Consider the following 57,671-nt stretch of genomic DNA (forward strand, 5'->3'; position numbering starts at 1 on the left):
AAAGATGAAGTAAAATGCTTGCATTCTCTATTGATTATTATGGGATATTTTTTGGGGCAACACAATCCGTCGAATTATTTTGCACTTACGATTAATGGACAAAAAAACGAACCACACTAACCATGTGATTCGTTATCTTTTATAACAATTCCAATATTTTTAATATTATGAATCTCATCTTTGCCTCTCCAAAAGATTCTTAAAAATTCTACATTACTTCAAGAACTCGAATTGCTATCAATCCAATTCGAACACTAAGCACTTCTGCTGGATTATTAAAATCTATATTCGTTATTTCTATTATTTTCTGCAAACGATATGAAACAGTTCGATAATGAATAAACATTAATTCAGAAGTCTTTTTTAAGCTTTGGTTGACATTCAGATAACATTCCAATGTATCAACCAGCTCTCCATTTTTCTGAATATCGTACTGGCGAAGTTTATTCAATGACTCCGGTATAAACGCTTGCAACTGATTTATATCTTTCATCTTTTCCAGTATCTGATAAAAGAATCCTACCTTTGTACTATCTATAACTGACTTATCCTCGTCTCCGATTATTCGTCTAATAACTTTAATATATTTAAGCGCAATTTTAGAAGATTTAAAAGACTCCTTCAATTCATGGTATCCTGTGACAGTTTTACCTATACCAATCAGAAAATCTATTTCAACTCCCCTATTAACTAGAAATTCTTGTATCGTTTTCTGCAGTTTCTCCAGTTTTTTACGAAATTCCAATCCGGTTTCCCGTTCCGTTTCTCTGTGAATATATACAATCTGGTTGGTTTGCAAAAAAATAGGCTCCCTCGGTAAATAACGTATAATTTCGTTTTCGACCAATTCTGTTTCTTTTATCTGGGCATTGGTAAATTTTTCCATATTCTTTATTGCATCCATACGGAAAGTGACAACCCGATATATCTCTGCATCATTAAGACCAAGCATACCTGCAACTTCATTTTCTTCATCATTTGACAGCGAACCATTCAGCATACGATATTCCAAATCTCTTAGATGTCGTTTTTCAAGATTCTCTTCTAATACATGTCTGATCAAACTAAACTGTAATGTAATGATAATATTCTCTAACGCGATAAAATCTAATTCCCTCAATGGTTCATTCTGTTCTGAAACAACAAAATACATTTCCTGTCTTTCAAATATATTGAGCTTCTTAATATATTCAATATAGTTAGTATTTTTTCTTTTTTGACACAAATATTGATATCTGGTTATAATTCCAGACTTATATTCCGCAATATTTTTTTCAATTCTAAAATCCTGTGTTTCCGAATTACTTGAAAAAAGACAGGTTCCATCTGCGTTATATAAACCGACCGGATTCCCGAGCATGGTACTGATCAAGAAAAATATTCTCTCTATAGATTCCCTTGAATCTATCACGTTCAGTAAAATATTACTTAAATTATCATGTGTCATCTTAAAATATTTCAGTTTTGCAGTTTCAATATCACACAACTGAAGTAGTATATGCTTAATAATCCCCCAAAAATACAAATCCTCAGAAATTTCTATCACGGGCAAATGATGTTCCTGCGAAAATTCCATTAAAATATCAAACAGTCTTTTCAGGTGTTCAGTTCTCTGACAGCACTTTACTATAAATCCACTTATCTGCTTTTTATCCAATTCTTTTAAATGATGCAAAAAAACATCTTCCTCTGTGGCTTCATAGGCTCGCATACTTGTCAGGAGCAGCTCACCCCCCCCCAGGAATTTTTCCATATCTGGCACTTCAATGATTCGGACTCCTTTAATTTCACGACCAATTCCAGAATCATCACTTATCAGTTGCATTTCCGAGAAATTGTTTGATTCAAGCAAGTCCTTTACTGTATACCCCATTTGTATTCCCTTCCTTTTACAATTGATTTGATTTATCTTTATTTTGCCTTATTATGTTATGCTATATCTATTTTAATATATTGGTGGAGTTATTTCTATAATTGTTTTTCATATTCTCTAGTTTGTTTTCTTAGCTATTCTGATAACTCATCGGCATCTGGTTTTATAATCTCCGAGACCTTTATGCCCTTTAGTAGATTGTCATAAGTTTGCTGCACATCCAGCAATATTTTATGTACTTTACAATGCTCTGTTGCATTTCTGGAACAAAACCCATCCTCTTCTAAACAACGATTTAATTTCATGGTTACTTCCGTGGAGGATATTATGTCAAACAGAGAAATATCTTCTGTTTTTTTCACAAGTGAATACCCACCTTTTATTCCTTCGCAAGCTGTAATTATATTCGCTTCTTTTAATTTTTTTGTGATCTTTGGAATATAGCTTTCTGGAATCTTTAATTCGTAAGCTAACTCAGACGCAGTGATTACTTCACCACGACAAGCCAGATAATATACTATTCTGATCGCATAATCCGTTGTAATTTTTAATTGCATAATTGCTCCTCTCCAAAACAGGAAAAATCCCGAATTATTATCCTTGCGCTTCATCTTTTATCGCCTCAAGTCTAATAAATTCGGGATATTGTATAACCTTTCATTTCCATATCTGTGCCTGATGCTTCAACTACTACATTTAAGGATAAAAAACATATAGAAAGAATCAAAATCCAAGAACATAAAATTTTTATGTATTTTTTCCATATATTATGCCTCATCTTGTGATTCTCCCTTATTTCTTTTCTGTTTTTTATGGATTAAAACACTTAGACAAATCAGTGAACCAAACAGCAATAAGAAATATCCCATAACAGGACTGTCATCTCCAGTCTTTACGCTATTGGTTTTTCCTAATCCATCCGAATAGGACGGACCAGATGGTTGTGACGGGTTTGAGGGCTGTGTTAGATTCGGCTTTTCTTCTCCCATATAACTGTTTTTAAAAGAGATCGCTTCTATTTTCTCCCCCTTCTCATTTGCTACAATTGTGACAACTTTTAACTGATTCGATTCATTATAGTAAGCCTCGACAGTCACATAGTACCTGTTTTGATCATATTTATAATCATCCTTTTTTTCTGTCGTCTGATAAATGTTATAATGATACTGTCCTGCTGTTTTTACATTCAGTATAATCTCTGTTGCTGCATTCTTTTCCATTGTCCAGGAATACTGCATATTGCGGCTTCCGGCTGGCATTGGTGCGTCGCTTTGATCGGTTGTCATAATATAAGAAAATTCATCTGCAATGCCTTCCACTTCACTGTCAAAGATCTGTCTCACCGGAATTTTCACTACAGTACAGTTATCAGATGCAAACGCTGATATCTGCATGCTCAGAAAAAGGAGCATAGTCACCAATATGACAGCTGTTTTCTTTAAATCAAGAATTTTCATGTTTTTTCTTTCCCTTCTTCTTTAATTTTCTATCTATCAGCAATAGAACGATAATTAGCAAAAGTATCCAGTAGATAACCGGCACCTGAATCATCTTTTCTTTCAATTTATCAATTCCAGTTCCCAGATTCTTGGCTTTCTCTTTCTCAGGATAGACCTGATCCGTAAGCCTTCCTACTAATATATTTCTTCCATTTGTCATGTCTGAGGTACATGTTATCAGAAGAACCAAATGGTCATTTTCAGTAAGTTCAATGTTTCTTTTATGTAAAGCATTGTCCGATATTTCCTGCAGATACGCCTGTTTTGCTGCCGGTTCCTCTGAACTGACACTGAACAGCCGCTCATTATAAGCATCTGCCTGAATCAATGCATAAAATTCAATTCCATGATCTTTTCCATCAAAAAAAAGATTTCCGTATGGATGTTCGTCAAAATACTCCTTATCTGCGAATAGCCCCACATCTCCAAACATCATGTGTTTTTCCATATGGTGTCCATAAATCATATTGTTAAAATCGGAAAAATCCGGTTTGTTTGCACAGTGCAAAAATATGGAACCACTTAAAGAATATTTGCCTTCGGCATCCGTATTCATATAAGTATCATCATCTTCTGCCTGAAGCAGCGGATAATTAACGTTTGTTTCATTTATTCGAATCCAGCCAATAATATCCGGATTGATTTTCTGCAATTCTTCAAAAGATTTCGTATGTTTTTCTGTTGGAATATAGGCTTCGTAGTTCTTCGCATCAGCCGCCTGATATACCTGATTGGAATCCCATAACATATAGCATGACAGGAACATTACCATAAGAATCAGCAATAACGCTATAAAATTCACCATATGATCGACTATTTTGACTAAAAACTTTGCTGCTTTTTTCATATGAAATATTCCTGAAGTTTCCTTTCTTATTGCAAAAGGGAATGCGACGGAGTATCGCCGCACGCATTCCCTTTGCTGTTACTTTTATGATTTTATGTAATTATTTCTGTACTTTTTTGCGTTTGAAAGCAACGAATCCAAACAGTGCTACAGCACAAAGAGCAACCATCAGAACGTATGGAAGAGTGTTCATGATAATACCAGTTGTTGGTACGTTGTTGAATCTGTTGGTTACGTCAACAATGTTCTTTTTCTGGCCGAGTTTACCACTGGCTGTAATTGCTTCATTGTATTTTTGTGCTGCTTTAGATGTCTCCACACCATTAAGTGTAACTACAGTGCTTCCCTTGTAGTTTGCTTTTGCAGCCTCAGTTACGGTAATCGTTGTTCCTACTGGAAGACCTGTGAATTTCATGTTCTCGCCATTTCCCAGCTGGAATGTACATTGTCCAGTCGCGTCTAACGTAACATCTTTACCATCTTTGTCTTTTACACCGCCAAGTGTTTTTGCATCTGTTCCTGCCGGGAATTCAAATTTTGCAGTAAAGTCGAATTTCTCAGTTGGAAGAGATTTTTCGGCATCTGTTACATTCTGAATAACCTTCTTGGATACGTTCAATGCACCGTTTGTTTTATAGTCAGGATCTGGCTTATTCGGATCTGGTTTCTCACCTGTACCAGCTTCCTGTACATAGGTGTTGACAAAGTTGAAACCATTCTTGCTTGCATCACCACCAATATCTACTTTACCTGTTGTTGCTTTACCTTTGTCATCTTTTGTCTTATTTACAATGATCTTATCAATTTCAAGTGTTCCACCAGTTTTCTCAACAACATATACATCCATTCTATACTCAGCATCGGACATAATCAGTTTTTCATATGCTGTCTCTGTAACAGACGGATTAGCCGTTTCGTTCTCTTCTACTGTATAGGAATATCTACCAGCTTCAGGAAAATCAGTGCCTACTAAATTAATTTTCTTAGTTTTTGTAGTTGTACCAAGATCAGTTGTTTCAAAACTGATTGTTGGTATTTCAACAGCATGAGCAGTATGTATTACATCATCCCCCTCCATAATCTGTGTAGCAGTAAAGCTAAATGTCTCTGCTTTTCCCACCTCAGTGTTGTAGGTCTTGCTGATATAGGCTTCCTTTGCATTATTTTTTGTGTCTGTCGTTGTTTGATCCGCTGCCATTGCCGGCATTGCCATTCCCATTGTCATAGCACCTGCTGCGACAATTGCGAGCATTTTCTTAGTGAATTTTTTCATGCTCATTTTAGTTCCTCCCTTGTAAATTATTTTGTTTTTTATTTGATTAACGGCTCTGGTAATTAAATTCCCCTGCTCCGAATAATCGCGATGACTTTTCCTTTGACATCTTTTATATCAATGCAGCCATAAATTCGGCTGTCCGATGCCTGAGGCCTGTTATCTCCAAGTATAAATACCTGGCCGCTCCCGACTGTGACCGGGAAATCCACTCCATCTTTGAATTGGGTGGTATCAAAGTAAATGTCCTGAGATATCTGTTCTGCACCATTTATCTTCAGTCCGTTTTTTGTAATGTCAACGGTGTCTCCTGCTACTGCCACAACACGTCCGGTCGTGGTTCTGCCATCAGCTTCAAACACTGCAACATCACCGGAGATAAACCTTTTATCCAATCGGTAATACATGACCAGATCACCGTCTTTGATTGCCGGTTTCATGGAGACATCATTTATTCTTACAATTCCATAGAGAAATGTAAAAATAAGAAATACTGCTAAGATAATAAATGCAATCTTCAATAACAACTGAACAATATCCTGTGCTACAGATGTTTCCTGTATTATATTGTTGTTTTTATTTGACCGTTCAGTTTCGTTCTTCATCCTATCCTTCCATAAAAATGGATGCCCATAACCCTTCTAGGGGATTTATTTGTTTTAGGTCAACTCAGACATCCACGGTACTAGTTTGTACCCTTTATTATAGTGGTTTATTTTTTTATTCCAATGCAACAAACATGTAAAAAGGCGGATGTATTTTTGCAAGTTTTGTTCCATAGCAGTGTCTATTCCATTTTCCGTCTTCTCCAGAAAAACAGAACCATAACGATACTTATAGCGAGTAATAGCCATACATGCCTGCTTGTTCCCAGACGAACCCCTGTTTCCGGTATTGATTGTGTGTTTTCGTTTGTGATTTTTAACTCAATCACATCTCCTCGTGCAGCCTCAATCCGCTGTTTCATGACAGCCGTATTTTCATTCGATGTTGCCTGAACTGGATTTGAATACTTATCATTCTCTTCTTTTTTAGAAATCGAAACAGCGTATTTTGATGTATCAACAGTTTCTGTTATTATGATATCCGAAGATATATCTACATTTTGTAATGTAACTTTATCTCCATGTTTCAAGGATGTTCTAAGTGTCTTACTACGCAGCTTTTGACCATCTTCCCAATAGAGAATTTCCATATCAAATGGCTTCTTGCGGTTTCCAAGTGGACCAGTGACTTCCTTTGTAATCTCAACCGTCACCCCGCCTTTTTGCGGATGATTGACGATATGTCTGTCCGAAACAGCTCTCCAGGTATTTGTCGTCGGTGATTTCTCATATAGGAATAAAATATCGGATTCTACATCGACCATATATAAATTAAAGTTATCCTGATACTGTGTTTTGGTTTTATCTGCTTTGTTCTTTTTGTTCGGAGTAACAGATTCTACCATCCAGTATCTGCCATCTGGTATCTCCTCCGATAACTGAAGCATTCCATTCTCATCAGTCAGTTGCAAGTCAAAATCAGGATTACACTTCTGACCATCCTTTTTCAGAACGATATCGTCCTTGCTCTGTGTATTGTCATAATCTACTGTATATCCTGTATCATCCGCATATTCTTTCGTAACATCATCATACGGTACTTTGTAGAACAGAAAACCTGCACCAGCAAGTCGGTTTCTTGGAAGATCATCCGTCTTTAAGAAACTTCGTTCAGCAAGATTGAAATGCAGATTCTGCACTTCCAGTTCCATCTTGGAAACATCCTTGAACTCATTCTCATCCTTCGGGAATATTTGTTGTCCATTTGAATCGAAATACTGAATCTCTGGATAAATAACTTCATAATATAGGAAACCATCCCCGTATTCCGAAGAATAATGTGTCTTTCCTATCTCAATTTCTTCCACCTTATATTCCACCGGATTTCTGTCCTGGAATAGTGGAACATTGTCGACTGTGTGTTCCCATCCGTTCTCTTCATTCAGCAGGAATTCCTGTCCTGTAGAAATTCCATTCTGATACAATCTGATTTTCACCTGTTTTTCCGTCAGTGCATCATTTGGATTTTCCCATGTCTTTTTGATATGCAGAGTGCCTGTTTTAGCAAAATTTCGGATATTAAGGCTGGTATCTCCCCGCTGAAGCAGAACAGATTTTCCGTCTATCTTACCATCAACTGGTGCCTTAACAGCCTCCTGATTTTCGTTAGCCTTCCTATCCACCAGTTTTGCATCAGTGATTTTGAATGCTCCATTGGCAATCTCAACTGTGATCTGTATATCTCCTGTGTCTACATATCCCGTCGGTAAGTTTGTCTCTCGCAACAAATACGTCTCAGTTGCTGTTCGATTCTGTTTGTTCTCATCTTGTAACGGAATATGAAGTTGTGCGATTCCGTATTTATCAGTTGTTACCGCTTCCTCCTCAACACCGTTCTTACTAACAGCAAAATTGATCTTCTCCATTCCTTGTCCGGTAGACTCATCAAATTTGTTCAGTGTGAGTATTCCCTCTTTCTGATAACGGTTCTCCAATTCAATAGTAAGAGTTTCACCACCGCGTCCAATTCCACGTCCTGTGAATTTAATTCCACTTTCTGGATATGCTTCCCATGAATTTACATTATCTCCTTCTTCATGAGAATTGCGAACATTGTACCAACCTGAAAATTTCACATTCGAATCTTTTGGCTTATAGTTGTACTCTTTTAATGTGTATTTCCAGAATGAGTCCGCCTTAACGATCCACGTACAGCTTGTATGTGTTTCATCTGTCCATGTACCTACAACTTCTATTGGAGCATCCTCCGCTTGCGGAGCTTCTGCATCCGGTTTCTGGCTATCTTCTGAAGGAAGCACAAGTTTCATATGCTCATGAAATGCAGGTGGCTGCGGTTTTCCATCTAAAAGCTTTTCATCCATATCTACCTGGATATAATAATCTTTCTTGACTTCCTCTATTGCTTCCGGCATTCCGACAAAATCTTTCTTTACTGTCAGGTAACCATTTTTTGCTACAATACGTCCGTCAATATGCCACCCATCGGACATTTCACTTTTGAAAGAATACCAATAAATGGTGAAGAATTCGGTATCTAATTTCGATGGCGGAATCTCCCTGTCTCCGATACGAATCATACGTCCGCTTTCACGAATTGTCTGGAATACCTCTTCATCGGAAGGAATTCTATCTATCTTGTAGATATAGTCTCCATTTCCAATATATCCCTCATCTGGTTTAGTTCCCTGCAAAAGTTCTTGCACTCTCTTATTTCCATCCGCATACTGTTCCCACGTAGATGGATTCTTATTTCCAAGAACTGGAACATCATGCAATATACTTGCCTTCACATTACAGTTTGCCACGGCAACCGCACTTGTATAATCGTCTACATTCGTGGTTGGTAATGCTACCGAACCATCTTCCGGCATCGCTGACTTACAGATATAAAACTGTACCTGTTTTCGATTTTGGTTACTCACCTTACGCCACGCTGCATAGAGGGTGATTGGCTGTCTTGCATTATTATTTATAAGATCAGAAATAGAATCCCCTGCACCGCATTCCTGCCACTTTCCGTCTTTGTTTCTGTAATCCCAATGATCGAATTCATACTGTTCCAACTCTTTGCTGTCATTATCTTCATGATCATAAACCAGAGGATATGGTGACTTAACGTTATGTTTTCCAGCTTCTATTTCATTCTCATAATCATCTGTATGTCTTGTCTTATTCTCAACCTGAGGGGTCAACTTAGCTTCCTTAGGAAGTTTCTTCATATAACGAGTTGTATTATAGATAACCCTGACTGCCCCAGACTCCAGCGGTTTGTCTGCGATCACCTCATAAGATGAGTTAACATTTGGAATTTCAAATTTTACCTTATCATCTCCGGACGGTTCCGGAAGAACCTCATTTTCGTCCCTGTCATTAGATGTACAACTCCAGACAATCTCCTTGCCATAATACTCACCTTCTAAACTTGCCCTCTTTGGTACTTCCACAGTATATGCTTCCCCATGGCCTACATACTGTCTCTTAATCGCCTCTCTTTTGGTCAGGTTCAGTGGATCCAACACTTCAATCAGATGAAAACTTCCCTCTACACTGAAATGTCTTCCTGCCAGCCCAACTTGAGAAGAAAGTCCTGTCAAACGATCAAAATAATTTTCGATTCTGTCTGGATTCAGTGGGTTTGGCTGTGAGAAATAATAGACAGATACATCTTTCCCGTTTTTCAGGACAGGAATATACCATGTACCATCGTTGTCCTTATAAGGATGCTGTACAAACACACGGCTGTCTGTCGCATAACCAAACAGAATCTTCTCTTTCTGATCTGCGCCGGGCTCCAGCTTGCTCGGAGTGAAACCAAACTCACTGTAAATTTTAGAAATCGTATCATCTGGTTTAGCTCGCAAATAATAACGACTGGCTCGGCCACTGTTTGCTTTGATTATGTAATGCTGCTCAGCATTGAGGTTCTTTATCAGCTTATAATGTCCATCGATAAATACATAAAAACTGATATTTGCTTCTTTTATTGCTGCCGGTTTTTCTGTATTATCAGGAACAATCACATATGGACGTACTGCATCATCTGGCTGAATAGTAAAGCTCATGGTATGCTCTGCTTCATTTTTGCTCCATGTAACTTCTGAAAGAGTACCATCTTCCTTTCTGCATTCCCAGTTTATATCCTGCGTTTGTTCTTCTACACGCGGCTTTGTACTAACTGTTCTTGTAAGTGACGACTTTCTTGCAACAAAATCAATTGCCGGAAGATCACGCAAAGCTGTTTGGCTGTAAACCTGTCCATCTTCATCCTGTACTGTCACACTGTAAAAACCGTCATATCTATCATCGTCGTGTTCTAGTAAGGTCTTTGCACTCATTGTGGGAATATTCTTCTGTCCGTCTGGCAGGTAATACACATCCATCGGCTCTCCGGACTTTCCTATATAAATACATTCATGACCTTCTATCGTGTATTTCCCTGCATTATGGATTGTATCGTAATCTCTCTTGGAATAATAAAAACGCTCTTTTGCTCCATTTTGAATAGAACCATCGTAATGAAATTTTTCAAAATGCTTTTTTAACTCATCATTAGAAATATAATAATAAACTGTTCCCGGCTTTGTTGTAGTATCTTTTATAACAGGAATTTCTTCGTTTAGAACATTATATCTCTCATTATTTACAAAAGTATAGAATTTAATGTTCAAGGTTGCTGGTGCAAAAGTGTTGCATGCAACCGTATATGGTTGCTCTATCTTTCCAATAGAAAAGGTTAGTTTATCGCCCTGTTTCACCGGAGCAATTGTTTTATTTTCATCCTCACTGGCACAAAGCCAGTCGCTTTCCTTCGTATCTCCTGGATCAACGGAAATTGTGACCGCAGAATCTTTCTTATAGTAACTCACAGTTCGATTTCCATCCGGATTGATCACTGTAACCGAATAGAAACTGTTCTCATTCTGCTTAATCTGGTCTGAATCATTATCCGGAATTTTTTCGCCATCAGATGCTCCTTTTGGCATATAGTAAACATCTGTCGGTACCGTTGTGTCCTGATTGTCCAGGGTGTAGGATACATATTGCTGTCCTTTATAAGTTACCACTGTCGCCTGTGCTAATGTCTTCTCACCACGGACTGTATATGGAAAATAATTTCCGGACTGTGTTTCCTCTGCATTCAAGCCGAACTCTTTATAAATCTCAGCAAGATCACTGACAGATAAATAGCATCTGCCCTGACGGTTCCATTTATACACTTTTTTCAGTGAATCAGCCGGCAGCTTTCGAACCTCATTGTCTGCATATATATAAAACTGAATATCAAAGGCTGTCTGGTCCGCTCTCTGGAGCACATAAGACTGTGTGATCTTTCCGATTGAGAACCTTGTCCGGTTCCCTGATTCCCGTACACCATCTATTACCTTATCATCTGTTCCCATACAGGTCCATTCGATCTGGTCTGTCTGATCCGGCAATTGTGGATTAAAGTCAGACACAACTTCTTCCACTACAGTTCCTGTTAATGCATAACGAATCCGATCCTGCCCTTCTCCCTTTACCTCTACGGAATAAAACGAGTTGTCCTTTTTTACAGAATCTTTTAAATTTAATGCAAGGCCTTTTCCATTTGGAAGGTAGTAAACATCTATCGCTTCCCCTTGTTTATTCTGTCCATCATTGTAAGAAACATATGTCTTTCCGGATTCTGTGTCTGTATAAACTTTTCCGTATTCTATCCTGCTTTTTCCCCGGTATGCAGATACAAACTTATTTTTTGCATCTGGATTCTGACCATCGCTGTTTTTTACAAATCCAAATTCTTCATATATCAGGAGCAGGTCCTCAATGGAAACACCATAGTAGGTAGTTCTTCCGTCTTTCCATGTTGCAATGCCGGTAATGTCATTATGCTGAAGCTTTACCTTGTTTCCATCAATAATAACATAGAAATCAATATCAAATCCTTCGGAAATCTCCTGAAGCCTTGGTGATTCCTCTTGTGCAATCTGCTCCTCAACGGCTTTTTCTTCTTCTGAAAACTCTCCCGGGGATGGAGTAATTTCTTCCTCCGGAATCTCTTCTAATGGCGGGGTGATTTCCTCTCCAGGAGTCTCTTCTGATGGCGAAGTATTTTCTTCTTTCGACGTCTCTTCCGACAATGATGTACTTTCCTCAGGAATAGATTCTTCTGTGTGCAGTTCACCCTCTTGAGTACTATTTATATTTGGAATATTCTCTTCTTCCACTGAAACTGCCAAAACTGTCGTTCCTGCGCTATTCATGCACAAAACCAATAAAAGTGTCCAGGCTATCCATCTTAGCCATCTCTTTTTCCTCTTCACACAAATTCCTCCTAAAAACATATTTTCATTTTCTTAGCTATCTGCCTTTTTTATCCATTCCTTCTGCATTGCCGCTTCCAGAAAACAATGAAGCAGCGGTTGGGAGAACGAGCCACATTCCCCGTTCAGGATCATTTGCAATGCTTCTCCATGAGTCAGTTTACTTTTATAGGGGCGAGGACTGATTAAGGCATCATATGCATCAGCCAGTCCCACAACCTGTGCACAAAGAGGAATTTCTTCTCCATGCAAACCATCCGGATACCCAGCTCCGTCATATCGTTCATGATGATGTCTGCAGATTTCATAACTAAGCGCATTTAATTTGTCTATAGTAAGACCTTTTGGAAACTTCTTTGTCATTTCAGCTCCAACCAGTGGATGTTGTCTCACGGTTTCCATCTCTTCATCTGTCAGCCTGCCATTTTTGTTCAGAATTTCAACAGGCACCCTGATTTTTCCAATATCATGAATTGGCGCCAAATGTGATACAGCTTCTACTTCTTCGTCTGTAATTCCATATTCCGGATAATTTTTCTGCAGTTGGAGATACATCTGCTTTGTAAAGAAAATAATATTGTCCTGGTTTTCCGCTTCTGATAAATTATTATGATCCAGAACTGTAGACAATAATGACACCATATTCCAATATTGCTTGGTCTTATCGCGCTCGTTCTTCTGGAGTTCTCGTTTCATTTCCATTACGGATCTGTAGGTTCTTTTTACATTATGTAATGTAATCATTGCTATATTATCTTTTATATCCACATATTTCTTAGCCCTCATCTTTATATAAGATTTTTCACTCTCTATTCTGCGGTATACGATATCCTGCTCTGCATAGCCATGAACCAGATTTTCTGTTAACTTATCGCTTAACAGGAAATCTCGTAGCTTTGATTTATCAGCATCATGAATAAATCTCTCTATATATATCTGAATAAACGTATCATAATCTTCTGTCTTCCTTGCTATTTCAAAGACCTCTTGATTATGTGAGTAAATGCATTCATACCTATTTGTTTTTAGATTTAATTTTAATGCTACATAAAACCTGTCAAAGTCCTTATCTGTGCAAACCATTGGTTTTTCCTGCTCCATAACTCCACCTCTTACGTAACTCAACCCTTAAAGGTACTAGTTTATGTCAAAAAAATATTCCTTAATACTATTTTCACATATAATAGTATATCGTTCTTTCTATTTTTTATAATGCACAAAATTTGCAAATATGGTGTGTGTATTTTGCAAGAAGTGTTCCATTATATGAATTTTTCCAAAAAGAAAAACGAACCACACTAACCATGTGATTCGTTATCTTTTATAACAATTCCAATATTTTTAATATTATAATTCCGTTTCGAACAGCTAATATCTCAGCCACATTGTCAAAATCCATTCCTGTCAATTCTACTATTTTCTGCAAACGGTATGAAACTGTTCGAGCATGCACGCACATTAACTCTGAAGTTTTTCGAATACTTTGTTTATGATTCAAATAGCATTCCAGCGTATCAATCAGTTCTCCATTTTTCTGAACATCATACTGATGAATCTCATGGACTGTATCTGGTATATATGTTCTTAATTGCTTTTCATCCTTAATATTTGTAAAAACATGAAAGAATCCTAATTTTGAACAATCCACTACTGACTTCTGTATATCACCTGTTATCTTTCTAATGACATCAATGTATTCTATTGCAGTTTTAGAATCTTCAAAAGAATCTTTCAAATCATGATAACCTTTAACACTTTTTCCTATCCCAATCAGGAATTCAAATTGTTCTTTTCTATCTGTCAATTGATCTTGCGTTTCTTTTTGAAATTTTTCCAGCTTTCTTCGAAATTCCCGTTTTCCTTCTTTTTATTTTCCTTGTGAATATATATGATTCGATTTGTATTACAAAAAATATACTCTTTAGGTAGAAATTTTAAAACTGCTTTTTCTACAATCTTTGTCTCTTTTCTTTGTTCAGCACTGAAATTTTCTTTATTGTTTCCAGATTTCAAATAAAATGTGATAACCCGATATTCATCTGTTGCATTAAGATCAAGCAGATTTGCAACATCCTCTTTCTCTGATTCTGACAGCGATCCATTTAGCATTCGATATTCTAAATCTCTATGATATTTCTTTTCAATACTCTTTACCGTTTCATTTTGAATTAAAAAATATAATAAAGCTGAAACTGCCCCCTCTAATGTTATAAAATCTAATTCCATTAATGGTTCGTTTATCTCTGATATTAGCAAATAATACTTACTCTGACCGAAAATGTCGATTTCTTTTATATATTCAACATTATTTCTTTTTTGACGTATATATTCAAGCTGCGTAATGATATTAGGCACATATTTTGGGCTATCCTTTAAAATTTTTAATTCAATTGGTTCTGATGTACTTGAATACATATTATGAAATTGTGCGTCATACAAAGCAACAGGATTTCCAAGCATAGTTTCCAGACCACAAATCAATTTCTCTATTGCTTTCTCTCTAATAGCTCTTCCAGCAAAATACTGACTGATTTCATCTCGAGTTAATTTAGAATAAATAAATTTTGCAACTACGATATTACTACATATTTGAGATAGTACATACTTAATAACCAACCAGTAACTGATATCCTGTGGAAGTTCCAAAACAGGTATATTGTGTTCTTCACAAAAACATACCAAAGTTTCAAACAACTTATTTAAATGAGCTGTATTCTGCTTTCTTTTCACAATAAATCCACTTATCTGCTTTTTATTTAATTCATTTAAGTGACTTACCATCATATGATCATCTAGTTTTTCATAAGCGGGCAAAGAAGTTAGGAGCAACTCACCCCCCCCCAGAAAATTTTCCATGTTGGGAGCTACAATAATTCGAACTCCTCTTATTTCTCTATTGATTCCTGAATTGTCACTAATTAATTTCATCCCTGGGAATTTGTTTGAGTCAATAAAATTTTTTATTGTGTATCCAATTCGTGTTGTACCTCCGTATTTTATAGTATATGTTTATCTAAAACCTAAACATCTGCCAATGATATAGCGGTATTATAGCAAAAAGTAATATTATTTTCCACCTTAAGTAATCTGTATTTTCGCAAATAAATACAGCAAAACTTTATTTATACACTAAAAAAAGATGCAGGAATCAACTTCCCACACCTTCATTAGTAGCCTGGTATCCGCTATTCTAGCACCCCTGTTTATCTCACACCTCAATCAGCTCCTCTCTCCGGCTTATCTTTTCCCTGTTTTTCTTGAATAATCTTCTTATTGATTTCAAGCCGTTCATGAATGGATAATTTCTTATCTTTTCCATCTACCATCTGCTTCTGCTGTGCCGTTTTTCTATCTGTCTTTCCTGCATCCTTAACCACTGCATTCGCTTCGGTACTTGTTACTCGCTCATCTGCTCTTGGGCTTTGTCTGTACATATACATCTGATCGTTTGCTTTCAACTCCTTGTTGTACTCTCGCATCAAATTGTAGGCATACGCTTTAGAAACACCAAGAATTGCCCACACATCATCCACATCCATATACATTTTTTCCTGCACTATACTCATATCGCTTTATCCTCCTTCAAATATTGCTCAACATGTTCCAGACCATAAATCTTGTCCTCTACATAACGGGTTGGCACCCGACCGAGAATCACATAATAGTTCTTACTTGCCAGATCAGCATTCATTCTTTCCACCACCCGGTAAGCAAAAGAAACTGATAACTCAAAGAGTTCGGCAATGTCTTCCACTGATAAATACATTTTTCTTTTACGCATGAAACCATTCCTTTCCTTCTTCCTGTGGAATCTCACAGGTATCTTCTACCCCGTAGAAACGCTTCACAAAATACTTTGTCGGAACTTTTCCTCTAAGCGTCAAATATCCCTGTTCTTCCAGCTCCTTATTCAGATTGCCAATGATCTCATAAGCCGATGTCTGTTTCACCTCCAGAAGTTCACATATATCAGCTGCCTTTAAAAATAATTTGTTCTGCATAATCAGTACCTCCTGTATTTTGAATATTTATCTCTTCATATACTCTGTACTGGCAGATGCAAAATCGGACATCATTTTCCGAAATTTAGCAAATTATTTTAATTTTACAGTTTCCATATGTGTTATCTCTGAATCATGGAGTTTATATCATTGAAAAAGGGTATAAAAAAACAGTCTGCCCTGACGGAAAATATTTCCATCAAAACAAACTGTTCTTCATATTCACACTAATTATATTTTCTGAGCATAGTTACTTTTTGCGAAAATCTCAGATAACTCCGGAAAGAAAACAAAGAAAAAAAATATTTTTTAACTCCATTTGCACTCCACTGGAACATCCAGACAGCCCGCAAAGCCTTTATTTATGGGCTTTTTCGCAATTTAGTCCGCTACTCAAACTCGATCGTTGCCGGTGGTTTTCCGGTGCAATCGTACATGACGCGGTTGATGTGTTTGACTTCGTTTACGATTCGACTGGTTGTTCTTCCGATGACATCCCACGGGATTTCGGCGCTTTCGGCGGTCATAAAATCGGTGGTGGTGACGGCGCGGAGGGCGATGGCATAATCATACGTTCTTTCATCTCCCATGACTCCGACGGAGCGCATGTTGGTCAGGGCTGCGAAGTACTGGCCGATTTCGTGGGCGATTCCGGCTTTGTCGATTTCTTCGCGCCAGATCGCGTCGGCGTCCTGTACCATTTTGACTTTCTCGGCGGTTACTTCGCCGATGATACGGATGCCAAGTCCCGGGCCCGGGAATGGCTGACGGAATACGAGGTATTCCGGGATGCCGAGCTCAAGGCCGGCTTTTCTTACTTCGTCTTTGAAGAGGTTGCGCAGCGGCTCGATGATTTCTTTGAAATCTACGTAGTCCGGCAGTCCTCCGACGTTATGATGGGATTTGATGACGGTGGATTCTCCGCCGACGCCGCTCTCTACAACGTCTGGGTAGATGGTTCCCTGTACCAGGAAGTCTACAGCACCAATTTTCTTTGCTTCTTCTTCGAAGACGCGGATGAACTCTTCGCCGATGATTTTACGTTTTCTCTCCGGCTCTTCTACGCCTTTTAATTTTGCATAGAAACGCTCCTGTGCGTTGACGCGGATGAAATTCAGGTCGTATGGACCGTCCGGTCCGAAGACTGCTTCTACTTCATCGCCCTCGTTTTTACGCAGCAGGCCGTGATCTACGAATACGCAGGTCAGCTGGTTTCCGACTGCTTTGGAAAGCATAACAGCTGCTACGGAGGAATCGACTCCGCCGGACAGTGCGCAGAGGACTTTTCCGTCGCCTACTTTTTCGCGGATAGCTTTGATGGATTCTTCTACGAAGGAGTCCATGTGCCAGTCGCCGGCGCAGCGGCAGACATTGTATACAAAGTTGGAAAGCATTTTCTTTCCTTCTTTGGTGTGCAGAACTTCTGGATGGAACTGGGTTGCATAGAGGTTTTTCTCTACGTTTGCAACGGCTGCTACCGGACAGTCATCCGTATGGGCGATGATTTCGAATCCCGGAGCTGCTTTGGAGATGTAGTCGTTGTGGCTCATCCAGCAGATGGTTTTTTCGGATACGTTCTCAAACAGTGCGGAACTGGTATCTACGGTTACCTCAATCTTTCCATACTCTCTGACCGGTGCTACTTCTACTTTTCCGCCGAGCAGATGCATCATCAGCTGTGATCCGTAGCAGATGCCGAGGATCGGGATTCCAAGTTCAAAAATTTCTTTTGTATAAGTCGGGGAATCCGGCAGATATGCGCTGTTCGGGCCGCCGGTGAAGATAATACCTTTCGGCTGAATTTCTTTGATCTTTTCGATGTCTGTTTTGTAAGAATAAATCTCACAGTAAACGTTGCACTCACGTACACGTCTTGCAATTAACTGATTGTACTGACCGCCAAAATCAAGTACGATAACCGTTTCTCTTTTCAAGAACGTTCCCTCCTGTTTTTTCTTCTGTGCATGATGAACTACATGCGTTTTTTGGGTTTGATGCTAATTATAGTAAAGAAACCGTAAAATTTCAACCCCCGAAGTACAGGAATCGTGTTCTTTTCGCTGTACTTCGGAGGTTTTTCTTTTTTTTCGGGTCCTTATTCTCCGATGGTGATGGTGTAGCCTGCCTGGAAAGTTTCACCGGCTTTCAGGTGCTGTTCGCCGTATTTTTCTTTTAATTCGCCGTCAAAGCCGACGTTGTCGCAACGGCCGATCCATGGCTCGAGGCACACGAACGGGGCATCTGCTTTTGGCTTGGACCATACGCCGACGCTCGGGAAGCCTTTGCAGGTGAGAGTGACGTACGGTTTTCCATCCACTTCTACGCCGACGCGCTCGACCTGGGTGTTGTCGAAGATCAGGGCGTCCTCGTCGAAAAGGGTTCTGGTGTACGGGATTCTGCCGTCCTGAAGTTTCAGTTTTCTCGGATGTGCGACATCGACGCCTGCTGTTTCCGGGTCGATCAGGACGTATTCGAGTTCAGTCTCGGTGTGGTTTTCCAGGCCTTTGTTGAAGACGATGTCATACTGTTCCGGAATCATGAATGCAGGATGTCCGCCGACGGAGAAGTACATATCATCATCACCGGTGTTTTCTACGTTCCAGGTTATGGTCAGGGTTCTGCCGGAGAGTTCCTGGGTTACGGTGAAGGCAAAATCGAACGGGTAGACTTTTTTTGTTTCTTCGGTCGATACCAGGCGGTGTACTGTTTTGTTTTCGGTGTTTTCGATGCACTCGAATTCGTTGTCGCGGGCGAAACCGTGCTGGCCCATCGGGTATTTGACTCCTTTATGGGTGTAGAAGCCGCCGTTTACTTTTCCGACGAACGGGAACAGGACCGGTGCGTGGCGGTTCCAGAAGGCCGGATCGCCGATCCAGACTGCCTCACGGTCAGCCGCTTTATCGTAGATGCTGCTAAGTTCTGCGCCGTGATCGCTGATCTGCACACGCAGTTTTTCGTTTTCCATGGTTCTCATACTCTGTTTCCCCCTGTTTTCTTTCATTTTTTGTAACTATTCAGAGCCATGCGAAATTGTATAGCTCTGAATAGTTACCATTTTTAGAATTTATTCCGGATAGACGAGACGGGATTCATCAATTCCGTACAAAACCTCATCCAGGTATTTTTTGCCAAGGTAATTTGCCATGGACAGATTCATATCCAGATAGTTTCCGCAGTCTTTCGGGGATGCACCCGGGACTTCGCCCTTGAAATCGCGGATAAATTCATACATTTCTATTACGAGTGAAACGATATCTTTCGAGCTGTAATCACCGGCCAGCAGCAGGTAAAATCCTGTACGGCAACCCATTGGACCAAAATATACGGTTTTATCTTTCCATTCTTCGTGATTGCGAAGGAACGTTGCGCCAAGATGCTCAATGGTGTGGACTTCAGCAGTATTCATAACAGGCTCATCGTTTGGAGATGTCATGCGCAGGTCAAAGGTTGTGATAACGCTGTCACCCACATGATCTTTTCTTGAAACGTAGACGCCTGGTTTAAGTTTGATATGGTCGATCGTAAAGCTTGCAATTTTTTCCATGACTGGTATTTTCCTTTCTTTCTGTCCTTTAATAGCTGCGGAGCTCATCATCGGTATCCGCAGTGTTTTCGATGGATTTGATGATGAGATCATAACTATAGGCATCGCTTACTTTTACAGTGACGCGGTCGCCGACTTTATGACCCAGAATGGCTTTTCCTAATGGCGAGTCGATACTGACGTATCCTTTGAGAGAATTACCACGAACGGTGGTGACAAGTTTGTAGGTTTCTGTCTCATCATCTTCTTCGATGTAAACCTGGACGGTATTGTTGATGCCGACTTCGTCGTCCTTTGAGGTATCTGAAATAACGTGAGCGGTTTTGATCATTTTTTCCAGATAGCGGATGCGGCTTTCGTTGCGGTTTTTGTCCTGTTTGGCAGCTTTGTATTCAAAGTTTTCGCTGAGATCGCCCTGGGCACGGGCTTCTTTTACAGCCTCGAGTTCTTTTGGACGGACAACCAGTTTGCGGTAGTCGATTTCTTCCTGCATTTTTTTAATATCGTTTTCGGTCAGTTTATCATACATGATTTTTCTACCTCTTTTCTTGTGAGGTTATTTTAGCACAGAATACGGTAAATTGGAAGTAGGAAGACAGTCACGGTAGAATCACTTTCTTACGCACCGGAACAGCAAATGTTCCGGTGCTGAATGAACTATAACGGTTCACTCAGCCGTGTCGCTTGGTTTTGAAGGCGGAGTTCCTTTGTTGTCGCTGTTATTTGGCATTTTTCCACCTTCGGGATCGCTCATCGTTTTAACAGACCGGGTTCCGGCGGTGGTGATGATGTCCGTGAGGGTGATCTCTTCGTTGTCGGTACCGGCAGCCAGAGTATACGTTGCGTCCAGTTTCATTTCTGGGCAGGTCAAAACGATGCTGGCGTAGGCTTTTTCGGGTGTGACCGTGAAGAGGGCACTTCCATCGCTGTCTGTCAGTGTGATGATAGTGTCAGCGGACTGGGTTTCCGTACAGTAATAGGTGATAACGGGCTGGGTGGAAGCTTCGTCGAAGCTTTCCGTCATGCCGGCACTGCCGATAGCAGCTAAGGTTCCGCCGGTCACAATTGCACTTCCGTCGTAATCGAGGGCACTGTCACCATCGCTGGTCGGCCCGTACACGATCGTAGTTCCGCCGGTCACGAGAAGACTGCCGTTGGAATCAAGACCATCACCATCGGCGGATACGGTCAGGGTTCCGCCGGTAATTTTAATGTAAAGCTCAGAGTTGCCTCCGCCGCCGGGGCCTCCCTGCATCTTCTGTGGAGCATCGCCGTCAGACGGAGCATTCCCCGGATCGAAGTTCTGCGGCGCATTTCCGCCAGACGGAGCGTTCTCCGGATCGAAGTCCTGCGATGGCTGCATATCGCTGCCGTTTTCTGTATCAGGCGGCATTTGCGGAGGTTCCTTTCCGTCTGCCGCACCGGATATGCTGCTATCATCACCGGAGTTTACGGCAGCACTGCTATCGTTGTTTGAGCTTGCGGCATTGCTGTCATCGTCACCGGAACCGGCCGCATTGGCGCCAGGATTTATGGCGTTGGCGCCATCGTCGCCGGAATTTGCGGCATTGATGCCATCGTCGCTGGCGTTTATGGTAATGTCACCACCATTGACCACAACGCGTTTTCCTTCCAGTCCTTCGTAGCTTTTTTCAACAAGGATCGTTCCGCTATGAATGACGGTGTCGAGATCCGCATGGAAACCGTCATCACCGGAGTTTACGGTGATGGTTCCGTCATCGACAACAATGCTGCCGGTTGCATGGAAGCCGTCCTGTTCCGCCTCGATCGTAAAAATTCCACCGGCAATATAGATATTTCCAAGCTCTGTGTCATCCGTATTCTTCGCTTTGACCGCACTGTTTGCAGCATCAATATCAAAGCTTCCATCCAGAATTTTAATCTGATCTTTGGCTGTGATCCCGTTGTCCGCAGCGGCGATTTTGTAGGTTCCGCCGGTAATCACAAGGTCATCTTTGGATACAATCCCGTGCTTGTAGTCTGCCTCGATGGTCAGACTTCCTGTCCCGTTGCAGACAAGATCTGATTTGGAGAAGATAATGCCGTCTACCGTGTTGTCGTCAATCTGAGTGTACCCGTTTCCATCGCCAAGCGTGTTGCTGCTGTTTTCAGCAAGCGTGATGAAAACTTTGTCCGCTTCGCGAACGTAGATGGCAGCATTCGTCTCACAGTTGATATGGACTCCATCGAGTACGATCTGAACCTTGTCGGAATCGGATGCGTCTACGATAATCTGGCCATCCTCAAGTGTTCCGCTTACGACGTAAACACCTTCTTCCGTGATGGTAATTGTGCTGCCGTCTGCTTTGGCTCCGCTGCCGGAGACGGTAGCTGTCGTCTTATTAAGTGTAATTTTTACGGCTTCTAATGCTTTATAGCTTCCGCTCTTCTCACGGTCTGTGAATTCGGTGTCGATAGTGGATTCGGTCAGTTCCAGGTCAAAATTAATATCGGAAGCACTTTCCATTGCATTTTCCGAAGCTGTGCTCTCTGATGTGGCCGCCGCGTTGTCGGCAGATGTTTCGCCGGTTGACTCTGTACTGGCAGATTCGGCATTTACAGAGCTGGAAGATGTCACTGCTGTGCCGCATCCGCCAAAGGCCAGCGATGATGCAAGAAGCAGGCTGACGACTGCGCCGGTCTCTTTTTTTCTGTTTTTTTTCTTTCTGTTTCGATTCATTATAATTCCTCCCTTCCGGTCTGCGCACGACTGCACAGGATTTCAAGGTTTCCGTTTCTGCAGCGGAGCTGGTCAATCATGTTTTTCTCTTCGCCTTCCTCGCGGAATACGATGCGATACTCCAGCTTGAAAAGACTTCCCATATTCGTGGTTTTTACCTGTACAAGCTCGCAACGGGTCAGATACCTGGCAAAGATATCGTCAAAAACACTGGTATAATCAAGGGACTCCGGTTCCAAGATTTCCATTGACGAGCATGATCACCATCTGTACGATCACAGGCATCAGAACAAGCGTGACAGCAAAGCTTTTGGTGCATTCGCTTTTGTACCTGTAAACAGCAGCGATCAACAGTCCCAGAATCAGAGACACTGCTGTGCAGGCAAGGAACTGACCAAAGGTGAAGGCGGCGGTTGTTTCTGTAAAAACGGAACTGAATATTGCGTTAAGCATAGCAAATTCCTCCCAGAATTTTTTTATTTTCTTGTCTATTCAGAGCCCCATCTCGATTCCGCTTACGCTACATCGCGATGTTGCTTCTATTTTGCATGGCTCTGAATAGTTACATTTTCTTTTTTGTGAAGCAGATTATGTTTGAAAAAGGCTTTTCGCAAGCTGTGAGTCCACCCACTGCTTCTTGCTTTTCGCAATGGCCGCAGAGGACTTACCTGATTCAGCTAACGGAATGCTGTTTTTGATACGGTTTGCCGGATATATGTGAATGGTATGAAAGCTTTTTCTTCTGATGCTTTCTGATTTTCGATCTGATAGGCAAAGCCGTATTTAGAAAATGATGCCGGATAGATTGCAAGATCATCCAGAATTTTGCTGAACCATAGGGGCACAGCACCTGGTGTTTTCACCTCCATGAGATACCAGCCTGGTTCTAAAAGCCTGGTTCCTTCCGTTGGACCGTCAAGACACAGATTGTCGGTACGCCATCGGATATTGGTGTCGAAGGTAACACGAAAGTTCCTGTCTTCCGTGCCGAAGCAGGCGATGCGGTCGTAGGCGATGTACATAGCGGGAGCAAGCCCCCGGTAGTAGTTGCGAAACCAAGTGATTTCGTGGAGAATCTGGCTGTCGAAGCCCGGTTCTGATTTTCCCGCAAGATAGGGAACCGCTTCTGATAATATCATGCGCTCGCGGCGTTTGTAGACGATTCCTTCATATTTTTTCTTTAGTTCTACGTATATGGGGCTGGTCTCTTTGGCCGGACCATAACTGCGGAGTCGCAGTTTTTCTTTGTAGACGGGTTTTTCCAGCGAACGGCGGATGAGCTGGTGATCCGGGGTATCGTAATAGAGGCTGCAGATGGTATCAAGGCCGTATTCATCCATCTGCAGATGACCCGGAAGGCTCTTGCGAAGCTTGCGGGCCATGATCGGGGAAAGCATGTATTTTGTTTCATACCGTTGGAAGGTCATGGGAATCTGTTGGCTTTGCATCATAATCGATTGATCCTTTCGTTTGATTTACTTCCGGAAATGTTTTTTACATTTTTAAGTATAATGAGGAAACTTTAAAGGAACCTTAAAGAATGGACGGAAAATGTGAAAGGTTTGTGAAAAGACGGACCTCTGTAATCCGGATCGCTTTTTGAATACCATATAAAAAAAGAAAGAGCCCTTTTCCGGACAAATTCGTTGGAAGCGGATTTGTTCGGAACGGACTCTTGCAGCCGATATGCAACGTCATGAAACATATAAAATAGGAAAAGCGTCAAAAATCATCTTGGCCAGCGCTCTTTTCTGGACATGAGTGGCGCGAATGGTACATGAGGATGCGTCTGGTACCAGTAAGCTGTGGTAGCGACATCATCCTGACGTTCAAAGAGGCCTCCGTGACTGACACCAATCTGCTGCAAGGTTACCTTAAGATCCTTCTCAAAAAGGATGGGATCAAGAAGATGCCAGCGGTAGAAGCTGCGCTGTGGCATCTGATCATCATTGTGGTAATCATTATGAAGGAAGGTATCGTGGGTAGAGTAGTAAGGATATCCAAGATACGGAGTGCAGTACTGATTTTCAACGGTTTGGCCATTTTGCTGTGTTGCAAAGCTCCAGGCACCACCGAAGTAATCTTCTGTTCCGGTTCCGCAGATGGTTGGATAATCCTTGTCTCCATCGATGTAGAATTTCATCTCACCTTCTCCGTACCAGTAGCGTTCGAGGCTGGTAAGTGCAAGATACGTTCCAACGTACTGGCCTTTCCCTTTGATGTTGTCGAGGACAACGTAGTCTTTTGCCTTTTCCGTGATGCGCTGACGACGCCACTGGGCATGGAAATAGGCAGCATCCTCCGGAACCGTTGTCAGGCAATAGTCGATCTGATAAAAGAAGGCCGGAATCGGCTCATCACACTGATTTTCAATGGTAATACGGGCGTTTTTACGGAACGGCATCGGGAAATAGCTGTTGAAACCACGGGTCGGATTGACAGCAATCGGGACTGAGTTTACCTGGTAGGAAACACCGAAGCCGCAGCAGAAGAAATCGCCAAGCGGGCATTCAACGGATGGGAATTCTTCATCGTCCCAGTACATGCGCAGAACAAGATCCCGCAGAACATAACGGTTACGTTCACTGGTACGGTCTGTGACGGTAATCCAGATGTGCTGAATGATGCCTTCTCCCTGGATCTCACCAAGTGTTACGGTCTCTCCTGCTTCTATTTTCGGGATACACGGGGAACCTTTTCTGGACGGACCAAGATCGCTGGATGCCATGCCGCCTTTTCCTTTTTCTCCATTCCGGTTTTCCCAGTTAATAGAACGGGACTGTCCGCTTTTCAGCTGGAAAATGTTTTGTAAACCACAATCAAACATCATATATTCCTCCTTTTGTTTTCTGTTGTTTTTTCTCTCATGGAAGCTTTTGATTTCTGCTTTTTTGTGTGTCTGCCTTTCCTGCCCTGCCGTCATTTTTCCGTTTTTCCGGAATTTTGTTTCTTTCATCCTTTTGCCGGAAAGACTGCTTTAAAACAGATGCCATCTCGTGTCCGCTCTGCGGTGATTTTTCCCTTATGTGCCTTTACAATTGCAGCAGCCACGGAAAGGCCGATTCCATAGCCGCCGCTTTCCCCTGGCCCGCGACGCATCCGCACGGTAGAAGCGGCCAAAGAGGCGGTTGAGATCACCTTCCGGCAGGGTATCGCAGGTATTCTGCACCGAAAATTCTGCTTTTTTGCCGTTTTTTCGCCAGAAAATGTGGATTTTTCCACCCTCCGGAGTGTATTTAACGGCGTTATCCACAAGAAGAGAAACGAGCTGGTGAATTCTTGCGGCATCCCCTTCCATATGGACTTCTTCTGCAATATCGCTCTGCAACGCGATCTGTTTCGTAACCGCAGAGGCTTCAAAGGACGTTACGGCATCCATGATGGTTTCTGACGCATTCCATGTTTTCAGCTCCAGTTCTCCGCCACCTTCCTCCATTTTTGCAAGCGTCAGAAGCTGTGTTACAAGACTGTTCAGACGCTCAATCTGGTGATGAATGCTCTCCGTCCACTCTCTTAAGACCTCCAGCCCGCTTTTTCCCGGCATCATAATATCCAGGATCATGCCGTCATAGTTTCCGCTCTCTGCCCAGTCCGCAGCATCAATTCCATTATAAACAACATCTACAGAATAATGGTTATGTGTAAACACTGCTTCCAGCGCGTGCGCCATCTCTTTTTCATCTTCTGCCAGCAGCAGTCTCATATCGGTTCTCCTTATTTTGGTAATTTTCAGGATTCTCCGCCGGCGGCGGGTCGCTTCAGCGACATAATTCCCCCTCCGCCGCAGTGCGATCCTGCCCGGAGGGCTTTTTGAATTTACAGAAAAATTCAAAAACATCCGACCGGCACTTTTGCATGGGTGCTCGCAGCCGGATGTTCGGTTTGCATTCATTTTCTTTTTTTCTCTGCCCGTCTCCGCAGCAGCTCTTTTGCGCCTGCGTACAACAGAAAATATACCGTCAGAATCATGACAACTACAATCCTGTTATCTTTCAGGCTGAAAAAAGAGGTCACATTGACTGCCGCCAGAAACAGCAGCAGTGACACACTGAGATCAATTTTTTCTTTTCTGTCGGCCAGCACCATTCCTGCGGCCGCCAGAACCAGAAGAACGGCAATTCTTGCAATCAGATTTGCCATTTTGACGCCTCCTTACTGTTTCCGGAAGGTAATTTCCCCGGTTTTATCATCCATACCATCGACGATGGCAAGAGATTCCAGATGAATGCCGCGGTCACGCAGCAGTTTTCCTCCGATCTGGAACCCTTTTTCGATGACAACGCCTGCTCCTACGAGCTCTGCACCGGAATCCTGTACCAGGGTTGCCAGTCCTTCCAGCGCTTTTCCGTTTGCCAGGAAATCATCGATCAGGAGAACTTTGTCTCCTTTTCCCAGAAATTCTTTGGAAACAATGATATCATAAACTCTTCCATGGGTGAAAGATTCTACTTTTGTGGTATAAACATCTCCGGCGATATTTTTGGTCTGTGTTTTCTTTGCAAACACAACCGGAACATTAAAAATTTCAGCCACAACACAGGCAATTCCGATTCCAGATGCCTCGATGGTCAGGATTTTCGTGATCTCCTCTCCCGCAAAACGACGCTGAAACTCTTTTCCGATTTCCCGGAACAGATTGACGTCCATCTGATGATTTAAAAAGCTGTCCACCTTCAGGACATTTCCCTCGCGTACTTTTCCGTCTTTGCGGATTCTTTCTTCCAATAACTGCATTTTTTTGAAGCCTCCCGAATTTTTATTATACCCATTGTACTTACTTCTCACTGGAAATGCAAGTCCAAATCCATCAAATTTCGCACTGTCTCAAATTTTATTCATGGCAGCCGCCGGTGTCTCTGCATCAGAGATCCTCTTTCCGGTCCAGATCCTTTAATTCCCACGCGGCTTCGACCCGGAACGGAATTACCGATTCCCAGTGCCGTTTCAGCACCTTTTTTCCGCCGCGGTCGCCGGAAAGTTCTTTTAGTTCTGAAAAATAAGGTTTTGAGAACCACGCCGGATTGCCGCTCTCGCCGCCGCAGAAAACGCAGCCAAGTGGAGCCTTCTGCATCTCCATGGATTCCAGAAAGCGCTCCGCCGTCTCTTCCTTCAAGTACGGCTGATCCGCCGCAAAACACGCACAGGCATCGGCATTTTGTTTCTCCGCTGCCTCGATTCCCGCGCGGATTGTATAGGAAATTCCTTTTTCGCTGTCCGGCGAAAACATCGTCTGCAGACGCCCGGCTTTTACCAGCGGCGCAAGCTCCTCCAGAATCCTTTCATACTGCGTCACAACCAGCAGTTCCCAGTTCTCATGCCTTCCGGCAATTTGGGCCAGCCGGTCCAGCAGATGGCGGTACACCGCCTTTCCATCCAGCGGATAGAGCAGCTTATTTTCCCCGAACCGTCTGCTGTTCCCGGCTGCCAGATAAAGTATCGTTACTCGCATTCTTTTTCCGCAATTCCCATTGCAATCTGCTCGCTCGTGATCGGCAGTTCGCGGAACCACAGACCCGTCGCATTGTAGATTGCATGTGCCAGCGCCGGAGCCGGTGTGTTGATGACGATCTCGCCGATCGATTTTGCACCGAACGGACCGGTCGGCTCGTAGCTGCTCCGAAACTCGACGCGCAGCTTGCCCATATCGAGGCGGGTCGGCACTTTATACTGCATAAACGAATTATTGATCATCTGACCCTTGTCCGTGTACTGGATATTTTCAAACAGCGTCATGCCGATGCCCTGCACCAGACCGCCCTCGACCTGTACGCGCGCAAGGTTCGGGTTGATGACGGTTCCGCAGTCGACAACGGCGGCATAATCGAGAATCCTGACCTCGCCGGTCTCTTTATCCAGCTCGATCTCGACCGCACCAGCCATATAAGGCGGCGGCGATACCGGAGAGCAGTTGCTTTCCGTCGCTTCCAGCGCGATGCCGTTATTGCACATGGCCGCTGTTGCGATTTCTTCCATCGTCATGCTGCTTCCACTCTTTTCATGCACGACGCCGGTACCGGTAAATTCTGTCTCATCTTCCGGCACGTTCATCCGCTCTGCCGCCAGGGCACAGATTCGTTTCCGAAGCGTCATGCAGGCTTTTTCCACCGCTTTTCCGGTAATATACGTCGTACTCGATGCATAGGAACCGGAGTCATACGGGGACGTATCGGTATCTGCGCCGACAACGGTAATGTCATCCACATCACACTCCAGACACTCTGCCGCCATCTGGGACAGAATCGTATCGCAGCCGGTTCCCATATCGGCCGCTGCGATCAGCATCGTATAGCCGCCGTCGTCGTTGACTTTGATCGTTGCCGATCCGACATCGAGATTGGAAATACAGGAACCCTGCATCGCCATCGCAATGCCGACGCTGCGCACCTTTCCATCTCCCATATCACGGCACGGATATTTCTCATCCCAGCCGATCATCTCTTTCGCACGCTCCACGCACTGGTCAAGCGCACAGCTGTTTGCCGTTTCGCCATAGTAAGCCGGCATGAACTGTCCCTCACGGACCATGTTCTGCTCCCGGATCCGGATCGGATCGATGCCAAGACGCGCTGCCATCTCACTGACAGCAGATTCTACGGCAAAGATACCCTGCGTCGCACCGTATCCGCGGTAAGCACCGGCTGACATTACGTTGGAATACACAACATCATACGCAAACCGGTAAGCCTCAAGAGATCCATACATCGGAATCGATTTGTGGCCGGAAAGGCCGACCGTTGTCGGTCCATGCTCGCCGTATGCACCCGTGTTGGAAAGTGTATACAGATCGATCGCACGGATTCTTCCGTCCTTCATCGCACCGAGGCGGATCGTTACTTCCATCTCATGGCGCGGTGTGGATGCTGTCTGGGACTCTTCTCTCGTAAAGATCATTTTCGACGGTTTTCCGGTTTTCCAGGTTACAAACGCCGGGAAAATTTCGGCAACCACCGTCTGCTTCGCTCCGAATCCGCCGCCGATTCTCGGCTTGGAAACACGGATCTTCGATTTCGGAATGCCGAGTGCATTGGACAGAATGCGGCGCGCATGGTAAACGATCTGGGTCGAGCTCAGCACATTCAGCCGTCCGTAGGTATCCATAAAGCAGTATGTCCGGAACGTCTCCATCATCGCCTGCTGGGCTGCGCGTACATGATACGTATGCTCTACGACCTCATCGCACTCTGCGAGCACGGCTTCCACATCTCCGTTGTGATCTTCCGCACTTGCACAGAGATTTCTCTGATTGTCCGCACCGACCGGACAGAGCGATTTCCAGCTTTCCTCCGGATGCACCAGCAGTTCATTATCCTTGGACTGATGAAAATCCAGAATGGCCGGAAGCACTTCGTACTCTACTTTCAGGAGCTTCCGCGCACGGTCCACGCATTTTTCATCTTTTCCGGCAATAATCGCCACCGGATCTCCCACGTAGCGCACATGCTGATCGAGGATCAGACGGTCATACGGGCTTGGTTCCGGGTAGGTCTGTCCTGCCATTGTAAAACGCTGTTTCGGCACATCCTCCCAGGTATAAATCGCCTCAATGCCCGGAACACGCTCTGCTGCCGTCTTTTTCACGGATTTTACGATTGCATTGGCATGCGGACTCCGCAGTACCTTGACAATCAGACAATCCTTCGGCGCCAGATCATCTACATAAACCGGCTTTCCGGTTACCAGCGCGAGGGCATCCTTTTTGATCACCGGCTTATTCACACTGCAGAGCTGATCGGTTCTTCCCGACCAATCCGGTTCATAGATATGATTTTCTCTGCTCATGACGCACCTCCCTGCTGCTTTTTCCAGGCAAGGAAATTCAAAATTCCCCGAAGCTGTCCTTCATATCCGGAACAGCGGCAGAGATTTCCCGCCAGATATTCTTTAATTTCTTCCTCACTCGGATCCGGATTTTCCCGGAACAGCGCAATCGCATTCATAATCATCCCCGGGTTGCAGAACCCGCACTGCTCGGCGCCCTGTCCGGCAATAAAGGAACCAAATTCTTCTGCTTCCTCCTGCAGGCCTTCCAGCGTATCCACCTTACATCCATTCGCCCGCGCCGCAAGCACCGAACACGACAGCACCGGTTTTCCCTCCAGAAAAACCGTACACAGCCCGCAGTTCGACGTCTCACAGCCGCGCTTCACACTGTAGCATCCCTGGCTTCTCACAAAATCGATCAGGAGCATGTCTGCATCGATCTCCGCTTCCGTCTTCTTTCCATTTAAGATCATCGAAATCTTCATCACTGCTCCTCCTTCTTCTGAATTTCTTCCATACATCTGCGCAGCAGCACCCGTCCCAGATGATGACGATACTCTGCACTTCCGCGCATATTACTGCCATACGTAAACTGATCAGAAATCTCCGAAGCCGCCGCCTTCAGCTCCTCCGCAGATGCCTTTCCAGCCGCCAGCTTTTCCGCCAGCTCCGCCGGAAGCTCTACACGTGCCGCCTTCGCCGGTCTTGCCCCAAGCACCACACATCCTTTTCCGTCTTCCACCCGCACCGCACACGTCAGCACCGGGAAATCCGTTCTGGAATTTCGATGACTCTGATAAACCGTAACACCCTCATGCTTCTTCACAATCAGCCTCACCAGCACATCCCTGTCTCTCTTTGAACAGGCAAACTCCGCCAGCGGCATCCGTCCCGCATGAACCAGCTCCACCTCCGTATCCAGCGCCAGAAACAGCGTCAGCACATCCGAAAATCCAAATCTGCCGAAAATACTGCCTCCCACCGTAGCCAGATTCCGGAACTGCACCCCGACAATACTCCGCACACTCTCCCGTGCCGCACCGTCGGTATAAGCATTCAGCCCCTCATGCTCCTCCAGCTGCCGCAGCGTCACCATACATCCAATCGAAAACTCCTCCTCGGACTCTTCAATCTGATCCAGTCCCAGCCCGGACAAATCAATCGCCGTCTGCACCTGCCTCTGCCCCATCTTCGTCCAGAGCATCCCGCCCAGGATACAGGCGCTTCTCTTCTGATTCAGCTCATACGCCTCCTCCAGCGACCCCACCCGGACATAATCCTTAATCTTAATCATACTTACCCTATATCCTCCATTTTTACTCAATATAGAAGCCCATATATTTGATATTATACCCGACCTGCTCCCCCCTTTCAACTTTTTTCTATTTTTTTCAAAAAAACCCTTGCATTTTCCCTCCACATCCAGTATAATCATTCAATGTCGGAAGTCATTCTGACACAAAACAAAATACATGGACGGATTCCCGAGTGGCCAAAGGGGACAGACTGTAAATCTGCTGCAAATTGCTTCGATGGTTCGAATCCATCTCCGTCCATATGCCGCAGTGGCGGAACTGGCAGACGCCCGGGACTTAAAATCCCGTGGGTAGTGATACCCGTACCGGTTCGATCCCGGTTTGCGGCACGATTAAGAGCTCTGATTCATACGAATCGGAGCTCTTTTTCCATTTCTATTTTTCAACCTCCCGTCCCCACTACCAGCCTCGCCGCCGCCCGTTCAGTCTTGCGTGATGCGGCGGCGAGGCGTCCGTCACTCCTCGCATCTATGCAGTACCACTCCCGATAACGGCAGCAAATCCATCTCCAGTATGCCCGCCGGTGCCTCGATTTCTTTCTCCTCCGAAGAAAATCCCACCGCATCCGTCGCAAACACCTGCGTCAGCTTCGCCACCGAACTCCGGTTAATCCCGGTAAGCCACACCGGAATCTCCACATGCACCCTCTCATTCCGGTTATTAATCACCACAATCACCTGCTCTTCCTGATTAAACCGTCCATAAGAAAGCACATTATAATCATGGTACAAAAATTTCAGCGATCCCATCGCCAGCACCGGAAATCTCCGATGCACCGCAATCATTTCTTTATAGAATCGGATCAGCTCCTGATCCTCCTGTCCCCAGGGATACGTCCTCCGGTTATCCGGATCCGTAAACCCGACCTGGCCGGCCTCATCCCCATAATACAGCGTCGGCGCCCCCGGCCACGTCATCTGAATCACAACCGCCTCGCGCAGCACCGCCTTATTCGTATTCTCCGCAGCCGCATACGGCCCAACATTCGCCACACGCCCCACACGATGATTCGTTCTCGTGAGGAACCGCGAATGATCATGATTATCCAGCTCATTCATCGCCGTATACAGCGAAGGCGCAGAAAACGCCGGCATATGATACGTCATCGCCCCGATAAAACTCTCACTGTTTCCGAGAAGTCCCTGGTTAAACTCATCACTGTGCTTCTCCATACCCGTGAGGAACCAGGAAACCGGCTCCATAAACGCATCATAGTTCATCACCGTATCCCACTCGTCGCCCTGCAGCCAGCTCATCGCATCGCCGTAGTGCTCCGCCAGAATAATTGCCTCCGGATTCGCCTCCTTCACAACGCGCCGGAACTCCTTCCAGAACTTGTGGTTAAACTCCGGGCTGTGTCCTAAGTCAGCGGCCACATCCAACCGCCAGCCGTCCGCATTAAACGGCGGAGAAACCCACTTCGCGCCGATGCGCATAATATCCTCCATCAGCTTCTCCGAGCCCTCGTAGTTCAGCTTCGGCAGCGTATCATGGCCCCACCAGCCGTCATAAAACTCATTGTACGGCCAGTTATGCTCATTATAAAACTTAAAAAACGTGTGATACGGACTGTCCTGCGCCACATACGCGCCCGGCTCATAGCCCTTTCCGGCCTCGTAAATCCGCTCGCGGTCCAGCCACTTGTTAAACGAACCACAGTGGTTGAAAACGCCGTCCAGAATCACCTTCATGCCGCGCTTGTGCGCCTCCTCCACCAGGTGGATAAACAGTTCATTGCTCGCCTCCAGGTTCGCCTTGTTCGTCACACGGTCAATATACCGCGTTGCCCGCATATTGTCCTTGTCGCCCGGCCAGAGCAGATCGCCTTCGTCGGAGACAATCTTTCCGAAATGCGGATCAATATAGTCATAATCCTGAATATCATACTTATGGTTCGACGGCGAAACAAACACCGGATTCAGATAAATGACCTGCACACCGAGATCCTGCAGATAATCCATCTTGTCAATGACGCCCTGCAGATCGCCGCCGTAGAAATTGCGGACATCCATCTGCTCCGGGAAGCGGTTCCAGTCATCCACCTTGTTGACCTGCTCACCAATGTAGCTGTACTCTCCCGTCAGCACATCGTTGGACGGATCTCCGTTGCAGAAGCGGTCCACAAAAATCTGATACATGACAGCGCCCTTCGCCCAGTCCGGCGTATGGAAGCCCGGGATAATGCCGAAAGAGTACATCTCCTGCAGCTCTCTTGTGACACCGAGCTTGTTGTAATAACAGACCACGCGGCCTGCCTGAATCTCAAAAAAATAGCGGATCGGCTCATTTCCGACCGGAATCTCGATCTCGTAATAATCAAAACCGTTCCGGACCAAACCGACCTGCATCTGTGCACGGGTGGAACCGCTGATGAAATAAACCGCATCTACATTATTTTTCAGGGTACGGAACCGGATCTTCACCGTGTCGCCCGGGTTCGGCTCAAACGGAATCTGATACTGCGGGGATTCATCGCTGTAGAGCGCATGCTTGTTGAACATCGCCCGCATCTGTGACATATACTGCTGCATTCTTGTTTTATCCATGAACTAACGCCTCTGTCTTTCTCAATCATTCATTCCTTATATTTTACCCCACACCGCCATGTAATACAACCTTTTTCTGAACACATGTAACGATTGTGTTTATTGGATTTTTATATAGTAAAAGAGCCAGCGGGGTACGCTGGCTCTTTTGGAGAAGGTATTTCTCTTATGGGGTGTAGCAAAAACTATATAATGTATTGGGGGGTTTTTACAGTTATTATAGTACCATACGTCCCTCGAAAAGTCTGCACAAATCGCGATTTTTTTTCATTTGATTCTTATTCAAAATAACGATGAATTTTTCCGGCGTTTCGGATTTTCTGTTTTAATTTGCACAAACGCCCGTAAAATCGCAGAAAAAAACCTGCAAAAAACTTTTTTTGTTCTCTGCAGGTTTTCTATTGCAAATAAAAAGATATCAGATTTCTCCAGAAACTTCCGGTGCTATTCCTGTCATCTGTGCTTCCTGCTCAAAAATGGCTTCGAATTCAGCACGGCTCAGCTTCTCTTTTTCCATCAGCTGCTTTGCACACTCATGCAGCACATAGGAATGCTCCAGAATAATCTGTTTCGCCTGATCGTGGCATTTCTCGATCATCTGGCGGACTTCCTCGTCGATGGCTGCGGCTACATTCTCGCTGTAGCTCTTCGTATGGCCCCAGTCACGACCGATAAATACCTCGTCCGAGTCGGAATCGTATGCAACAAGACCGAGGTTCTCAGACATACCGTACTTCGTAATCATGGAACGGGCGGTTGCCGTCGCCTGTTTGATATCCTGGGACGCACCCGTTGTGATATCGTCGAAGATCAGCTCCTCTGCCACACGGCCGCCGAGGCATACGGTGATGTACTGCATCATTTTGCCTCTCGTCTGGAACATATCGTCATTCTCCGGCTGCGGCATCGTGTAGCCCGCTGCGCCAGGACCTGTCGGGATAATGGAGATCGTATAGACCGCCTCCATATCCGGCAGCATATGGAACAGGATCGCATGGCCTGTCTCATGGTATGCGGTGATCCGTTTTTCTTTATCCGAAATGACTTTACTGCGCTTCTCCGCACCGATGCCCACTTTGATGAAAGCAGACTTGATATCGGCCTGGCGCACAAATCTTCTGCGGTCCTTTGCCGCCATGATTGCTGCCTCGTTCAGCAGGTTCTCCAGCTCTGCGCCGGTGAAGCCTGCGGTCGTCTGCGCGATCTGTTTCAGATCCACATCCTCGGCCAGCGGTTTGTTCTTTGCATGGACTTTCAGGATTTCCTCACGGCCCATGACATCCGGCGGTCCTACAACCACGCGGCGGTCAAAACGGCCCGGACGGAGAATCGCCGGATCCAGGATATCGACACGGTTCGTCGCTGCCATCACGATGATGCCCTCATTGACGCCGAAACCATCCATCTCAACGAGAAGCTGGTTTAAGGTCTGCTCTCTCTCATCGTGGCCGCCGCCCATACCGGTGCCTCTTCGTCTTGCCACGGCGTCGATCTCATCGATGAAGATGATGCACGGCGCATGTTTTTTTCCTTCCTCAAACAGGTCGCGGACACGGGAAGCGCCGACGCCGACGAACATTTCCACGAAATCCGATCCGGAAATGCTGAAGAACGGCACGCCTGCCTCTCCTGCAACAGCTTTCGCCAGAAGGGTTTTACCGGTTCCAGGAGGGCCCACAAGAAGAACTCCTTTCGGGATTCTCGCACCGACCTGTGTATATTTCTCCGGTGCTTTCAGGAAATCGACCACCTCAACAAGGTCTTCTTTTTCCTCTTTTAAGCCCGCAACATCGCGGAACAGGACTTTTTTGTCTTTGTCGGTGGACATATGGGCGTTGCTTTTTCCAAAATTCATCATTTTGTTTCCGCCGCCTCCACCGCCGCCCATGGAGCGGTTCATCATCGACATGCCGAAAAGAAGGATCATACCGAGCAGCAGGGCCGGCAGGACGGACGTCATGAAAATGCTGTCTCTCTGGACATTCTGTACGGTGTACGTTACATCAGCATCCTCCAGAAGGCTGATAGCTGCGTTTACGTCGGTCACATTGACCGTATAACTGTCACCGCCCTGCTCCTGTACCACGACGGAGCCGGTCGGCACTTCTTTGTTCTGGACAATCTGCGCGGATGTCACTTTGCCGTCTTTTACGGCGGTTTCAAATTTCTGCTGACTTGGACTGCTGCCTGCGCTGATTTTTCCGGTGATATAGAACATGGCAAGCACGATAATCACCATAAACGCCGCGTAGAGTCCAAATCCACTGCGCTGTCTGTTCATATTTTCTTTTTACTCCTCGTCTTCGTGAAACTCCACTACTCCGATGTATGGAAGATTCCGATATTTCTGTGCGTAATCCAGACCGTAGCCTACGACGAACTCGTCCGGGATATTAAAGCAGGTATAATCTACTTTGACATCGCGCACTCTGCGCTCCGGCTTGTCGAGCAGAGTACACAGGTGTACGGATTTCGGATTTCTCTTTTTCAGGATGTCGATCAGATAGTAAAGCGTTCTTCCGGAATCGATGATATCCTCCACGATCAGAACGTCTTTTCCTTCCAGCGGCTGATCCAGGTCTTTTACAATACGGACAACTCCGCTGGACTTGGTGTCATCGCCGTAACTTGATACGGACATAAAGTCAAGGCTTACCGGCACTGTGATGCGTTTTGCCAGCTCGCACATAAAGAATACGCCGCCTTTTAAAACGCAGATCAGGTGCACTTCTTTTCCTGCGTAATCGCGGTTGATCTGGTCTGCTACTTCTTTAATTCGTCTGTCTACTTCTTCTTCGCTTAATAATACTCTGATTGTCTCTTTCATCTGTTTTCCTCCTTACCAACGCCAATCTGTATCTGCAGAACTGCTTTCGTGTCTTCCCCGACACGGCCGCTCTCTCCTCTGCGATACCCCACGACCCACCAGATCTCCGGTCCGTCGGCGAGCAGCAGAATAGAATCCCGCTCCTCTTTCGGTATCTTGGCATCAATCATATAATCTTTTAGTTTCTTTTTCCCGCCTTTTGCGGTTACTCTCAGATAATCTCCGCTTCTTCTCGTGCGGAGGACAAGACCGTCTTTTATTTTATCACAGTCAAAGCATTTCGTATACTTTTTTTCTTCAATTCTTTCGGGAAAAACCGATGTTTTTTTCACAATCGTGACTGGATTTTCTGCAAATGCGAGACTTTTTTCCTCTTCCCACCCGGCCGGAACCGGAATTGGAACTTCTTCGCCGCTTTTCCTTTTCCGTTCTTCTTTTAAATGCACTCCCTGCTTTTCCAGGCGGAGCGTCTCGTATCCGCGCACGGCGGTGATTCCATACGGCAGGCAGACACTTTTTCCGACCTGCTTTTCAAAAAGTTCCCGCACAGATTCCAGATGCTCCCTGGTAAGATCCTTCCGTTTTCCCGCCAGCTGTTCCAGAACGCGCCGGATCACGTAGCGCTGCAGAAGAGGCGCTTCGCTGCTCACCGCATCACGCAGCACAACCGCATTTTTCTCTGCGGATGCATACCGCTCCATCAGCTGATCCGTCTGCTGCTCCAGATATTCCTCCGTTTCCAGCAGGTCCAGCGATGTCTGTGCCATATGCGCGGCGGCACGCGGATTGACCTCTTCGGTCAGATACGGCAGCACATGGTGGCGGATTCCGTTCCTCGTGTAGGCATCCTCTGCATTCGTGCTGTCCTCACACCAGGAACACTTACGGCTTTCCAGTTCCTGCCGGATCTCTTTTCGTCCGACGCAGAGAAGCGGACGGATCACATTCCCCCGCACGGGGCGTAAGGAGGCAAGTCCGGCCAGCGACGTTCCCCGTGCCAGGTGATGCAGCATCGTTTCCGCAACATCATCCTGGTGATGGGCGAGCGCAATTTTCACTGCCCCCTGCTCCTTTGCGCACGCTGCAAAAACTTCCTGCCGCGCCGCGCGTCCCGCCTCCTCCGTCGAGAGATGCTTTTCTTTTGCGATCTTCTCCACGGGACAGGAATAGAGATAGAACGGAACATCATATTCCCGGCACAGATTTTCTGCAAATGCCGCATCCCGCCCGGCTTCCGCGCCGCGCAGGTTATGGTTGACGTGGACAGCCAGCAGCGAAAACCCAAGCGGCTCCTGCAGTTCCCGCAGCAGATGAAACAGGCAGACGGAATCCGCGCCGCCGGAGAGGCCGAGCAGCACGCGTTCGCCTGCCGTTACCATATGATACTGTTCCATAAAGGCTCTTACTTTCTCTTGCATCCTTCGTTTTTACTCCTATTTTTTCCAGATTCTGGCGACCAGAACCGTCATATCATCCCGTGCGCGGCAGCCGCCGAGGCGCAGCACGCGTTCCAAAAGCTCCCGGGCAAATTCCCGCGGCTCGCTGTTTTTCACTTCGAGAAGAAGCTGCTTCATCTGCTCCGTCCTGTCCCCGGGCAGCGCGTCCAGCACTCCGTCCGTCATCATCACAAGGTAATCACCGTCGTACAGCTTTTTCGTTGTGGTATCAAAATCCGTCTGGGAAACGAGACCTGCGGCAAGACTGGTCGACTCCACAACCTCCACCCACGTATCCCGCCTAAGAAACGTCGGCGATGCACCTCCTTTCAAAAAGCTGCAGACGCCTGTGTAGAGATTAATCGAAGCAACATCAAACGTGGAAAACATCCCTTCCTTTGGCTGCAGCAGAAGCATCGAATTGATCATCCGTGCCGCCATGATCCGCGGGAATCCGGCGCGCAGGAACTGTTCAAACAGCTCCACCACCGTCTCGCTCTCCCTGTTTGCCTCGATCCCGGAACCCATGCCGTCCGACAGGCAGAGGACAAACTGGCCGTTTTCGCAGAGCACACTGTAATTGTCCCCGGAGATACTCTCCTGCTCCTTGGTGATGCGTCCCACACCGTAGAGAACCTGGAATTTCACATCCTCCTGAAACAGCACCGTCTGGTATTCTCCGCTTAAGACCTGTGCCCCGTCGCGTACCGCAACCATCGGGATTCCGCACAGGGAACCGATCAGTTCCGCCGTCTGGCGAAGCGTGATCCGGCAGTGACGGCCCGCTTTGACCGTCATATAGATCTGTAAATGCTCTTTCGGCCGCTCCTGGAGCCAGATTTTCTGGACGAAAGCCCCGTTTTTCTTCATCTGGCGGCAGATTTTTTCCGAGAGCTCGTCCGGCAGACTGTTGAGGCTGTACAGATCACACGCGGCGCGGTCCATAATCCCGGCGACTTCACTTAACTGTTCTGCCACCACGCGGCGGCTCTCCGCCACACGCCCCGACCAGAGCGCCGTCTGGCGTTCCTGCTGGTAGCGGTTCCAGAACAGTTCCAGAAAGCGGGAGCCGTTCAGGCAGGAGGCGTTCCATTCGCCTTTTGCACGGCTGATCTCGTCCTCATCCCCGTCGGCGATTGTCTGAAGAAGTTCCTGGCACCGCTCGCGCGTCAGGTTTCCGTACTGCTCCCAGCACCACGACGCCTTCGCACAGCGGCTACAGACTTCCTGCTGTTCTTTTTCCAGAATCTTGTCCACCCGGCCCGTCTCCGGCATCACACTTTTTGACGGCATCTGGTAAAAGCTCTCTGCCAGAACGCGGAACGAATCGGCGTAGTGCTCCATCTGCAGTTTCTGCGGATGATTGTCATAGACGGCCGCTTCCCGGCGGCTTCTTCTGGCTTCCAAAAAAATTTTAGCCATGTCCCCTGCTGACAGCAATGCGCCGATCAGGAACATGGCAATGATCCACTCCGGCATGTTCCGCTCCTCCTCTCTTTGTTCTGGACTTCAAAGGGGACTGCGAAATCATGCCCTTTCTTTATCTGTTTTGTTTATTTCGACTGGGATTCTTTAAATAAAATCTCATTATCCTTTACCATGCCAAGTTTTTCTCTTGCCGTTTTTTCTATGTACTCATCGGTCTGCATGTATTCTTTCAAGGCGGTAATATCATCGGTGCGCTGCTTCTCCTCTTCAATCTGGCTGTCCAGACTGGAAAGACGGGATGCATTTGCATTGACCTTCTGCTGAAGGCTGATTCCCTTTACGGTAAGGACTGCAACCAGGCAGCACAGGACTACGGTAATTGAGAACTCTGTTGTACGGCTCTTCTTTCTGACTTTTTTCTTTCGGCCAGAATTCTTTTCTTCCCTTTCTTTCATTCTTTTCTTTACCCTTGCTTTCTATTTTCCAACCGTCTGCAGCCAAACTATCTGTTGTTTCTCGTCCGCAGACTTGTTTCTTTTGTTCTTACATGTGTAGTTACATCTTACCGTTCTTCCCATGAAATTTCAACCTTTTTCTCCGTTTTTTCATACTTTTTACCAGCCATTTTCCTGGAAAAGCGAGGATTCGCCCTGCTTTTTTGATTCCCTTTGCCAGAAGTTCCGGAAGAAAGCGTCCAAACGATGCGTGGTACAACGCAGCGCCCCCAAGGATGCCGCCAAACAGATACCCGCGGAGAATGCCGCTGTTCTCTCCGTAAATCCGTACAAACAGATACAGCGCTGCCGCAATCCAGTAGCAGAGGTCCTCTGCTGATACCGCCGCATGGCTGTGGCGGATCAGTTTCCGCGCTGTCTTGATCAGATCGTACCAGAACCCCAGGACTGCCCCCTGCCAGATGGAACAGGCGAGCAGAATCAGCTCCCGGGTGACATACGCACTCATTTTTACCGGAACAGCCGCGCAAGCGCAGACCCCTTCTTCTGCAGCGGCCCATGTTCCGTATAGACCAGGCTGTCGATGCTGCCTTCGATATCCGCCTCTCCCTTTTCCAGCTCCAGGCGGCCCACATGCAGCTCTTTTCCGCGGATGGTAAGAACACCGCAGACGGTCACGAGCAGAACTTCGTTCTCATCAAAGCTTTTCACATCCTGCACGCCGCCAAGAGAAAGTGTTTTCCGCTGTTCCAGTAAAAGGCGGTGCGCCTGTTCGTTCATCTCTCCCATGCAAAAAACCTCCATACAATGGTCTATACACCCATTATATGAAGGTTTTCTCTTTTTATTCGCTGCACATGAATCCTGCCGCACTTCTTATAAGTAGCGGTAAAGCTCCTGTGCTTCTTCTTTTTTCACGGTTTCCTGCACATTCAGCACTTCTACCCTGACGGATTTACTTCCGAACTGAATTTCCAGTACATCTCCTGCCTTGACCTGTGCGGATGCTTTTGCCGGTCTGTCGTTGACGAGGACACGGCCTGCATCACAGGCTTCATTGGCTACGGTACGCCGCTTGATCAGTCTTGATACTTTTAAAAATTTATCTAAGCGCATAGATTTTTACTTAGTTCATCATGTCCTTTAAAGCTTTTCCTGCTTTGAATTTCGGAGTTTTGGAAGCTTTGATTTCCATGGTCTCGCCAGTCTGCGGATTTCTTCCTTCTCTTGCTGCTCTTTCGGATACTTCGAAGGTACCAAAGCCTACCAGCTGAACTTTCTCACCTTTCTTTAATTCTTCAGATACTACGTCGATAAATGCTTTTAAAGCAGCCTCTGCATCTTTTTTGGATAAATTTGTCTGCTCAGCCATAGCTGCAACTAATTCTGTTTTGTTCATGAGTTTTACTCCTCCTGTATCTTACATTTGTTTTTTACATGGTACGCGGGCCCGCTGATACACACGACCTGCCCTGCCGGCTGTTTTTCTTCCGGATGATCAGTCTGTTACGTTGACCGGCTTTTTCGCGTAGCTGTATATATTTATATACTAATGCGTCTCTCTTGTCAAGAAAAAAGTCCCCCATACCAGCGGTTTTATGGCGATTTCTGCCCAAAACAGACTCTTTTCCACCGCACGGTTAAAAGAAGGATCCCTTAACAAACCGCAGCCAGTCTGCCTGCTGCGCATTGAGTGTTTTTAGTTTCTCCGTATTCCGCCCGGATATCCACGATTTTCTGCTTCCGTAGTAGCGGTTTGCCAGTTTCCAGTATTTCCACGGATAGGAAAGATAGAGGCGGAGTGTCTCGATTTCCCCCTCATCGAGCGGCCGTCTGGCGCTGTAGGCGTTTAAGATCCGTTCTGCCGCGCGCTCGCTCCAGCCGTGTTTTTCCAGAATTTTCCGCATAAAATAGCCAAGATCTGCCACCTGGAGATCGAAGTTCCACTTGTCGAAATTGACCGCCGTTTCGCCTCTGCCGTTTTCCAGCAGAATATTGTGCTGGCTGAATTCCCCGTGGCAGACGGCGCCTTCTTCGTCCGCCCGCTGCCGCAGTTTTTCATAGGAAGAAGCTTTCATTTCCGCGGCCGCCCGCTCTCCCTGTTCCAGATACGGACCGGCGCTTGCCAGCAGCAGTTTTTCGAACTCATTTTTCTTCTTTTTTGTCTGCAAATACTTTCGGATCTTTCGAATTTCCACATTGTGGCGTATGCACTCCTCCACGATGGATTCCCTCCGGTATTCCATTTTCACCGGCAGATGAGCTGCCGTATGTAGCCGCGCCAGCGCGTCCGAGGCGCGGATAAGATCCTCACTGTTTCCCGTCTCACATTCCCGGCCCGGGTACCAGTTCCGCACAATGTACGTTCCTCCGTCGTCCCCGCGCGTTGCAAGCGCTCCCTCTTCGTTCCGCAGAATCTGATCGCACCGCAGGAGCCCCGACTCCGTGATGCGGCACTGTAGAAGATACCGCTGCTCCAGTTTTTCCGCCGCCGTCCCGAACTCGCTGATCAGCTTATCCCCCTGTTCGGTGTGGCACAATAAAGCGCCCCGCACCCGCATTGTGCCGGAAGCCGTAAGACCGTAATGGGACAGCACACTCAATCCATAATCATACAAGAGCCTGACTCCTTTCCCTGTTGTGATCGTTTTTGGGGTCACGATTCAATGTATGCGTATCCGCCCTGTGCCATGCATACTGGTTTCTGTTTTTTCTTTCATCCCAAAAGCAATGTTGAAAGTGTTTTCTTTTTCTCTTATTTTATTGTTTTTAATTTCACCGCATGGTAAAATATTCCAAACTTGACAGGATGAAAAACACCTGTTATGGGGTTCTCTAAAATCATTTTATTTTAAGGAGGGTTTTTATGATTTTCTTACCACAGCCATCTTCCCTTTCCTACGGAGAGGGCACCTTTACAATTCACTATGACAGCCGCATTTTTCTCGATTCCGAGAGCCCGGCTGAGCTTTTTTCTGCAGCACAGCTTCTGCAGCAGGAGATTGAGACACAGACGGGATTCCGTCCTGCCATCTGCCGCCGTCATCAGCCGGTGGGATCACACCTGATCTATCTGACTGCCTCTCCGGAATTATCCCGTGAGGCTTATACCCTCGCTGTCACACCGGAAAACATCACGATCTGCGGATCTCTGGAAAGCGGCGTTCTCTACGGCGTGCAGACACTCCGTCAGATGATCCGCCAGGCAGGTGCTGTTCTTCCAACCGTCCTGATCTCCGACAAACCGGCCATGGAAAACCGCGGCTTCTACCACGATGCGACCCGCGGACGTGTTCCGACGCTTTCCTATCTGAAACAGCTTGCCGCCACCTTGAGCTTCTATAAAATCAATCAGCTTCAGCTCTACATCGAGCACAGCTATCTCTTCGACGATCTGACCGAGATGTGGCGCGACGATACGCCGCTCACTGCAGAGGACATCCTCGAGCTGGACCGCTACTGCAAGGGACTTGGCATTGATCTCGTTCCGTCGCTTGCAAGCTTCGGCCATCTGTACAAGCTGCTCTGCACGAAATCGTATGCACATCTGTGCGAACTGGAAGGCTCTGCTTCGGCTCCGTTCTCCTTCTATGACCGCCAGGCGCACCATACGCTCGATATCACAAACCCGGAGAGCCTCTCCCTTGCCAAACACATTCTTTCCGAATATATGCAGCTCTTCTCCTCGAAGTATTTCAATCTCTGCGCGGATGAAACGTTTGACCTTGGAAAAGGGGCTTCCCGCGCACTCGCCGAGGAAAAGGGAACCACCGTCATCTACACCGAGTTTGTGACAGAGCTTGCCAACTATATCACTGAATCCGGCCGCACGCCGATGTTCTGGAGTGATGTCATCAGCCAGGAGCCGGAAGCTTATCATCTCCTGCCGAAGAACCTGATCTGCCTCCACTGGGATTATGCGTCAAATGTTTCATCGGAGCGTCTGACCCGCCTTGCCAATTCCGGTGCCGAGCATCTGTATGTGTGCCCGGGCGTACAGGGATGGAACCAGCTCATCAACAAGTATCATGAGGCGTATGAAAACATTTCCAGAATGGCGCGCTACGGCCACGAATGCCATGCGATGGGACTTCTGAACACTGACTGGGGCGATTACGGCCACATCAATCACCCGGACTTCTCCCGCATCGGCATGATCTACGGCGCGGCGTTCTCCTGGAATGCAGACATTCTGCCGGAGGAGGAAATCAACCGCCAGATTTCCGTGCTGGAATTTGGTGATGCTTCCGGAAAACTCGTTTCCGTGCTCGATCTTCTCTGCCATCAGGATGCGTATCCGTGGCGCACTGCCGTTATGGTACAGGAAGCACTCGAACTGCATCAGGACAAAGAAGAGGCTGCCGAACTGCTCCGCTCCTGCGCGGAAGGCGATGCGGATGCAGCAAATGCTTCAATCGACGCGCTCTGCGCCGTTCTGTACGAGAAAGCCGGCACCGTCCGCCCGGAGAACCGTCCGATGATCTATGCGTACCTGCTCGCCGCAGACGGCCTGAAAGTGCTGAACCGCCTGCTGCCGTTCCTGCGCGCTTCCCTTCTTTCCGAGGGTACTCTGCCGGAGAAAGAAGACTGTTTTGCACTCGCCGGAGATCTCGAACGGTGGCTGCACAGCTATAAAGAGCTGTGGCGCACCGTCTCCAAGGAGAGCGAACTGTACCGCATTGCCCATGTGTTCTGCTGGTATGCGGATCTGCTGCGTGATCTGAACGCATAAAACCAGCAAAAAACAAAAGAGAGCCGGGGACGGATTGTTCTGTCCCCGGCTCTCTTTTGTTTGCCGTTTTGGCTTTACAGCAGTGTTTTTACGTACTCTGTCAGGTATTCTTTTGTATTCTTCGCCGGATCTTTCATCACTTCTTCCAGCGCCGCGTTCAGGCATTCGCCGATTTTCGGGCCTTTTGGGACACCGAGCTCCATCAGATCTTTGCCGGAAACGGCCAGCATTTTCAACGTAAAGCAGTCGCCGTTATCGAGAATTTCTCTGACGCACTCCCTTACCTTTCCGATCCGTTCCAGGGTTTTCTCCCGCTGGTACAGGCTTTTGGCCATCGTATCGGCTTCCTGCACGATCATCAGTTTTTCGAACAGCTCCGGGCCGAGTTTGTTCAGAATACGGCGGATCACCGGTTTCTCCGGAGCCATGCGGCAGTCATGCCAGCGGATCAATGCTGCGACCTGGCGGATGGTTTCGTTGTCGAATTTCAGACGGCGCAGAATCGCTTTCGCCATTTTCTCCCCCGCCGGTGCGTGGCCTTTAAAATGATCGATGCCGGCCTCATCCGTTGTGCGGCACGCCGGTTTTGCAATGTCGTGGAGCAGCATCGTCCAGCGCAGAATCGGATCTGCCGGAACGTGCTGCAGAGCGGCAATCGTGTGCTCACCAACATTATAACAGTGGTGCGGATTGTTCTGCGGCGTTTTCATCAGTTCATCAAACTCCGGCAGCACAATTTTTGTAATACCCGCCTCATAAACGGCCTCCATGTACTCCGGCCGCTTCGAGATCAGCAGTTTATTCAGTTCCACACGGATCCGCTCGGCGCTGATTTTTTCAAGCGTCGGCGCGAGTGCTATGATGGCATCCAGTGTTACCGGATCGAGTTTGAAGCCGAGCTGTGCGGAAAAGCGGAGGGCGCGCAGGATCCGCAGTGCATCCTCACTGAACCGCTCGGTCGGATTTCCGACACAGCGGATGACTTTGCGCTGTAAATCCCTGATTCCATCGAACAGATCCACAAGCCCCTCTTCGTTGTTGTATGCCATCGCATTGATCGTAAAATCACGGCGGCGCAGATCCTCGGCGAGGCTGGAGGTAAAGACCACTTCTTTCGGATGGCGGCCGTCCTCATACTCTCCGTCGATGCGGTACGTCGTGACCTCGTGCGCGCCGCTTCCGGCCAGAACTGTTACCGTTCCGTGCTCCAGTCCCGTATCCACGGTGCGGTCAAAAATTTCTTTTACCTGCTGTGGGGAAGCAGAGGTTGTAATATCCCAGTCGTCCGGCTCCCGCGCAAGAATCGTATCGCGCACACAGCCTCCGACCGCGTACGCCTCGAAGCCTTTCGCATGCAGGGAATCGATTACCATATTTACGCTTGGCGGCATTTTTATCTTCAAATTTGTTATCTCCTTTTTCTAAATCTGCTTTTCCAGTATAGCAGTTTCCTTTTTTTCCCGCAAGTGTGGTTGCGGTTGTATTTTGGGGATTGCATGTGTATAATAGAGGTTAATAAAATTCGAAAGGGGATTTACATTTTTATGAAACTGGATCGTTACCGAAAATATGTCCGGACCGGCGTTACTGCCTTTCTGGTACTTGCAGCGTCCATGATTTTTTACTACCTGCTCTTCCACCAGACTTCTGTGCGGACCGCCTTTCACAATGTCCTCGACATTCTCTCCCCCCTGATTGCAGCCCTGATTCTCGCCTATGTGATCAGCCCGATCATTAACTTCATAGAACAGCGGATCATCGCCAGACTCTTTGCCCGGCACGGAAAAACACAGTCGGTACGCTGCAAAAAGCTTGTGCGGGCGCTTTTGATTCTTCTGACGTACGTCGCCATGCTTTTCGCGCTGTACGGACTCATTGCGACCCTGATCCCGGAGCTGTTCTCAAGTATCACAAACATTGTCTCCAACTTCTCCAACTACGCAAACAACATTCAGGATTTTGCCACAAAAGTGCTGGCGAATTACCCGGAGATGCAGCAGACGGCAGACCAGTACATCTCCATGTTCTCCGCAAAGCTTTCCAACTGGCTGACCAATGACCTGATGCCGATGCTCCGTACGTTCCTTCTGAACCTCTCCGGACAGCTCGTCAACATGGTTACGTTTTTCAAAAACATTCTGCTTGGCGCGATCGTTGCGATCTACATGCTGTACAACAAGGAAAGCTACATTGCCAAGCTGAAAAAAGCAGTCTACGCGCTGCTCGGTCTGGATCACGGAAATGCCGTGATCCGCGACTGCCAGTATGTGAACCAGGAATTCAGCGGATTCCTTGTTGGAAAAGTCATCGATTCGATCATCATCGGTGCCATCTGCTATCTTGTGACGAGCCTGATCGGCACCCCGTACGCACTGCTGGTCAGCGTAATCATCGGTGTGACGAATATCATTCCGTTTTTCGGCCCGTTCCTCGGCGCCGTTCCGTGTCTTCTGCTGATCCTTCTGATCGACCCTCTGCAGGCACTGTATTTCCTGATTTTCGTCGTTCTCCTGCAGCAGTTTGACGGAAACTTCTTAGGACCGAAAATCCTCGGCGAGACGACCGGTGTGTCCAGCTTCCTTATCATCATCTCGATTCTGATCGGAGGCGGCTTCTGGGGTGTCTTTGGCATGATCATCGCCGTTCCGGTCTGTGCCATTATCTGCACGGTCTGCCGCAACTTCGCCAACCGTCGTCTTGAAAAACATCACCTGCCGGATGACGATGCGTTTTACTTCCACATGGACCACATTGATCCGGAAACGAGACAGGCGATCCCATATCAGAAAAAGAAGATCGACGAGGCCGAAGTCTTCCACTTCCCGGGCTACCGGCTGCGCAAAGCGCTGACAAAGCTGGCCACGGAAGAGTCTCCGGTTGATGCGCCGTATACACCGGCAAAGCCTTCGACCGAAGAGAAAAACTCAGATTCTTCCGATTCCGATCAAAAATAAATCGTATCTTACAAAAATGCCTTCTGTACAGACTGTTTCCATTCTGCACAGAAGGCATTTTTTTATTTTTGCTTTTTATTTCTCGATTACAACCGTGCTGAGTGTCTCTGCCGGAAGATCGACACGCATGATATGTCCGTTGACACGCAGGAAGCAGCCGGAATCCTCTTTTGTGCGGTTCAGCAGGATCACAACGTAGCTTCCGTCCGGATTGACTGCGGCCGTTACATCCAGGTTTGCTCCGTATTTGCTCCAGCCGATGCGTTTTGCACCCGGAGCAATATATTTGGAAATATGGCCGATGTAGTGGTACATGATCGGTTTGCGGTAATGGAAATCATCATCCACAATCAGACCTGAGGTGAATCCCATCGGTACGTGGCGCGGGCCGCCGTCTTTGTCTACGAGGAAGTTCCAGTCAATCCAGCGGTTCATGCCGGCGTTCAGGTTTCCGATCATATCGTGTGCATAATCTGCGGCGTCAAGGTAATCGACGTACTCTGGTGTCTGGAAGTTCACCGGTCCGAAACCACCGTCGCCAAAACCGATTCTGCCCGGCATGTGAAGGGCACAGCACTCGGAAAGCATGAAGGTTTTGTCCGGGTATTTCTGTTTCATCAGCTCAACAGCCTCGAAGTGGTCGCCGGAATACCAGTGGAATGCGATACCGGCTACCATGTCCATGGTCTCCTCGTCAAGGACGGTCAGAACGTGCTCGATCATACGCTCTTTGTTGTGATCCCAGATGAAGATGCCGATCTTGTCCGTCAGGCCTGCTTTTTTCATCTCCGGATACAGATAATCTTTCAGGTAGGTTTTGGACTCTTCCGGTGTCCATACGCAGCTGTCCCAGGTGGTAGCCGCTACGGTCTCGTTCTGCAGGCTCAGCATCGTCACCGGGATTCCCTCATCGAGGTATGCCTGCAGATATTTTACGACATATTTTGCCCAGCTTCCGTAATACTCCGGTTTCAGGCTGCCGCCGTGGTTTCTCTGCGGAATCTCTTCCGGAACCGGCATTCCCATTGCACCGTAAACAGTAGCATCATTCTTTGCGATCTTCGGTGCAGTTTTCCACTGATACGGCGGAGACCACGGGCTCATCAGAACACTGATCGGCTCTGCGGAGATTTCGATGGCTTTTTTCAGCATCGGAAGGACATATTTGCGGTCGCGGTCGATCGAGAAGGTTGCCAGATCCGGGTCTGCGATCGGGTCTGCGACTGCCTGATACTCCTCAAGGGAATAGTCACAGCTGTCGATCGGCACGCGGACAAATCTTGCATGAAGGCCGTCCGGTCCGAAAATATCCTGTAATGCCTGATTCTGTGTTTCCTCATCCATACGGGACAGCAGGTATGCGCTGCTCTCGGTCATGGCGCCGCCGAAGCCCTCGATGGTCTGGAACGCAAAGTCCGGATACAGGTTGATGACGTTCGACTCAATCATTTTTACGCTCTTGGACTCGTCTTCCGGTGCCAGCGCTTTTTCCCAGGTTTTTGCTTCCCCTTTTACATGGTACGTTGTAATCTGTTTTGCTTTCATTTTCCACACTCCATTTTTCACATGTTTTGCGGCATTTACTGAAAATCCGCTGTTTCATGCTTCCACTATACCATGCTCTCTTCTTCTTGTTTAGTGCCTTTTTCGGCAGAAAATTAGGGCATTTCCGCTTTTCTGATTCTTACCCACTGGCCCATCGGGCGGTCTCCTTTTTCCTTTTCATACCGCTTCTGCATTTCCTTCATGCTGCAGCCGTACCGCTCCTTAAACAGACGCGACACCGACTTGTAGTTTTCGCAGCCGTGTTTCGGCAGAAGTTCCATGATCCGCGCCTCGGGATGCTGCAAGTCGCGGCAGATCCGGTCGAGCCGGATTTCATACAGATACTGGTAGACCGTCAGACCGAGGTACCGTTTCAGAAGCTTCGACAGATAATTCGGCGTATAACCAAAGTGCTCCGCGACCTGCGCCACCGTCAGCTTTTTGGCGTAATGCTCCTCAATATACCGCATGACCTCGCGGATCTGCTGTACGGCCTTCTGATTCTGCGGAATGTGTTCTTTTCCGATCCGCACCGCATAGTCCACCAGTAAGCGGTACAGCGCTTCAAGAAGAAGGCTGTCGAATTTTAACTGATACCCTTCTTTCTGCGCACCGTACACCTCGTCCATCTCCCGGAGAACTGCTTTGAATTCTGCGAGTTTTTGTTTTTCCGCCTCACTGGCCGGCCTTTCATCCACAACAAAGTAAAGATGATCGTAACGCTCCATGTACTGCAGCAGCATCTCGTACGGAACCTGCAGGACGATGGCCTGATTCGGATAGGCTGTCACGGCGTGGATCGTGCCGGAGTTGATGACGAGAAGTTCATCTGCCCCGATCTGCCGCTCGCCGCCGTCACCGAAACGCACTTTCAGACGGCCTTCCAGAAGATAAATGATCTCCAGATCGTTGTGCCAGTGCGGCGGGTTGCTGTAGCCGCCGTCGTCGATGCTGTGGAAAAAGCGGATGCCGATATCCCCGTTTGCCGTAATCCATTCGAAATTGCTCTCCATGGTGCCCTCCCGTTTCTTGTCTTTTCGTGTATACAGACGAAGCGCGTCTGAACTTTCTGTTCGTTCAGGCGCGCTCCTTCTATTATCTTTTCTGCTACAGGGACATGGTAATTTCCCGCCCTGTGCGGTGGTATTTCTGAAAAGTGACTCCGGACGCCTTCATCATCCGTTTCGATGCGATCACGGACGGGGTGTCCGCGTACTTGTCGCAGTCGTAGATCACCGTTTTGATTCCCGCCTGGATAATCGCCTTGCAGCACTCGTTGCATGGGAACAATGTCACATACAGCTTGGCTCCCTCGAGGCTTCCGCCGCGGTAATTCAGGATGGCGTTCAGTTCACTGTGCGTTGTGTAAAGATACTTGTTTTCCAGCGGATTTTCACTTGTCTTTCCCCACGGGAACTCGTCGTCCGAGCAGCCTCTCGGGAAACCGTTGTATCCCATGGACAGAATCTTGTTGTCCTCGCTCACAATGCAGGCTCCCACCTGTGTGTGCGGATCCTTCGAGCGCATACCGGCAAGCTGGGCAACTGCCATGAAATATTCATCCCAGGAAATATAATCCTCTCGTTTATCGCTCATACCCATTTCCCCCGTGTTTTCTTAACGTACTTTGCTTCCGCTCTTATTTCGTACCGAAGATACGGTCTCCGGCATCGCCGAGGCCTGGTACAATGTAGCCGTGCTCGTTCAGATGGTCATCCAGTGCTCCGACGAAAACATCGACATCCGGGTGAACCTCATGCATTTTCTCGATTCCTTCCGGAGATGCGATGATGCACATGAAGTGGATCTTCTTTGCGCCTTTTTCTTTCAGCATGGTGATGGCTGCCGTTGCAGAACCGCCGGTTGCCAGCATCGGGTCGGTTACAAATACTTCACGGCTTGCGATGTCTGACGGAAGTTTGCAGTAATACTCAACCGGTGCCAGGGTTTCCGGATCACGGTACAGACCGATGTGTCCGATTTTTGCTGCCGGAATCATAGCCAGCATACCTTCTACCATACCAAGACCGGCACGGAGGATCGGCACAACTGCCATTTTCTTTCCTTCGAGCTCTTTTACGGTTGTTTTGCAGATCGGGGTTTCAATTTCAACGTCTGTGAGCGGCAGCTCTCTGGTTGCCTCGTAGCACATCAGCATTGCAATCTCGCTGATCATCTCGCGGAACTCCTTGGAGCTTGTGTCTTTCTTTCTGATAATACCGATTTTGTGCTGGATCAGCGGGTGATCCATGATGACTGTTCTTGCCATTTTCCCTTCTCCTTTGTTTAAAATTTATTCATTTTCTCCTTCATGCTCAATCAAGTGAATCCGGCGTTCGTGACGCTCTTCTCCGGAAAATGGAGTGTTCAGGAAGGTTTCTACGATTTTGATTGCAAGGCCAGGGCCTACAACACGTCCTCCCATCGCCAGTACGTTGGCATCGTTGTGCAGGCGGGTTGCCTCTGCGCAGAAGCAGTCGGTGCAGAGTGCTGCACGGATTCCTTCCATTTTGTTTGCCGTGATAGAAATGCCGATTCCGGTTCCGCAGATCAGGATTCCCTTATCACACGTTCCGTTCTGGATCGCATGGCCTACTTTTCTGGCGTAAACCGGATAATCAACTGCCTCGTTGCTGTAGCATCCGAAGTCCTGATATTCCAGTCCCTGTTTGTCCAGATATGCTTTTACCTCCTGCATCAGCTCATATCCGCCGTGGTCGCATCCTAAAGCTATCATTGTTCTTCCTCCTCTTTCAGCCGCGCAAGAACACCTTCAATCAGGAATTCCAGCGCTTCATAACATTTTCCGTATTCGGTAAGCGGTTCCCCGTAAAGGGCGGGGATGTCTCCTGCCAGCCGCAGAAATCCGGCGATCGTCTGCAGATGGGGCGCATCCGGGAAGTCCTCACGGATCTTTTCCCTCTGACTGTCCTCCATCACAAGAAGCAGCGTGTCGTCGTTGATGTCCTCCGCGGTAAGCGGTGTGGTGGTGTGGTCTTTGGCCGAAAGCCCGTTGCGCGCAAGCACTGCCTCTACCTTCTGGTTGACCGGCTGCGGAAACAGAACGACAAGCCCGCGGGAACCAATTTCCATCGGCCACGGAAGCTCTTTGCTCTGCAGAATCGCCTTCGCCATCGGTGCGCGCGCGGTATCGTCCGCGTCCACAAATAAAATCCTGCTGTAATGTTTCACTGTTATACCTCTGCTACTTTGTGGCCTGCGGCTTTTAACAGGCGGTTCATGATCGCCTGCCCCATACGCGGGGTGTCGAAAGCCTCGGAATAAATCACCTCCACGCCGTCCTCATCGAAGTCGCGCAGAATCGCAAACAGGTGATGCGCGATCGTCTCATCTTCGGCGCGCAGCCCGATGCTCTTGATATCTCCTGTGGTGTACTGCTCCCGTGTCTCATCGGTGCAGATTACGCCCACTTTCTTTCCTGCCTTTTCCTGTTCTGCGGCAAGGCGGTTGATTTCCGGAATCACCCGTTCCATCTCGCCCTGGATAATCGTAAGGTCTGCCTTCGGCGCATAATGTTTGTAGCGCATGCCCGGTGCCTTCGGACGCACATGGCTGTCTTCCGCAAGGATTCCCGGATCGACACGCACGGTTCCAAGCACTTTTTCCAGCATCTCTTTGTTGTAATAGCCCGGGCGGAGAATCGTCGGAATCTCCTCTGTAAAATCGACGATGGTGGATTCGAGGCCGATCTCGGCGTCTCCTCCGTCGATGATACAGTCAATTTTGTCCCCAAGGTCCTCGATCACATGCTCGGCTTTCGTCGGGCTCGGCCGGCCTGATGTATTGGCGCTCGGCGCTGCGATGAAGCCGCCTCCGGCTAAGATCAGTGCGTTTGCCACTTTGTTGCTCGGGTAGCGCACGGCTACGGAGGTAAGGCCTCCCGTCGTCTCGAGCGGAACGGCATTTGTTTTCTCAAAAATCATCGTCAGCGGTCCCGGCCAGCATGCAGCTGCCAGTTTGCGTGCACTCTCCGGCACGTTTGCCGCTACGGTTTCGAGGTCCTCCATTCTTCCGATGTGGACGATCAGCGGGTTGTCCGACGGACGGCCCTTTGCCGCATAAATTTTCTCGGAAGCTTTGGCATCCAGCGCATTTCCGCCAAGACCATATACGGTCTCGGTCGGGAATGCCGCCAGACCGCCGTTTTTCAGAATCTCTCCTGCTTTTTCGATCGCGCTCTGATCTATGTTATCTTCTGTCATCCTGGCAATCCATGCCCTCATATGTTTCTTCCTTCTTTCCATCTGTTCCAGCGCACAGTGTTTCCATCTGCGCACACTGTTTTGATTATACCATTTTCCGGCGCAGTTGAAAACCCTTGATTTAAAGAAGCTCTTTTAACTGAGCCGTGCGGTACGCCTCGATCAGTTCCTTTAATTCACGGATGCGCTGCCGGATCTGCCGTCCCTGATCCGTATCGCCGACTAACTGGCGCTTCATGTTGTACCGCACCGCCACCTGGCGGGAGACAATATCCTTCTCCTCCTGGATTGCTTTTTCCGTCGATTCAAACGGCTCGTGCGCGGTGAGGCTGAGGCCGTACGAGTTGTAAATCAGCGTGTAACCCGCGATGCCGGTTTCTTTGTGGTACGCCCTGCAGAAGCCGCCGTCGATGATCAGCACCTTGCCGCCGCATTTGACCGGGCTTTCACCGGCACTCTGGTGTACCGGGACGTGGCCGTTGATAATATGTACATTTTCACCGGCAAGCCCGAACTCCTGTAAGATCCGGTCCGCCGTCTCCTCTTTCTCGATCAGGCGGTAATACGCGTTTTTCACCTCGGTCCAGGTCTCTTTTTCTGCGAGGAAATACCGCTCAAATGTTGTCATCTTGTCGCGGCCGTACAGCGGGGAATTCGGCGCGGTCCACAGATACCACAGCGTATTGCGGCCCTGCTCCCGTTTTTTCGGATCGCGGCTTACAAATGCGCGGCGCACGTTGTGCTCGAGGATATCGTACAGTGCTTTTCCCTTGTATTTCTTTCCGTCGACCTGTACCTCTTTTAAGGTGCCGTCCTCATTCATCGGCATGCAGCCGTGGTACAGCAGATTTCCATTGTAAACGCGGTAGAGGCTTCCTTTTTTGAGCAGGAAATCGACGTGCGCCTGCAGTTTTTCGCTGTTTCGGAAGGCGAAGATCAGCTTATCGAGCACTTCTGCCTCTTTTTCTGTCAGCTCGTCCGGATGCGCCGGGTCGATCGTCGGAAAGCTCTTGTCGCGCAGAGCATACGTTTTCTCCCCAATCGCCACCGTTCCGTTCTGGTAACCGATCTTTTCCAGCAGACGGCGGTTTTCCATGCCGTACTCCGGGTTCTCACGGATCAGACGGTTCTCGAGCTTTAACTGCATTACGGTGATGGCCTTGTGCATGCGGCGCTCCAGCATCTGCTGGGAATTTCCGCTGTCCTCGCCGCCTTTTGCGGCAAAGCATTCGCACGGATCATCGCCGTACGTCTCGAGAGCAAAGGTGGCAAGCGGAAGCATATTGATGCCGTAGCCGTCCTCCAGCACATCGAGATTGCCGTAGTGGAGGCAGATGCGGATCGTGCTGGCCACGCACGCCGGCTGGCCGGTCGCAGCGCCCATCCAGAGCACATCGTGGTTGCCCCACTGGATATCGAGGGAATGGTAATTCATCAGGCAGTCCATGATTTTATACGGCTCCGGACCGCGGTCAAAGATGTCGCCGATGATGTGGAGATGATCAACAACGAGCCGCTGAATCAGCTCTGCCACGGCAATGATGAAGTTCTCGGCGCTTCCGATTTCGAGGATAGTCTGGATGATCGCCTCGTAGTATGCTTCTTTGTCGAGCACCTCCGGCTTTTCGGTGATCAGCTCCTCGATGATATAGCCATAATCCGCCGGCAGGGCTTTCCGCACTTTGGCACGGGTGTATTTGGAAGAAACGATTTTGCAGACGTCGATCAGGCGGTACAGCATGACCTTGTACCAGTCATCGATGTCCTCCTGCTGCTTTTTCTCCATCTCCAGGCGCTCTCTCGGGTAATAGATAAGGGTTGCAAGCGCACGTTTTTCCGAAATGCCGAGCGTGTGGCCGAAGACATCGTCAATCTTCTTTCGCACGGCACCGGAACCGTTGCGGAGTACATGAGAAAAGGCTTCGTATTCGCCATGAATATCCGAAAGGAAATGCTCCGTGCCTTTGGGAAGGTTGATAACGGACTGCAGATTGATGATTTCGGTCGCTGCTTTTTCGATGGTCGGGTACAATTCTGCGAGATATTCCAGATAATTTTTTTCGTTTTCCATGAGGACCTCCTGCCTGGGTTGTTTTTTCTTATTTTATAACGAACTCCCCTTCGGCACAACCCTTTTTCTTCTTTCGATACACCGGGTGCGTCCCCTCGTGGAAGATATAATAGCTCACATAGTCCGTAAGAAAAATCCCAACCACCGAGAGCAGATACCAGATCCCGAAAAACCACGGACAGATCAGCCCATCGCAGAAGGAAAACGGCAGCGCACTGTAGTCCCACATACGGTAATGCAGCACCCGCAGGGAAAACATTCCCGAATACAGTTCGATGGCCGTGATCAGAACCGCAGATACCATCATCTGAAACGCCAGCGGAAAGCGGCGCAGCCCGGCGTCTTCCAGCATTCCGATTCCTGCAAGGGACAGTCCTCCGGCAATGCCCATCAGGCGGAAGCTGTAACCGCGGTAGGTGACTTCGATGGCAATATAAATGCAGTAGCCCAAAAGAAAAAACAGCAGATACTTCTTCGCTTTCATTCGTTTTTCTCCCATTCTAATTGAGAATCTTTTCTCTTATTCCCAGTATCTCTGTCTTTTCTCTTTTTATCCGCTTGCATTTTTTCTTTTCCATGTTACAATACTTTCATGTTTCGAAAGAAGTTTCGAATAGAAAGGACAGAAAAAAGAATGGCATTTAACCCAATAAAGTTAATGGAATTAAAAAATCTGAGAGACCGTTTCGCCCAAAACCACCCGAAGTTCGTAAAATTCATGAGCGATCTCGCATCCTCGCAGATCGAGGAGGGAACGATTCTCGAAGTCACGGTGAAAAAACCGGACGGCCGAACGATGGTTTCCAATATCAAGGTGACTGCTTCGGATCTTGAAATGCTGCAGGCAATCAAACAGATGTAACATATTTTTCGTGGCAAAAAGCCGCTTTCGACGAGCGGCAGGCTTTTGGACGCACGGTATTCCTCGAGATACTGCGTCACCGTCTTTCCCGTCATTTTCCGGAAGCGGCGGCAGCAGACCTCGCGGGACAGATGCACCTGCTCACCAAGCTTTTCGAGCGAAATCACGGATTCTTACCATTACTCCGATGCATTCCTGACGATCGAAGCGCCGTTCTACTTCCTGCTCGGCCTTCTCGCCGTCTACCGCACCTCGATTCAGAGTATGCAGAACGGACGCGCACCGTTTGCCGCATGCATGATCGAGCTTGTGATGCGTCTTGCTGCTACCGTCTGGCTGTCACGCTTCTTAGGCTACACTGCCGTCTGCATCGCAAGCCCGCTTGCCTGGTTCGGTGCAATTGCACTGCTGATTCCAGTCTACTATCGGATGATGATGAAGCCTGTAAAAACAGTGTAATCAAAATTGGTCCACCGGATATTGATATGCCTGGCAACGCAAAACCCGGAATCCTTTCGCTCCTCTTCTGAGGTCTTGAAAAGATTCCGGGTTTTTTATTTTGCTGTTTTCTCTTCCCAGATTGTCTCCAGATTTTTTCCATCAACCCAGATACAGCGGTACACCCGCTTCATCTGCTCATCCAGTTCCGCTTCCCGGTCCGTCTTTACAATCACATGGCCGATCCGGTCAGTTCCATCTGCCATGGCAGAAACTTCATGCCCCTCCGGATAATCCAGGACAAGCTCCAGCCCTTCCTGACGCAGACATTCGACCTGATCCCGGTCGATTTGTGTGATGGTTCCGCTTACCGGACTCAGCAGCAGTTTTGCCATGCACGGGCAGCTTTCCGTCTGCTGAAAATCCGTTTCTTCACCGAGGGCGCTTTTGATCATCTGCTCATAAAAATCA

55 protein-coding genes and 2 tRNA genes (1 of these 57 running past the window's edge) are annotated in these 57,671 nt (G+C 47.2%); 6 read left to right on the top strand and 51 right to left on the bottom strand.

Going from position 1 to position 57,671, the window contains the following annotated elements; genetic code table 11:
- Positions 1 to 208 precede the first annotated feature (208 nt).
- From DWX26_RS02195 to DWX26_RS02330, 29 genes are all read right to left on the bottom strand, one after another.
- Complete coding sequence (locus DWX26_RS02195) at positions 209 to 1,873, bottom strand: PucR family transcriptional regulator (protein WP_118600667.1); 1,665 nt, start codon at positions 1,871 to 1,873, stop codon at positions 209 to 211.
- A gap of 134 nt (positions 1,874 to 2,007) precedes the next feature.
- A complete protein-coding gene (locus DWX26_RS02200) occupies positions 2,008 to 2,484 on the bottom strand; it encodes an RrF2 family transcriptional regulator (RefSeq protein WP_082424891.1) in 477 nt (158 codons plus the stop codon).
- A 156-nt stretch (positions 2,485 to 2,640) separates the two neighbouring features.
- On the bottom strand, positions 2,641 to 3,330 hold the full coding sequence (locus tag DWX26_RS02205; RefSeq protein ID WP_055227179.1) for a Spy0128 family protein: 690 nt from the start codon (positions 3,328 to 3,330) through the stop codon (positions 2,641 to 2,643).
- A complete protein-coding gene (gene srtB / locus DWX26_RS02210; protein WP_199671264.1) occupies positions 3,317 to 4,219 on the bottom strand; it encodes a class B sortase in 903 nt (300 codons plus the stop codon). The genes DWX26_RS02205 and srtB overlap by 14 nt, the downstream gene beginning before the upstream one ends.
- 100 nt (positions 4,220 to 4,319) lie before the next feature.
- Positions 4,320 to 5,498, bottom strand: coding sequence for a DUF7601 domain-containing protein (locus DWX26_RS02215; RefSeq protein ID WP_118600669.1), 1,179 nt, complete (start codon positions 5,496 to 5,498; stop codon positions 4,320 to 4,322).
- A 56-nt stretch (positions 5,499 to 5,554) separates the two neighbouring features.
- Entirely contained in the window at positions 5,555 to 6,097 is a 543-nt protein-coding gene (lepB, locus tag DWX26_RS02220; protein ID WP_118600671.1) for a signal peptidase I, read from the bottom strand.
- Between the two features lie 182 nt (positions 6,098 to 6,279).
- Positions 6,280 to 12,360 (bottom strand): Cna B-type domain-containing protein, encoded by a 6,081-nt coding sequence (locus DWX26_RS02225; protein WP_243030483.1) that lies wholly within the window; start codon positions 12,358 to 12,360, stop codon positions 6,280 to 6,282.
- Positions 12,361 to 12,393: 33 nt separating this feature from the next.
- Positions 12,394 to 13,461 carry an HD-GYP domain-containing protein gene (locus DWX26_RS02230; RefSeq protein WP_118600675.1) on the bottom strand — a complete coding sequence of 356 codons (1,068 nt, stop codon included), beginning with the start codon at positions 13,459 to 13,461 and terminating at the stop codon, positions 12,394 to 12,396.
- 220 nt (positions 13,462 to 13,681) lie between these two features.
- Positions 13,682 to 14,164 (bottom strand): PucR family transcriptional regulator, encoded by a 483-nt coding sequence (locus DWX26_RS02235; protein WP_158579541.1) that lies wholly within the window; start codon positions 14,162 to 14,164, stop codon positions 13,682 to 13,684.
- The gene (locus DWX26_RS02240) at positions 14,161 to 15,360 is read right to left on the bottom strand and encodes a PucR family transcriptional regulator ligand-binding domain-containing protein (RefSeq protein WP_330421810.1); all 1,200 of its coding nucleotides are present in this window, start codon (positions 15,358 to 15,360) and stop codon (positions 14,161 to 14,163) included. The genes DWX26_RS02235 and DWX26_RS02240 overlap by 4 nt, the downstream gene beginning before the upstream one ends.
- A gap of 215 nt (positions 15,361 to 15,575) precedes the next feature.
- Complete coding sequence (locus DWX26_RS17815; RefSeq protein ID WP_242856687.1) at positions 15,576 to 15,926, bottom strand: hypothetical protein; 351 nt, start codon at positions 15,924 to 15,926, stop codon at positions 15,576 to 15,578.
- Complete coding sequence (locus tag DWX26_RS02250; protein WP_055227196.1) at positions 15,923 to 16,141, bottom strand: hypothetical protein; 219 nt, start codon at positions 16,139 to 16,141, stop codon at positions 15,923 to 15,925. The genes DWX26_RS17815 and DWX26_RS02250 overlap by 4 nt, the downstream gene beginning before the upstream one ends.
- On the bottom strand, positions 16,134 to 16,361 hold the full coding sequence (locus DWX26_RS02255) for a hypothetical protein (protein ID WP_008705329.1): 228 nt from the start codon (positions 16,359 to 16,361) through the stop codon (positions 16,134 to 16,136). Before DWX26_RS02255 ends, DWX26_RS02250 begins: the two co-directional genes overlap by 8 nt.
- 389 nt (positions 16,362 to 16,750) lie before the next feature.
- Positions 16,751 to 18,295: a glutamine-hydrolyzing GMP synthase gene (gene guaA, locus DWX26_RS02260; protein WP_055218727.1), complete on the bottom strand. Its 1,545-nt coding sequence runs from the start codon at positions 18,293 to 18,295 to the stop codon at positions 16,751 to 16,753.
- Between the two features lie 161 nt (positions 18,296 to 18,456).
- A complete protein-coding gene (locus DWX26_RS02265) occupies positions 18,457 to 19,335 on the bottom strand; it encodes an aldose 1-epimerase family protein (protein WP_118600681.1) in 879 nt (292 codons plus the stop codon).
- Between the two features lie 90 nt (positions 19,336 to 19,425).
- The gene (locus DWX26_RS02270) at positions 19,426 to 19,905 is read right to left on the bottom strand and encodes an S-ribosylhomocysteine lyase (RefSeq protein ID WP_118595116.1); all 480 of its coding nucleotides are present in this window, start codon (positions 19,903 to 19,905) and stop codon (positions 19,426 to 19,428) included.
- Positions 19,906 to 19,933: 28 nt separating this feature from the next.
- Positions 19,934 to 20,434 carry a GreA/GreB family elongation factor gene (locus DWX26_RS02275; RefSeq protein ID WP_022462124.1) on the bottom strand — a complete coding sequence of 167 codons (501 nt, stop codon included), beginning with the start codon at positions 20,432 to 20,434 and terminating at the stop codon, positions 19,934 to 19,936.
- Positions 20,435 to 20,572: 138 nt separating this feature from the next.
- Entirely contained in the window at positions 20,573 to 22,606 is a 2,034-nt protein-coding gene (locus tag DWX26_RS02280) for a carbohydrate-binding domain-containing protein (RefSeq protein ID WP_118600683.1), read from the bottom strand.
- Positions 22,606 to 22,854 carry a hypothetical protein gene (locus DWX26_RS17820; RefSeq protein ID WP_330410107.1) on the bottom strand — a complete coding sequence of 83 codons (249 nt, stop codon included), beginning with the start codon at positions 22,852 to 22,854 and terminating at the stop codon, positions 22,606 to 22,608. Before DWX26_RS17820 ends, DWX26_RS02280 begins: the two co-directional genes overlap by 1 nt.
- Positions 22,826 to 23,059, bottom strand: a complete 234-nt coding sequence (locus tag DWX26_RS17825; protein WP_330422975.1) for a hypothetical protein — start codon at positions 23,057 to 23,059, stop codon at positions 22,826 to 22,828. The genes DWX26_RS17820 and DWX26_RS17825 overlap by 29 nt, the downstream gene beginning before the upstream one ends.
- A 224-nt stretch (positions 23,060 to 23,283) precedes the next feature.
- A complete protein-coding gene (locus DWX26_RS02290; RefSeq protein ID WP_118600685.1) occupies positions 23,284 to 24,057 on the bottom strand; it encodes a polyphosphate polymerase domain-containing protein in 774 nt (257 codons plus the stop codon).
- A 278-nt stretch (positions 24,058 to 24,335) separates the two neighbouring features.
- Positions 24,336 to 25,433: a glycoside hydrolase family 172 protein gene (locus tag DWX26_RS02295; protein ID WP_055218718.1), complete on the bottom strand. Its 1,098-nt coding sequence runs from the start codon at positions 25,431 to 25,433 to the stop codon at positions 24,336 to 24,338.
- A gap of 195 nt (positions 25,434 to 25,628) precedes the next feature.
- On the bottom strand, positions 25,629 to 26,309 hold the full coding sequence (locus tag DWX26_RS02300) for an ATP-binding response regulator (protein ID WP_147398100.1): 681 nt from the start codon (positions 26,307 to 26,309) through the stop codon (positions 25,629 to 25,631).
- A 185-nt stretch (positions 26,310 to 26,494) separates the two neighbouring features.
- Complete coding sequence (locus DWX26_RS02305; RefSeq protein ID WP_022462118.1) at positions 26,495 to 26,746, bottom strand: hypothetical protein; 252 nt, start codon at positions 26,744 to 26,746, stop codon at positions 26,495 to 26,497.
- Positions 26,747 to 26,758: 12 nt separating this feature from the next.
- A complete protein-coding gene (locus DWX26_RS02310; protein WP_118600689.1) occupies positions 26,759 to 27,340 on the bottom strand; it encodes a xanthine phosphoribosyltransferase in 582 nt (193 codons plus the stop codon).
- Between the two features lie 127 nt (positions 27,341 to 27,467).
- Positions 27,468 to 28,055, bottom strand: a complete 588-nt coding sequence (locus tag DWX26_RS02315; RefSeq protein WP_118600691.1) for a nucleotidyltransferase family protein — start codon at positions 28,053 to 28,055, stop codon at positions 27,468 to 27,470.
- Positions 28,046 to 30,385 (bottom strand): xanthine dehydrogenase family protein molybdopterin-binding subunit, encoded by a 2,340-nt coding sequence (locus DWX26_RS02320; protein ID WP_118600693.1) that lies wholly within the window; start codon positions 30,383 to 30,385, stop codon positions 28,046 to 28,048. Before DWX26_RS02320 ends, DWX26_RS02315 begins: the two co-directional genes overlap by 10 nt.
- Positions 30,382 to 30,852, bottom strand: a complete 471-nt coding sequence (locus tag DWX26_RS02325; protein WP_022462114.1) for a (2Fe-2S)-binding protein — start codon at positions 30,850 to 30,852, stop codon at positions 30,382 to 30,384. The genes DWX26_RS02320 and DWX26_RS02325 overlap by 4 nt, the downstream gene beginning before the upstream one ends.
- Positions 30,852 to 31,661, bottom strand: a complete 810-nt coding sequence (locus tag DWX26_RS02330) for an FAD binding domain-containing protein (RefSeq protein ID WP_118600695.1) — start codon at positions 31,659 to 31,661, stop codon at positions 30,852 to 30,854. Before DWX26_RS02330 ends, DWX26_RS02325 begins: the two co-directional genes overlap by 1 nt.
- 180 nt (positions 31,662 to 31,841) lie before the next feature.
- On the opposite strand from DWX26_RS02330, the gene DWX26_RS02335 reads away from it, so the two are divergent.
- Positions 31,842 to 31,923, top strand: a tRNA-Tyr gene (locus DWX26_RS02335).
- A gap of 3 nt (positions 31,924 to 31,926) precedes the next feature.
- A tRNA-Leu gene (locus DWX26_RS02340) sits at positions 31,927 to 32,012 on the top strand.
- 126 nt (positions 32,013 to 32,138) lie between these two features.
- Here the strand turns inward: DWX26_RS02340 and DWX26_RS02345 are convergent.
- The 11 genes from DWX26_RS02345 to DWX26_RS02395 form a co-directional block, all read right to left on the bottom strand.
- Complete coding sequence (locus DWX26_RS02345) at positions 32,139 to 34,229, bottom strand: glycoside hydrolase family 13 protein (protein WP_118600697.1); 2,091 nt, start codon at positions 34,227 to 34,229, stop codon at positions 32,139 to 32,141.
- A 418-nt stretch (positions 34,230 to 34,647) separates the two neighbouring features.
- Positions 34,648 to 36,510, bottom strand: a complete 1,863-nt coding sequence (gene ftsH / locus DWX26_RS02350) for an ATP-dependent zinc metalloprotease FtsH (RefSeq protein ID WP_118600699.1) — start codon at positions 36,508 to 36,510, stop codon at positions 34,648 to 34,650.
- Between the two features lie 9 nt (positions 36,511 to 36,519).
- The gene (gene hpt, locus DWX26_RS02355) at positions 36,520 to 37,056 is read right to left on the bottom strand and encodes a hypoxanthine phosphoribosyltransferase (RefSeq protein ID WP_022462110.1); all 537 of its coding nucleotides are present in this window, start codon (positions 37,054 to 37,056) and stop codon (positions 36,520 to 36,522) included.
- Positions 37,053 to 38,474: a tRNA lysidine(34) synthetase TilS gene (tilS, locus tag DWX26_RS02360; protein ID WP_118600701.1), complete on the bottom strand. Its 1,422-nt coding sequence runs from the start codon at positions 38,472 to 38,474 to the stop codon at positions 37,053 to 37,055. The genes hpt and tilS overlap by 4 nt, the downstream gene beginning before the upstream one ends.
- A 15-nt stretch (positions 38,475 to 38,489) precedes the next feature.
- On the bottom strand, positions 38,490 to 39,971 hold the full coding sequence (locus tag DWX26_RS02365; RefSeq protein WP_055218705.1) for a SpoIIE family protein phosphatase: 1,482 nt from the start codon (positions 39,969 to 39,971) through the stop codon (positions 38,490 to 38,492).
- A 74-nt stretch (positions 39,972 to 40,045) separates the two neighbouring features.
- Entirely contained in the window at positions 40,046 to 40,375 is a 330-nt protein-coding gene (locus tag DWX26_RS02370) for an FtsB family cell division protein (protein WP_022462107.1), read from the bottom strand.
- Between the two features lie 100 nt (positions 40,376 to 40,475).
- Positions 40,476 to 40,883 carry a spore cortex biosynthesis protein YabQ gene (gene yabQ, locus DWX26_RS02375; RefSeq protein ID WP_022462106.1) on the bottom strand — a complete coding sequence of 136 codons (408 nt, stop codon included), beginning with the start codon at positions 40,881 to 40,883 and terminating at the stop codon, positions 40,476 to 40,478.
- 2 nt (positions 40,884 to 40,885) lie between these two features.
- Positions 40,886 to 41,164, bottom strand: coding sequence for a sporulation protein YabP (gene yabP / locus DWX26_RS02380; protein ID WP_330410109.1), 279 nt, complete (start codon positions 41,162 to 41,164; stop codon positions 40,886 to 40,888).
- A gap of 87 nt (positions 41,165 to 41,251) precedes the next feature.
- Complete coding sequence (locus DWX26_RS02385; RefSeq protein WP_022462104.1) at positions 41,252 to 41,491, bottom strand: RNA-binding S4 domain-containing protein; 240 nt, start codon at positions 41,489 to 41,491, stop codon at positions 41,252 to 41,254.
- 10 nt (positions 41,492 to 41,501) lie between these two features.
- Positions 41,502 to 41,774 carry an HU family DNA-binding protein gene (locus DWX26_RS02390; protein WP_022462103.1) on the bottom strand — a complete coding sequence of 91 codons (273 nt, stop codon included), beginning with the start codon at positions 41,772 to 41,774 and terminating at the stop codon, positions 41,502 to 41,504.
- Positions 41,775 to 42,015: 241 nt separating this feature from the next.
- A complete protein-coding gene (locus DWX26_RS02395; protein ID WP_117509466.1) occupies positions 42,016 to 42,993 on the bottom strand; it encodes a phosphotransferase in 978 nt (325 codons plus the stop codon).
- Positions 42,994 to 43,241: 248 nt separating this feature from the next.
- Between DWX26_RS02395 and DWX26_RS02400 the strand changes: the two genes are divergently transcribed.
- Positions 43,242 to 45,107: a beta-N-acetylhexosaminidase gene (locus tag DWX26_RS02400; RefSeq protein WP_118600703.1), complete on the top strand. Its 1,866-nt coding sequence runs from the start codon at positions 43,242 to 43,244 to the stop codon at positions 45,105 to 45,107.
- Between the two features lie 74 nt (positions 45,108 to 45,181).
- On the opposite strand, the gene DWX26_RS02405 is transcribed toward DWX26_RS02400, so the two are convergent.
- Complete coding sequence (locus tag DWX26_RS02405) at positions 45,182 to 46,510, bottom strand: CCA tRNA nucleotidyltransferase (protein WP_118600705.1); 1,329 nt, start codon at positions 46,508 to 46,510, stop codon at positions 45,182 to 45,184.
- Positions 46,511 to 46,651: 141 nt separating this feature from the next.
- On the opposite strand from DWX26_RS02405, the gene DWX26_RS02410 reads away from it, so the two are divergent.
- Positions 46,652 to 48,061: an AI-2E family transporter gene (locus DWX26_RS02410; protein WP_158568320.1), complete on the top strand. Its 1,410-nt coding sequence runs from the start codon at positions 46,652 to 46,654 to the stop codon at positions 48,059 to 48,061.
- A 75-nt stretch (positions 48,062 to 48,136) separates the two neighbouring features.
- On the opposite strand, the gene DWX26_RS02415 is transcribed toward DWX26_RS02410, so the two are convergent.
- The 9 genes from DWX26_RS02415 to DWX26_RS02455 form a co-directional block, all read right to left on the bottom strand.
- Complete coding sequence (locus DWX26_RS02415) at positions 48,137 to 49,606, bottom strand: glycoside hydrolase family 30 protein (protein WP_118600709.1); 1,470 nt, start codon at positions 49,604 to 49,606, stop codon at positions 48,137 to 48,139.
- Between the two features lie 113 nt (positions 49,607 to 49,719).
- Positions 49,720 to 50,619: an AraC family transcriptional regulator gene (locus DWX26_RS02420; RefSeq protein ID WP_055264852.1), complete on the bottom strand. Its 900-nt coding sequence runs from the start codon at positions 50,617 to 50,619 to the stop codon at positions 49,720 to 49,722.
- A 94-nt stretch (positions 50,620 to 50,713) separates the two neighbouring features.
- The gene (locus DWX26_RS02425; RefSeq protein ID WP_022462096.1) at positions 50,714 to 51,202 is read right to left on the bottom strand and encodes a deoxycytidylate deaminase; all 489 of its coding nucleotides are present in this window, start codon (positions 51,200 to 51,202) and stop codon (positions 50,714 to 50,716) included.
- 43 nt (positions 51,203 to 51,245) lie between these two features.
- Positions 51,246 to 51,875, bottom strand: coding sequence for a uracil phosphoribosyltransferase (gene upp, locus DWX26_RS02430; protein ID WP_022462095.1), 630 nt, complete (start codon positions 51,873 to 51,875; stop codon positions 51,246 to 51,248).
- Between the two features lie 24 nt (positions 51,876 to 51,899).
- Positions 51,900 to 52,343 (bottom strand): ribose 5-phosphate isomerase B, encoded by a 444-nt coding sequence (gene rpiB, locus DWX26_RS02435; protein WP_055218692.1) that lies wholly within the window; start codon positions 52,341 to 52,343, stop codon positions 51,900 to 51,902.
- Positions 52,340 to 52,798 carry an arsenate reductase/protein-tyrosine-phosphatase family protein gene (locus tag DWX26_RS02440; protein WP_055218690.1) on the bottom strand — a complete coding sequence of 153 codons (459 nt, stop codon included), beginning with the start codon at positions 52,796 to 52,798 and terminating at the stop codon, positions 52,340 to 52,342. The genes rpiB and DWX26_RS02440 overlap by 4 nt, the downstream gene beginning before the upstream one ends.
- A gap of 2 nt (positions 52,799 to 52,800) precedes the next feature.
- Positions 52,801 to 53,850 (bottom strand): L-threonylcarbamoyladenylate synthase, encoded by a 1,050-nt coding sequence (locus tag DWX26_RS02445; RefSeq protein WP_022462093.1) that lies wholly within the window; start codon positions 53,848 to 53,850, stop codon positions 52,801 to 52,803.
- Between the two features lie 100 nt (positions 53,851 to 53,950).
- Positions 53,951 to 55,900, bottom strand: coding sequence for a fructose-1,6-bisphosphatase (locus DWX26_RS02450; RefSeq protein ID WP_118600711.1), 1,950 nt, complete (start codon positions 55,898 to 55,900; stop codon positions 53,951 to 53,953).
- Between the two features lie 28 nt (positions 55,901 to 55,928).
- Complete coding sequence (locus tag DWX26_RS02455) at positions 55,929 to 56,384, bottom strand: putative ABC transporter permease (protein WP_158565061.1); 456 nt, start codon at positions 56,382 to 56,384, stop codon at positions 55,929 to 55,931.
- 150 nt (positions 56,385 to 56,534) lie between these two features.
- Here DWX26_RS02455 and DWX26_RS02460 point away from each other — a divergent pair, with 150 nt between their 5' ends.
- Entirely contained in the window at positions 56,535 to 56,762 is a 228-nt protein-coding gene (locus DWX26_RS02460) for a hypothetical protein (protein WP_055227276.1), read from the top strand.
- A gap of 45 nt (positions 56,763 to 56,807) precedes the next feature.
- Positions 56,808 to 57,221 (top strand): hypothetical protein, encoded by a 414-nt coding sequence (locus tag DWX26_RS02465; protein WP_055227278.1) that lies wholly within the window; start codon positions 56,808 to 56,810, stop codon positions 57,219 to 57,221.
- Positions 57,222 to 57,316: 95 nt separating this feature from the next.
- On the opposite strand, the gene DWX26_RS02470 is transcribed toward DWX26_RS02465, so the two are convergent.
- Positions 57,317 to 57,671 carry the final stretch of an ATP-binding protein gene (locus DWX26_RS02470; RefSeq protein WP_055227280.1) on the bottom strand. Its footprint extends 866 nt past the window's final position, so only the last 355 of its 1,221 coding nucleotides appear in the window; its start codon lies beyond the right edge, outside the window; the stop codon is at positions 57,317 to 57,319.

This window comes from Blautia sp. AF19-1, from assembly GCF_003479155.1.
Lineage (GTDB): Bacteria > Bacillota > Clostridia > Lachnospirales > Lachnospiraceae > Fusicatenibacter > Fusicatenibacter saccharivorans.

Bases quoted from the DNA above. Each gene is read 5' to 3' on its own strand.
- DWX26_RS02370 (WP_022462107.1), bottom strand. From the start codon at position 40,375: ATGAAAGAAAGGGAAGAAAAGAATTCTGGCCGAAAGAAAAAAGTCAGA.
- DWX26_RS02320 (WP_118600693.1), bottom strand. From the start codon at position 30,385: ATGAGCAGAGAAAATCATATCTATGAACCGGATTGGTCGGGAAGAACC.
- rpiB (WP_055218692.1), bottom strand. From the start codon at position 52,343: ATGATAGCTTTAGGATGCGACCACGGCGGATATGAGCTGATGCAGGAG.
- upp (WP_022462095.1), bottom strand. From the start codon at position 51,875: ATGGCAAGAACAGTCATCATGGATCACCCGCTGATCCAGCACAAAATC.
- DWX26_RS02255 (WP_008705329.1), bottom strand. From the start codon at position 16,361: ATGCAGAACAAATTATTTTTAAAGGCAGCTGATATATGTGAACTTCTG.
- DWX26_RS02195 (WP_118600667.1), bottom strand. From the start codon at position 1,873: ATGGGGTATACAGTAAAGGACTTGCTTGAATCAAACAATTTCTCGGAA.
- DWX26_RS02385 (WP_022462104.1), bottom strand. From the start codon at position 41,491: ATGCGCTTAGATAAATTTTTAAAAGTATCAAGACTGATCAAGCGGCGT.
- DWX26_RS02460 (WP_055227276.1), top strand. From the start codon at position 56,535: ATGGCATTTAACCCAATAAAGTTAATGGAATTAAAAAATCTGAGAGAC.
- DWX26_RS02325 (WP_022462114.1), bottom strand. From the start codon at position 30,852: ATGAAGATTTCGATGATCTTAAATGGAAAGAAGACGGAAGCGGAGATC.
- DWX26_RS02300 (WP_147398100.1), bottom strand. From the start codon at position 26,309: ATGAGACTGCTGCTGGCAGAAGATGAAAAAGAGATGGCGCACGCGCTG.
- lepB (WP_118600671.1), bottom strand. From the start codon at position 6,097: ATGAAGAACGAAACTGAACGGTCAAATAAAAACAACAATATAATACAG.
- srtB (WP_199671264.1), bottom strand. From the start codon at position 4,219: ATGAAAAAAGCAGCAAAGTTTTTAGTCAAAATAGTCGATCATATGGTG.
- ftsH (WP_118600699.1), bottom strand. From the start codon at position 36,510: ATGAACAGACAGCGCAGTGGATTTGGACTCTACGCGGCGTTTATGGTG.
- yabP (WP_330410109.1), bottom strand. From the start codon at position 41,164: ATGGGAGAGATGAACGAACAGGCGCACCGCCTTTTACTGGAACAGCGG.
- DWX26_RS02450 (WP_118600711.1), bottom strand. From the start codon at position 55,900: ATGGAAAACGAAAAAAATTATCTGGAATATCTCGCAGAATTGTACCCG.
- DWX26_RS02215 (WP_118600669.1), bottom strand. From the start codon at position 5,498: ATGAGCATGAAAAAATTCACTAAGAAAATGCTCGCAATTGTCGCAGCA.
- DWX26_RS02230 (WP_118600675.1), bottom strand. From the start codon at position 13,461: ATGGAGCAGGAAAAACCAATGGTTTGCACAGATAAGGACTTTGACAGG.
- DWX26_RS02290 (WP_118600685.1), bottom strand. From the start codon at position 24,057: ATGATGCAAAGCCAACAGATTCCCATGACCTTCCAACGGTATGAAACA.
- DWX26_RS02455 (WP_158565061.1), bottom strand. From the start codon at position 56,384: ATGAAAGCGAAGAAGTATCTGCTGTTTTTTCTTTTGGGCTACTGCATT.
- DWX26_RS02390 (WP_022462103.1), bottom strand. From the start codon at position 41,774: ATGAACAAAACAGAATTAGTTGCAGCTATGGCTGAGCAGACAAATTTA.
- DWX26_RS02250 (WP_055227196.1), bottom strand. From the start codon at position 16,141: ATGCGTAAAAGAAAAATGTATTTATCAGTGGAAGACATTGCCGAACTC.
- DWX26_RS02305 (WP_022462118.1), bottom strand. From the start codon at position 26,746: ATGGCAAATCTGATTGCAAGAATTGCCGTTCTTCTGGTTCTGGCGGCC.
- DWX26_RS02280 (WP_118600683.1), bottom strand. From the start codon at position 22,606: ATGAATCGAAACAGAAAGAAAAAAAACAGAAAAAAAGAGACCGGCGCA.
- DWX26_RS02420 (WP_055264852.1), bottom strand. From the start codon at position 50,619: ATGGAGAGCAATTTCGAATGGATTACGGCAAACGGGGATATCGGCATC.
- DWX26_RS02410 (WP_158568320.1), top strand. From the start codon at position 46,652: ATGAAACTGGATCGTTACCGAAAATATGTCCGGACCGGCGTTACTGCC.
- DWX26_RS02275 (WP_022462124.1), bottom strand. From the start codon at position 20,434: ATGTATGATAAACTGACCGAAAACGATATTAAAAAAATGCAGGAAGAA.
- DWX26_RS17815 (WP_242856687.1), bottom strand. From the start codon at position 15,926: ATGAGTATAGTGCAGGAAAAAATGTATATGGATGTGGATGATGTGTGG.
- DWX26_RS02295 (WP_055218718.1), bottom strand. From the start codon at position 25,433: ATGTTTGATTGTGGTTTACAAAACATTTTCCAGCTGAAAAGCGGACAG.
- hpt (WP_022462110.1), bottom strand. From the start codon at position 37,056: ATGAAAGAGACAATCAGAGTATTATTAAGCGAAGAAGAAGTAGACAGA.
- DWX26_RS02205 (WP_055227179.1), bottom strand. From the start codon at position 3,330: ATGAAAATTCTTGATTTAAAGAAAACAGCTGTCATATTGGTGACTATG.
- DWX26_RS17825 (WP_330422975.1), bottom strand. From the start codon at position 23,059: ATGCTTAACGCAATATTCAGTTCCGTTTTTACAGAAACAACCGCCGCC.
- DWX26_RS02365 (WP_055218705.1), bottom strand. From the start codon at position 39,971: ATGCCGGAGTGGATCATTGCCATGTTCCTGATCGGCGCATTGCTGTCA.
- DWX26_RS02310 (WP_118600689.1), bottom strand. From the start codon at position 27,340: ATGCAGTTATTGGAAGAAAGAATCCGCAAAGACGGAAAAGTACGCGAG.
- DWX26_RS02400 (WP_118600703.1), top strand. From the start codon at position 43,242: ATGATTTTCTTACCACAGCCATCTTCCCTTTCCTACGGAGAGGGCACC.
- DWX26_RS02270 (WP_118595116.1), bottom strand. From the start codon at position 19,905: ATGGAAAAAATTGCAAGCTTTACGATCGACCATATCAAACTTAAACCA.
- DWX26_RS02200 (WP_082424891.1), bottom strand. From the start codon at position 2,484: ATGAAGCGCAAGGATAATAATTCGGGATTTTTCCTGTTTTGGAGAGGA.
- yabQ (WP_022462106.1), bottom strand. From the start codon at position 40,883: ATGAGTGCGTATGTCACCCGGGAGCTGATTCTGCTCGCCTGTTCCATC.
- DWX26_RS02345 (WP_118600697.1), bottom strand. From the start codon at position 34,229: ATGGATAAAACAAGAATGCAGCAGTATATGTCACAGATGCGGGCGATG.
- DWX26_RS17820 (WP_330410107.1), bottom strand. From the start codon at position 22,854: ATGGAAATCTTGGAACCGGAGTCCCTTGATTATACCAGTGTTTTTGAC.
- DWX26_RS02415 (WP_118600709.1), bottom strand. From the start codon at position 49,606: ATGAAAGCAAAACAGATTACAACGTACCATGTAAAAGGGGAAGCAAAA.
- DWX26_RS02425 (WP_022462096.1), bottom strand. From the start codon at position 51,202: ATGAGCGATAAACGAGAGGATTATATTTCCTGGGATGAATATTTCATG.
- tilS (WP_118600701.1), bottom strand. From the start codon at position 38,474: ATGCAAGAGAAAGTAAGAGCCTTTATGGAACAGTATCATATGGTAACG.
- DWX26_RS02315 (WP_118600691.1), bottom strand. From the start codon at position 28,055: ATGCGAGTAACGATACTTTATCTGGCAGCCGGGAACAGCAGACGGTTC.
- DWX26_RS02445 (WP_022462093.1), bottom strand. From the start codon at position 53,850: ATGAGGGCATGGATTGCCAGGATGACAGAAGATAACATAGATCAGAGC.
- DWX26_RS02330 (WP_118600695.1), bottom strand. From the start codon at position 31,661: ATGATTAAGATTAAGGATTATGTCCGGGTGGGGTCGCTGGAGGAGGCG.
- DWX26_RS02265 (WP_118600681.1), bottom strand. From the start codon at position 19,335: ATGAGAACCATGGAAAACGAAAAACTGCGTGTGCAGATCAGCGATCAC.